General features: G+C 64.2%; 49 protein-coding genes and 1 pseudogene (1 of these 50 only partly in view). 25 read left to right on the top strand and 25 right to left on the bottom strand.

What is annotated here, in order from left to right; genetic code table 11:
- A protein-coding gene (locus KB874_RS19760) for a hypothetical protein (RefSeq protein WP_212538296.1) crosses the window boundary here: on the top strand, positions 1 to 447 show its 3' portion. Its footprint begins 15 nt before the window's first position; only the last 447 of its 462 coding nucleotides appear in the window; its start codon lies off the left edge, out of view; the stop codon is at positions 445 to 447.
- Positions 448 to 507: 60 nt separating this feature from the next.
- On the opposite strand, the gene KB874_RS19755 is transcribed toward KB874_RS19760, so the two are convergent.
- Together KB874_RS19755 and rbfA are read right to left on the bottom strand one after the other, a co-directional pair.
- On the bottom strand, positions 508 to 1,242 hold the full coding sequence (locus tag KB874_RS19755) for a phosphodiester glycosidase family protein (RefSeq protein WP_212538295.1): 735 nt from the start codon (positions 1,240 to 1,242) through the stop codon (positions 508 to 510).
- Between the two features lie 4 nt (positions 1,243 to 1,246).
- Complete coding sequence (rbfA, locus tag KB874_RS19750; protein ID WP_212538294.1) at positions 1,247 to 1,642, bottom strand: 30S ribosome-binding factor RbfA; 396 nt, start codon at positions 1,640 to 1,642, stop codon at positions 1,247 to 1,249.
- A gap of 82 nt (positions 1,643 to 1,724) precedes the next feature.
- On the opposite strand from rbfA, the gene dapB reads away from it, so the two are divergent.
- Complete coding sequence (gene dapB, locus KB874_RS19745; RefSeq protein ID WP_212538293.1) at positions 1,725 to 2,537, top strand: 4-hydroxy-tetrahydrodipicolinate reductase; 813 nt, start codon at positions 1,725 to 1,727, stop codon at positions 2,535 to 2,537.
- An 85-nt stretch (positions 2,538 to 2,622) separates the two neighbouring features.
- Positions 2,623 to 2,976, top strand: a complete 354-nt coding sequence (locus tag KB874_RS19740) for a dihydrodipicolinate reductase (protein WP_212538292.1) — start codon at positions 2,623 to 2,625, stop codon at positions 2,974 to 2,976.
- An 87-nt stretch (positions 2,977 to 3,063) separates the two neighbouring features.
- On the opposite strand, the gene KB874_RS19735 is transcribed toward KB874_RS19740, so the two are convergent.
- Positions 3,064 to 3,252 (bottom strand): DUF1674 domain-containing protein, encoded by a 189-nt coding sequence (locus KB874_RS19735; RefSeq protein WP_212538291.1) that lies wholly within the window; start codon positions 3,250 to 3,252, stop codon positions 3,064 to 3,066.
- A gap of 84 nt (positions 3,253 to 3,336) precedes the next feature.
- Between KB874_RS19735 and KB874_RS19730 the strand changes: the two genes are divergently transcribed.
- The 3 genes from KB874_RS19730 to purH all read left to right on the top strand — a co-directional run bounded on the left by KB874_RS19730 (position 3,337) and on the right by purH (position 8,037).
- Positions 3,337 to 4,593: an RsmB/NOP family class I SAM-dependent RNA methyltransferase gene (locus tag KB874_RS19730; RefSeq protein ID WP_212538290.1), complete on the top strand. Its 1,257-nt coding sequence runs from the start codon at positions 3,337 to 3,339 to the stop codon at positions 4,591 to 4,593.
- An 86-nt stretch (positions 4,594 to 4,679) separates the two neighbouring features.
- Complete coding sequence (locus tag KB874_RS19725) at positions 4,680 to 6,428, top strand: heparinase II/III family protein (RefSeq protein WP_212538289.1); 1,749 nt, start codon at positions 4,680 to 4,682, stop codon at positions 6,426 to 6,428.
- A 19-nt stretch (positions 6,429 to 6,447) separates the two neighbouring features.
- Positions 6,448 to 8,037: a bifunctional phosphoribosylaminoimidazolecarboxamide formyltransferase/IMP cyclohydrolase gene (gene purH / locus KB874_RS19720; protein WP_212538288.1), complete on the top strand. Its 1,590-nt coding sequence runs from the start codon at positions 6,448 to 6,450 to the stop codon at positions 8,035 to 8,037.
- Positions 8,038 to 8,103: 66 nt separating this feature from the next.
- Here purH and KB874_RS19715 read toward each other — a convergent pair whose 3' ends face one another.
- A complete protein-coding gene (locus KB874_RS19715) occupies positions 8,104 to 9,591 on the bottom strand; it encodes an ankyrin repeat domain-containing protein (protein WP_212538287.1) in 1,488 nt (495 codons plus the stop codon).
- Positions 9,592 to 9,794: 203 nt separating this feature from the next.
- Between KB874_RS19715 and lspA the strand changes: the two genes are divergently transcribed.
- From lspA to KB874_RS19690, 5 genes are all read left to right on the top strand, one after another.
- Positions 9,795 to 10,304, top strand: a complete 510-nt coding sequence (gene lspA, locus KB874_RS19710) for a signal peptidase II (protein WP_212538286.1) — start codon at positions 9,795 to 9,797, stop codon at positions 10,302 to 10,304.
- A 49-nt stretch (positions 10,305 to 10,353) separates the two neighbouring features.
- Entirely contained in the window at positions 10,354 to 10,869 is a 516-nt protein-coding gene (locus KB874_RS19705; RefSeq protein WP_212538285.1) for a DUF3035 domain-containing protein, read from the top strand.
- A 107-nt stretch (positions 10,870 to 10,976) separates the two neighbouring features.
- Positions 10,977 to 12,305: a M16 family metallopeptidase gene (locus tag KB874_RS19700; RefSeq protein ID WP_212538284.1), complete on the top strand. Its 1,329-nt coding sequence runs from the start codon at positions 10,977 to 10,979 to the stop codon at positions 12,303 to 12,305.
- On the top strand, positions 12,302 to 13,618 hold the full coding sequence (locus KB874_RS19695) for a M16 family metallopeptidase (RefSeq protein ID WP_212538283.1): 1,317 nt from the start codon (positions 12,302 to 12,304) through the stop codon (positions 13,616 to 13,618). Before KB874_RS19700 ends, KB874_RS19695 begins: the two co-directional genes overlap by 4 nt.
- A gap of 123 nt (positions 13,619 to 13,741) precedes the next feature.
- A complete protein-coding gene (locus KB874_RS19690; RefSeq protein WP_212538282.1) occupies positions 13,742 to 13,945 on the top strand; it encodes a hypothetical protein in 204 nt (67 codons plus the stop codon).
- A 60-nt stretch (positions 13,946 to 14,005) separates the two neighbouring features.
- Here KB874_RS19690 and dapA read toward each other — a convergent pair whose 3' ends face one another.
- Positions 14,006 to 14,881, bottom strand: coding sequence for a 4-hydroxy-tetrahydrodipicolinate synthase (gene dapA, locus KB874_RS19685; protein ID WP_212538281.1), 876 nt, complete (start codon positions 14,879 to 14,881; stop codon positions 14,006 to 14,008).
- A 132-nt stretch (positions 14,882 to 15,013) separates the two neighbouring features.
- Here dapA and KB874_RS19680 point away from each other — a divergent pair, with 132 nt between their 5' ends.
- A complete protein-coding gene (locus KB874_RS19680; protein ID WP_212538280.1) occupies positions 15,014 to 16,975 on the top strand; it encodes a lytic transglycosylase domain-containing protein in 1,962 nt (653 codons plus the stop codon).
- Between the two features lie 52 nt (positions 16,976 to 17,027).
- Here KB874_RS19680 and KB874_RS19675 read toward each other — a convergent pair whose 3' ends face one another.
- The 4 genes from KB874_RS19675 to puuE form a co-directional block, all read right to left on the bottom strand.
- On the bottom strand, positions 17,028 to 18,446 hold the full coding sequence (locus KB874_RS19675; RefSeq protein ID WP_212538279.1) for a uracil-xanthine permease family protein: 1,419 nt from the start codon (positions 18,444 to 18,446) through the stop codon (positions 17,028 to 17,030).
- Between the two features lie 60 nt (positions 18,447 to 18,506).
- A complete protein-coding gene (locus KB874_RS19670; RefSeq protein ID WP_212538278.1) occupies positions 18,507 to 18,992 on the bottom strand; it encodes an ureidoglycolate lyase in 486 nt (161 codons plus the stop codon).
- An 88-nt stretch (positions 18,993 to 19,080) separates the two neighbouring features.
- Positions 19,081 to 19,920, bottom strand: coding sequence for a bifunctional allantoicase/(S)-ureidoglycine aminohydrolase (locus KB874_RS19665; protein WP_346346577.1), 840 nt, complete (start codon positions 19,918 to 19,920; stop codon positions 19,081 to 19,083).
- A complete protein-coding gene (puuE, locus tag KB874_RS19660; RefSeq protein ID WP_212538277.1) occupies positions 19,917 to 21,329 on the bottom strand; it encodes an allantoinase PuuE in 1,413 nt (470 codons plus the stop codon). Before puuE ends, KB874_RS19665 begins: the two co-directional genes overlap by 4 nt.
- 144 nt (positions 21,330 to 21,473) lie before the next feature.
- Between puuE and uraH the strand changes: the two genes are divergently transcribed.
- Together uraH and smpB are read left to right on the top strand one after the other, a co-directional pair.
- On the top strand, positions 21,474 to 21,833 hold the full coding sequence (gene uraH / locus KB874_RS19655; RefSeq protein ID WP_212538276.1) for a hydroxyisourate hydrolase: 360 nt from the start codon (positions 21,474 to 21,476) through the stop codon (positions 21,831 to 21,833).
- A gap of 77 nt (positions 21,834 to 21,910) precedes the next feature.
- Entirely contained in the window at positions 21,911 to 22,384 is a 474-nt protein-coding gene (gene smpB, locus KB874_RS19650; protein WP_212538275.1) for an SsrA-binding protein SmpB, read from the top strand.
- A gap of 3 nt (positions 22,385 to 22,387) precedes the next feature.
- Here smpB and KB874_RS19645 read toward each other — a convergent pair whose 3' ends face one another.
- The 5 genes from KB874_RS19645 to KB874_RS19625 all read right to left on the bottom strand — a co-directional run bounded on the left by KB874_RS19645 (position 22,388) and on the right by KB874_RS19625 (position 28,846).
- Positions 22,388 to 22,633: a DUF3253 domain-containing protein gene (locus tag KB874_RS19645; protein ID WP_212538274.1), complete on the bottom strand. Its 246-nt coding sequence runs from the start codon at positions 22,631 to 22,633 to the stop codon at positions 22,388 to 22,390.
- Between the two features lie 98 nt (positions 22,634 to 22,731).
- On the bottom strand, positions 22,732 to 25,764 hold the full coding sequence (gene ileS / locus KB874_RS19640; protein ID WP_212538273.1) for an isoleucine--tRNA ligase: 3,033 nt from the start codon (positions 25,762 to 25,764) through the stop codon (positions 22,732 to 22,734).
- Between the two features lie 187 nt (positions 25,765 to 25,951).
- On the bottom strand, positions 25,952 to 26,959 hold the full coding sequence (locus tag KB874_RS19635) for a YcjF family protein (RefSeq protein ID WP_212538272.1): 1,008 nt from the start codon (positions 26,957 to 26,959) through the stop codon (positions 25,952 to 25,954).
- Positions 26,952 to 27,422, bottom strand: coding sequence for a GNAT family N-acetyltransferase (locus KB874_RS19630; protein WP_212538271.1), 471 nt, complete (start codon positions 27,420 to 27,422; stop codon positions 26,952 to 26,954). The genes KB874_RS19635 and KB874_RS19630 overlap by 8 nt, the downstream gene beginning before the upstream one ends.
- On the bottom strand, positions 27,419 to 28,846 hold the full coding sequence (locus tag KB874_RS19625; RefSeq protein ID WP_212538270.1) for a YcjX family GTP-binding protein: 1,428 nt from the start codon (positions 28,844 to 28,846) through the stop codon (positions 27,419 to 27,421). The genes KB874_RS19630 and KB874_RS19625 overlap by 4 nt, the downstream gene beginning before the upstream one ends.
- A gap of 113 nt (positions 28,847 to 28,959) precedes the next feature.
- Here KB874_RS19625 and truA point away from each other — a divergent pair, with 113 nt between their 5' ends.
- Complete coding sequence (truA, locus tag KB874_RS19620) at positions 28,960 to 29,727, top strand: tRNA pseudouridine(38-40) synthase TruA (RefSeq protein ID WP_212538269.1); 768 nt, start codon at positions 28,960 to 28,962, stop codon at positions 29,725 to 29,727.
- Here the strand turns inward: truA and KB874_RS19615 are convergent.
- Both KB874_RS19615 and yghU read right to left on the bottom strand, forming a co-directional pair.
- Positions 29,703 to 31,031: an ABC1 kinase family protein gene (locus tag KB874_RS19615; RefSeq protein WP_212538268.1), complete on the bottom strand. Its 1,329-nt coding sequence runs from the start codon at positions 31,029 to 31,031 to the stop codon at positions 29,703 to 29,705. The genes truA and KB874_RS19615 overlap by 25 nt on opposite strands.
- A gap of 100 nt (positions 31,032 to 31,131) precedes the next feature.
- A complete protein-coding gene (gene yghU / locus KB874_RS19610; protein ID WP_212538267.1) occupies positions 31,132 to 31,995 on the bottom strand; it encodes a glutathione-dependent disulfide-bond oxidoreductase in 864 nt (287 codons plus the stop codon).
- Between the two features lie 103 nt (positions 31,996 to 32,098).
- Here yghU and KB874_RS19605 point away from each other — a divergent pair, with 103 nt between their 5' ends.
- Positions 32,099 to 32,590 carry a YdcF family protein gene (locus tag KB874_RS19605; RefSeq protein WP_212538266.1) on the top strand — a complete coding sequence of 164 codons (492 nt, stop codon included), beginning with the start codon at positions 32,099 to 32,101 and terminating at the stop codon, positions 32,588 to 32,590.
- Positions 32,591 to 32,599: 9 nt separating this feature from the next.
- Here KB874_RS19605 and KB874_RS19600 read toward each other — a convergent pair whose 3' ends face one another.
- A complete protein-coding gene (locus tag KB874_RS19600) occupies positions 32,600 to 33,031 on the bottom strand; it encodes a DUF1489 family protein (protein ID WP_212538265.1) in 432 nt (143 codons plus the stop codon).
- A 135-nt stretch (positions 33,032 to 33,166) separates the two neighbouring features.
- Between KB874_RS19600 and KB874_RS19595 the strand changes: the two genes are divergently transcribed.
- Together KB874_RS19595 and KB874_RS19590 are read left to right on the top strand one after the other, a co-directional pair.
- Positions 33,167 to 34,363, top strand: a complete 1,197-nt coding sequence (locus KB874_RS19595) for a peptidoglycan-binding domain-containing protein (RefSeq protein WP_212538264.1) — start codon at positions 33,167 to 33,169, stop codon at positions 34,361 to 34,363.
- A gap of 130 nt (positions 34,364 to 34,493) precedes the next feature.
- The gene (locus KB874_RS19590; RefSeq protein WP_212538263.1) at positions 34,494 to 37,004 is read left to right on the top strand and encodes an adenosylcobalamin-dependent ribonucleoside-diphosphate reductase; all 2,511 of its coding nucleotides are present in this window, start codon (positions 34,494 to 34,496) and stop codon (positions 37,002 to 37,004) included.
- 316 nt (positions 37,005 to 37,320) lie between these two features.
- Here KB874_RS19590 and KB874_RS19585 read toward each other — a convergent pair whose 3' ends face one another.
- A complete protein-coding gene (locus KB874_RS19585; protein ID WP_212538262.1) occupies positions 37,321 to 37,647 on the bottom strand; it encodes a hypothetical protein in 327 nt (108 codons plus the stop codon).
- 166 nt (positions 37,648 to 37,813) lie between these two features.
- The gene (locus tag KB874_RS19580) at positions 37,814 to 38,155 is read right to left on the bottom strand and encodes a hypothetical protein (protein ID WP_212538261.1); all 342 of its coding nucleotides are present in this window, start codon (positions 38,153 to 38,155) and stop codon (positions 37,814 to 37,816) included.
- Here KB874_RS19580 and KB874_RS19575 point away from each other — a divergent pair.
- Both KB874_RS19575 and KB874_RS19570 read left to right on the top strand, forming a co-directional pair.
- Positions 38,097 to 39,482 (top strand): annotated as a pseudogene (locus KB874_RS19575) (fused MFS/spermidine synthase). The gene KB874_RS19580 and the pseudogene KB874_RS19575 overlap by 59 nt on opposite strands.
- 201 nt (positions 39,483 to 39,683) lie before the next feature.
- On the top strand, positions 39,684 to 40,457 hold the full coding sequence (locus KB874_RS19570; RefSeq protein ID WP_212538260.1) for a DUF3800 domain-containing protein: 774 nt from the start codon (positions 39,684 to 39,686) through the stop codon (positions 40,455 to 40,457).
- Positions 40,458 to 41,072: 615 nt separating this feature from the next.
- Here the strand turns inward: KB874_RS19570 and KB874_RS19565 are convergent.
- From KB874_RS19565 to KB874_RS19545, 5 genes are all read right to left on the bottom strand, one after another.
- Entirely contained in the window at positions 41,073 to 42,914 is a 1,842-nt protein-coding gene (locus KB874_RS19565) for a UvrD-helicase domain-containing protein (RefSeq protein WP_212538259.1), read from the bottom strand.
- A complete protein-coding gene (locus tag KB874_RS19560) occupies positions 42,907 to 44,637 on the bottom strand; it encodes an ATP-dependent nuclease (protein WP_212538258.1) in 1,731 nt (576 codons plus the stop codon). Before KB874_RS19560 ends, KB874_RS19565 begins: the two co-directional genes overlap by 8 nt.
- Positions 44,638 to 44,670: 33 nt before the next feature.
- The gene (locus tag KB874_RS19555) at positions 44,671 to 44,985 is read right to left on the bottom strand and encodes an AAA family ATPase (RefSeq protein WP_212538257.1); all 315 of its coding nucleotides are present in this window, start codon (positions 44,983 to 44,985) and stop codon (positions 44,671 to 44,673) included.
- Positions 44,986 to 45,436: 451 nt separating this feature from the next.
- Positions 45,437 to 48,544, bottom strand: coding sequence for a DUF3427 domain-containing protein (locus tag KB874_RS19550; protein WP_212538256.1), 3,108 nt, complete (start codon positions 48,542 to 48,544; stop codon positions 45,437 to 45,439).
- Between the two features lie 54 nt (positions 48,545 to 48,598).
- Positions 48,599 to 49,189 carry a class I SAM-dependent methyltransferase gene (locus KB874_RS19545; RefSeq protein ID WP_212538255.1) on the bottom strand — a complete coding sequence of 197 codons (591 nt, stop codon included), beginning with the start codon at positions 49,187 to 49,189 and terminating at the stop codon, positions 48,599 to 48,601.
- 397 nt (positions 49,190 to 49,586) lie between these two features.
- On the opposite strand from KB874_RS19545, the gene KB874_RS19540 reads away from it, so the two are divergent.
- From KB874_RS19540 to KB874_RS19520, 5 genes are all read left to right on the top strand, one after another.
- Positions 49,587 to 54,545: a RecQ family ATP-dependent DNA helicase gene (locus KB874_RS19540; protein WP_249200664.1), complete on the top strand. Its 4,959-nt coding sequence runs from the start codon at positions 49,587 to 49,589 to the stop codon at positions 54,543 to 54,545.
- A gap of 313 nt (positions 54,546 to 54,858) precedes the next feature.
- Positions 54,859 to 55,089, top strand: coding sequence for a hypothetical protein (locus KB874_RS19535; RefSeq protein ID WP_212538254.1), 231 nt, complete (start codon positions 54,859 to 54,861; stop codon positions 55,087 to 55,089).
- Positions 55,090 to 55,124: 35 nt separating this feature from the next.
- Positions 55,125 to 55,424: a TniB family NTP-binding protein gene (locus tag KB874_RS19530; protein WP_249200662.1), complete on the top strand. Its 300-nt coding sequence runs from the start codon at positions 55,125 to 55,127 to the stop codon at positions 55,422 to 55,424.
- A gap of 193 nt (positions 55,425 to 55,617) precedes the next feature.
- Positions 55,618 to 55,842 (top strand): AbrB/MazE/SpoVT family DNA-binding domain-containing protein, encoded by a 225-nt coding sequence (locus KB874_RS19525; RefSeq protein WP_212538252.1) that lies wholly within the window; start codon positions 55,618 to 55,620, stop codon positions 55,840 to 55,842.
- On the top strand, positions 55,839 to 56,228 hold the full coding sequence (locus tag KB874_RS19520; protein WP_212538251.1) for a type II toxin-antitoxin system death-on-curing family toxin: 390 nt from the start codon (positions 55,839 to 55,841) through the stop codon (positions 56,226 to 56,228). The genes KB874_RS19525 and KB874_RS19520 overlap by 4 nt, the downstream gene beginning before the upstream one ends.
- Here the strand turns inward: KB874_RS19520 and KB874_RS19515 are convergent.
- Positions 56,214 to 56,427, bottom strand: a 214-nt coding sequence (locus tag KB874_RS19515; RefSeq protein WP_212538250.1) for a hypothetical protein, incomplete at its 5' end; no start/stop codon positions are given. The two genes, KB874_RS19520 and KB874_RS19515, sit on opposite strands and share 15 nt — an antisense overlap.

Below are 56,427 nucleotides of genomic sequence, written 5' to 3'. Positions count from 1 at the left end.
ATCACCTCGGTCCTGTCCGTCGGCGCTCTGATTGCCGCAGTCTCTGCCGCCCCCGCAAAGGCCGCCGATGCCGACGATGTCGGCCGTTTCCTGGGCGCGGCGGCCACGCTGTTCATCATCGGCAAGATCATCCAGAGCGAGACCCGCGACGACCGCCGCGAGCACGCCCATTCCGTGTCGCCCCGGCGCGAGGTCGTCACTCCCCGCCACCAGCCGCCGCGTCCCGAGCCGGCGCGCCGCACCCAGTTGCCGCGCGAATGCGCCATCGCGGTCGACAGCAGCAGCACGAACTGGGTGATGGGCTCTCGCTGCCTCGACCGGAACTATCGCGGCGCGCGCCGCCTGCCGCAAAGCTGCCTTGTGACGCTGCGCGGATCGCGACATGACCGCGATGCCTATTCGATGCGCTGCCTGCGCGGCCACGGTTTCGAGGTGGCGTGGCGCTGACACCTTTTCGCTGTCCCTAACGCGCCGCGCGAAAAACCGCGCGGCGTTTTCCTGTTTGGATTAGGGCCCGACGACGCCGACGATCGGTCCCATCATCCGGCCCGGGTCGTTGCGCCCCACCTGCGGCGCAAACAGGCGCGAGACATTGCCGTCGAAGAACAGTGCATCCGGAAGGTTGAGGATGTCGCGGAACAGCCGCCCGAACTCGTGGAAGGTCACCGCGTTGTCCGAGATGGCGAACACCGCGCGCCGCCCGTCCTTTGACGTGCCCACCCCGTTGCGGATGTAGCGTGAGGTGCTGTCGGGCAGGAATCGCGGATGCAGTGCGCCGTCGATCACCAGCATCGGGCCGGATTGCGTGGCATAGCGGCAGGACGGCCTGCGTTCGAGGTAATCCCGCGTCTCGTAGACCCGCGCCGTGCCTCGCCCGATGCAGAAGATGCCGTTGGGCAGCAGGCCGAAATTGCCCGGCCCCGGATTGGGGATCACGCGCATCCGCTCGCGCCCACGCTCGACGTAATGTCCGACCGGAGAGCGGTCCGCGTGGTACATGCCGGCATTCATCGCGAAGAGCAGCGACTCGCCCCGCGCCGCCAGCATCGTCGAGACCGCGTCGAACTGGCCCAGCCTGGCCCCGTCGGGGCCATCGAGGAACAGCCGCAGCTCGTCCTCGGCCGGATCCACGGAGCAGATCGTGTAGCGGTTGCCGATGTGCCGGATCTGTTCGCACTCCAGTGCGGCGGTCTGGGTCGCGAAGCCGAGGCTCAACGACAGGAGGAGGGCCAGCCGCCGCATCGGGTCAATCGTCTAGGTCGCGGCGCACCGCATCCTGCGAGAACAGGCGCCGCGTCTCGTCCAGTTGATCGAAGGTCTCGTCGAGCCGAAAGCGAAGCTCTGGCGCGTATTTCAGTTCCAGCCCCTTGGCGGTGGCGCGGCGGATCTCGTGGCGGTTTTCCTCGAGCCGCTCGAACATCGTGTCGACGTTGCCGCCGCCCAGCGGCACGACATAGGCCGTGGCGACCTTGAGATCGGGGGAAACCCGGACCTCGCCAACCGTGATCGACAGGCGATTGAGGTCGGGGTCGTGGATCTCGCCGCGCGAGAACACCTCGGACAGACGGCGGCGGATCAGCTCGGCCACGCGGAGCTGACGTTGGGTGGGGCCGGAGCCATCCGTGAATCTGTTCTTTGCCATGGCGCAGAGATACGCCCTGCATCCACCTTTGCCAAGCCGGGCGGCACAGGGTAAACGGCGGCAAACCGCAAGGGAGATCGGGATGACGGACAAGCCGGGCGTGGTGATCACGGGTGTGTCGGGCCGCATGGGGCAGATGTTGGTGCGCGAAGTGCTGGTGCATGACGGTCTGCGGCTGGCCGGCGCGCTGGAACGGCCCGGCCATGACTGGGTCGGGCACGACCTGGGCGAGGCGATGGGCGGCGCGGCGCTGGGCGTGCGTGTCGGCGACGACCCGCTCGAGGCCTTCGCCCGCGCGCAGGCGGTGATCGACTTCACCGCGCCCGCCGCCACGGTCGCCTTTGCGGATCTCGCCGCGCAAGCGCGCGCTGTGCACGTGATCGGCACCACCGGCCTGTCCGACGACGACCTGAAGCGCATCCACATCGCCGCGCGTCACGCGGTGATCGTGCGCGCCGGCAACATGAGCCTGGGCGTCAACCTGTTGACCAAGGTCACCGAACAGGTGGCGCGCGCGCTGGACGCCGACTGGGACATCGAGATCGTCGAGGCGCATCACAACCGCAAGGTCGACGCGCCCTCGGGCACCGCCTTGATGCTGGGCGAGGCCGCGGCGGCGGGAAGGGGCGTGTCGCTGGCCGAGGTCTCGGACCGGGGGCGCGACGGCATGACCGGGGCGCGGGACAAGGGCGCCATCGGCTTTCACGCGATACGCGGCGGCGACATCGTGGGCGAGCACGAGGTGATCTTTGCCACCGGGGGCGAGCGCATCGTGATCAAGCACATCGCGTCCGACCGGGCGCTGTTTGCGCGCGGCGCGCTCAAGGCCGCGCTCTGGGGCCAGGACAAGGCGCCCGGCGAATACGACATGCTGGACGTGCTGGGACTGAACTGACCCCGACCTCGCGACTCTGTCACTTGAAAATAACATTTCACGGCTATCTTTCGCGTCATCGTGACGCAGAAGAGGAGCGCGTTCCATGCGTGGACTGTTTCTGGCCCTCGGGCTGACCCTCGCGCAGGCAACTCCTGCGCTTGCGGAATTCGCGACCGTGACGGATCGCGACACCTTCATCCGGCTGGTCAACGGAAAGGTGCTGACCCGACCGCTGGTGAAACTGCGCGTGGCGCCTGACGGAAGCATCGCCGGCAAGGGCGCGGGCTGGGACGTGAACGGCGCCTGGACCTGGAAGAACGGCTATTTCTGCCGCGATCTGATCTGGGGCGGCGACGACCTTGGATACAATTGCCAGCGCGTGCTGGCCAACGGTAACCAGATCCGCTTTGTCGCCGACCAGGGGCAGGGCGACTCGGCCGATTTCCGCCTGCGCTGAATGCCGCGCGCCCCCGCCAATCCCGGGGCGCGCCCACCCACCCACCCGCGCGCCCCGCTCTTGCCGGGGGCGCGCAGCGAGACGCGCTCAGAAGTCGATGGCGATGCCCTTCTTCTCCCAATCGCCGTAGCGCACGGGTTCCGGTCCGTCGCGCCCGCCCAGTTCGGGGGGCAGGGGCTTTGCCTCGGCCTTGCGTCGGCGTTCTTCGGCCTCTGCCAGCGCGCGGCGCGCGGCGGGGGGCAGGTCGGGGCGGGGATCGTCCTTGGCGTCGGTCATCGTCGCTTGTCCTTCTGTCACCGGGCTTGATATAGGCCGCACGGTCCGCGCGTCACAAGTGCGCGCCCGCCCCCGGAGGCCAAGATGCCCGACCCCAGCCCGGCGCGCCGTGCAGCGCTCGACCTGATCGACGCGGTTTTCGCTCACGGCCGACCCCTGTCCGAGAATGACGCGATCCTCGCGCCGCTGGCGCCCGCCGATCGGGCCGCAGCGCAGCGACTGGCCGCCGATACCTTTCGTGGCCTGGAACGCGCCGACCGCCTGCTGCGCCCGCATTTGCAGAAACGTCCCGCCAGCCGGGTGATGAACATCCTGCGGCTGGGCACGGTAGAGCTGTGCACCGGTGGCGCGGCGCATGGCGTGGTCAGCGATTGCGTGAACCTCGCCGCGGCAGGCAAGCGCACGCAGGGCTCCAAGGGGCTGGTCAACGCCGTCCTGCGCAAGATCGCCTCCGATGGGCCGGATGCCTGGGGCAAGCTGCGTGTTCCGAGGATGCCGCGCTGGTTGCGCGATCCGCTGGTCGCGGCGTGGGGCGCCACCGCCGTCTCGGCGATGGAGGCCGCGCATTGGGCCGGCGCACCGCTGGACCTGACGCCCAAGGGCGATCCCGCAGCGGTCGCAACGGCCGTGGGCGGCACGGTTCTGCCCACCGGTTCGGTCCGGCTGGACCGCGCGGTGCAGGTCAGCGCGCTTCCCGGGTTCGAGACCGGCGACTGGTGGGTGCAGGACGCGGCCGCCGCGCTTCCCGCGCGCCTGCTGGGCGATGTCCGGGCTTTGCGCGTGCTCGACATGTGCGCGGCGCCCGGCGGCAAGACACTGCAACTGGCGGCGGCGGGGGCCGATGTCACCGCGCTGGACCTGTCCGACGCCCGCCTTGCCCGCGTGCGCGAAAACCTTGCCCGCACCGGCCTGTCCGCGACCCTCGTCGCGGGCGACGCGCTGGAGCACGAGGGCAATTATGACGCCATCCTGCTGGATGCACCTTGCTCGGCCACCGGCACTCTGCGCCGCCATCCCGACCTGCCGCACGCCCACCAGGGCCAGCGCATCACCGAGCTGATCGGCCTCCAGGAGGCGATGCTGGACCATGCGCTGCGGCTGCTGAAGCCCGGCGGGCGATTGGTCTATGCCACCTGTTCGCTGTTGCCCGACGAAGGCGAATGCCAGGTCGAGGAGGCGCTGTCTCGCCATCCTGGCCTGTCCGTGCTGCGCGCCGAGGCGCCGGGCATCGAGGAGGGGTGGCGTTCGGACGAGGGCGGGTTGCGCTTGCGGCCCGATTTCTGGGCGGACCGTGGCGGGATCGACGGGTTTTACATGGCTCTTCTGACAAGAACCGCTTGAGCCGTGACTTGAGGTGGCTTTGCCGGTATCCTCCGGTCAAAGCTCCGGCAAGCGGGCACGAACGAGGCGGTGCAGGGTTCAAGGCGATGGCGGATCAGCCCGGTCTACGCGCGCGCTGTGCGCGCTTACTCAATGGATGGCATGCCTGGCGAGCGGGTCGGGAACCCGCGGCCGCAGGCTTTGTCTCGCAGCCCGAGCCGCGCAGCATCGGGCAGGTGGCGCGTGGGCGGCAGATGCTGGCCGGCAACCTGGTGCTTGCCGGGCACGTGGTTCCGCTGGAGGGCCGCTCACCCTGGGATGTGCCCCCGCCCGACGCGCGCTTTGCCGATGAATTGCAGGGCTTTGGCTGGCTCGACGACCTGGCCGCGCTGGGCGAGGCCGAGGCCCGCAGGCTGGCGCAGGACTGGGTCTGGGACTGGATCGCGCGCTATGGCCGGGGCCGTGGGCCGGGCTGGACGCCGGACCTGTCCGGGCGGCGGCTGATCCGGCTGGTGCATCACGCGCTGCTGCTGCTGCGTGCCCGCGACGCCGATCAATCCGCCGCCTATTTCCGCGCGCTGGCCGCGCAGATGCGCTTTCTGTCGGGTCGCGCGCAGGCCGCTGCACCCGGTCTGCCCCGGTTCGAGGCCTGGTGCGGACTGCTCTACGCTGCGCTTTCGACGCAGGGGATGGAACGCCATGTCGACCCCGCGCGCCGGGCGCTGGCCGCCGAGTGCGCCCGTCAGGTCGGCGCCGATGGCGGCATTCCCACCCGCAGCCCCGAGGAGTTGCTCGAGGTATTCACCCTGTTGACCTGGGTGCGGCTGGCGCTGGACGCCGCGCACCAACCTGTCGAGCCCGCAATCGAGGAGGCGATCCGCCGGATCGCGCCGGTGCTGCGACTGCTGCGCCACGCCGACGGCGGGCTGGCGCGGTTCCATGGCGGCGGGCGTGGCGTCGAGGGGCGGCTGGATGCGGCGCTGTCGGCCTCGGGCATGCGGCGCCGCGCCGTGCCGCGCCAGGCGATGGGCTTTGCGCGTCTGTCGGCTGGTCGGACCAGCGTCATCGTCGATGCCGCGCCGCCGCCCTCCGGCCCCGCGTCGGCCGAGGCCCATGCCTCGACCCTGGCGTTCGAACTGACCTCGGGGCGCCGGCCGCTGATCGTCAACTGCGGCACGGGCCGGGCCTTTGGCGAGGAATGGCACCGGGCCGGGCGTGCCTCTCCCTCGCATTCGACGCTGAGCCTCCAGGGCTATTCCAGCGCCCGCCTCGTTGTTCCGCGGCGTGGCGTGGCGGTGGGCGTGGAATGGCTGGAGAACGGCCCGACCGCGGTTCAGACCGACAGCAAGCAGGGTGCCGAGGGTCAACGTTTTGAAGGCGCTCATGACGCCTATGTGTCGCTCGACGGGCTGACCCATGCGCGCAGCCTGCAACTGGTCCCGGATGGGCGCGAGCTGCAGGGCGAGGATTTCCTCGTGGCGCTCGACGATGCGGCCAAGGCGCGGTTCGATGCGGCGATGAGCCGGGCGAAACTGGCCGGCATCGCCTATGACATCCGGTTCCACCTGCACCCCGAGGTGGACGTGGCGCTGGACATGGGAGGCGCGGCAGTGTCGATGGCGCTGCGCTCGGGTGAAATCTGGATCCTGCGGGTCGATCCCGGCACCGAGATCGAGCTTCAGCCCTCGGTCTATTTCGACCAGGCGCGCATCCAGCCTCGCGCGACGAAACAGATCGTTTTATCCGGCCGCGCGATGGAGTATGCGACCCGGGTCCGCTGGACCCTGGCCAAGGCGCAGGACACGGCCCTGGCCGTGCGCGACCTGGCGATGGAGACTGCGGACGCCCTGACCTGAAGAACCGAGGGACGACCGCATGCAAGATCTCCAACCCATCCGCCGCGCGCTGATTTCCGTATCCGACAAGACCGGGCTGATCGACCTGGCCCAGGCGCTGAGCGCACGCGGGGTCGAGATCCTGTCAACGGGCGGTTCGGCTGCCACGATCCGCGAGGCGGGGATCCCCGTGCGCGACGTCTCGGACGTGACCGGGTTCCCCGAGATGATGGATGGCAGGGTCAAGACGCTGCATCCGGCGGTGCATGGCGGCCTGCTGGCGCTGCGCGACAACCCCGAGCATGTCGCGGCGATGGAGCAGCACGGCATCGGCCCGATCGACCTGCTGGTGGTCAATCTCTACCCGTTTGAGGAAACGGTGGCCAAGGGTGCCGACTATGACACCTGCATCGAGAACATCGACATCGGCGGCCCGGCGATGATCCGCGCGGCGGCCAAGAACCACGCCTTTGTCAGCGTTGTCGTGGACGTGTTCGACTATGTCGCCCTGCTGCACGAACTCGACCAGCACGAGGGCCAGACCTCGCTGGCGTTCCGGAAACGGCTGGCGCAGAACGCCTATGCCCGCACCGGTGCCTATGATGCGGCGGTCAGCACCTGGATGGCCGACGCCATCGGCGAGGTGAACCCGCGCCGCCGCGTCTTTGCCGGCCAGCTGCAACAGCCGCTGCGCTATGGCGAGAACCCGCACCAGCGCGCGGCCTTCTATATCGACGGCTCGAACCGTCCCGGCGTCGCCACGGCCGAGCAGCTTCAGGGCAAGGAACTGAGCTACAACAACATCAACGACACCGACGCGGCCTTTGAACTAGTCAGCGAATTCCTGCCCTCGGATGGTCCGGCCTGCGCGATCATCAAGCACGCAAATCCCTGCGGCGTGGCGCGCGGCGAGAGCATCCTCGACGCCTATCGCAAGGCGTTCGACTGCGACCGCACCTCGGCCTTCGGCGGCATCGTGGCGCTGAACACTCCGCTGGACGCCGAAACGGCGCAGGCGATCACCGAGATCTTCACCGAGGTCGTCATCGCCCCCGGCGCGGACCCGGCCGCGCGCGAGATCTTTGCCGCCAAGAAGAACCTGCGCCTGCTGATCACGCCGAAACTGGCCGACACGGCCGAGGCGGGCCTAGCATGGAAACAGGTCTCGGGCGGGCTGCTGGTGCAGGACCGTGACAATGGCCGCCGCGTGCAAGACGACCTGAAGGTGGTCACGAAGAAGGCGCCGACCGACGCGCAGATGGCCGACCTGCTGTTCGCCTGGAAGGTCGCCAAGCACGTGAAATCCAATGCCATCGTCTATGCCCGCGACGGCGCGACGGTGGGGATCGGCGCGGGCCAGATGAGCCGCCTCGATTCGGCGCTGATCGCCGCCAAGAAGGCCGAGCGCATGGCCGAGGCGATGGGCCTGCCCGAGCCGCTGACCAAGGGCTGCGTGGTGGCCTCTGACGCGTTCTTCCCCTTCCCCGACGGGCTGATGGAGGCCGCGGCGGCGGGTGCGTCGGCGGTGATCCAGCCGGGCGGCTCGATGCGCGACGACGAGGTGATCGCCGCCGCCGACGAGGCCGGGCTGGCAATGGTCCTTACCGGAATGCGGCACTTCCGGCACTGACGCCAAGGTGCTTCCCGGCCCGCCGGTTGCGCCAACCGCGCCGGCCAGGCGCCTGAAGCCGATAAATCAGCCGCGCCGCCGTCCTGCGCCAACGTGCAGCAGGGCGGCGGTGATCGCAGCGGCGCCGGCCATGGCCATGAGCCCGCGACCCGCCTCGGACGCCAGAACCGTGAACCCCAGCGGGTCGTCCGACTGCCACGCCGTCAATCGACCTGTCCATTCCGGAAAGGACAGCGCCTCGACCAGTCCAAGACCTGCCGCAGCAAAGAGCACGGCCAGCGCTGAGGCTCTGCCGGGAACCGCGAGGACCGCAAGGCATCCGGCAAGACCGAAGCACACCACGTCGAGCATGCTCCAGAGGGGACTTGGCTTGACGCGATAGGAACACGTAACGCGTTCCACGTCCTCGGGATGGATCGAAAGATATTGCAGCAACGCCTCGCGCGCGGCCGGCGCAGTGGCTGCGACGCAATCGCCATGCGAGGCAAAGACCGGCCCCGGTTGCCAGTTTGTCCCGACAAGGACCCTTGCGATCCATTCGAACGGGTCGGAAAACCAGAAATCCACTCGCATCGCCATGTGCAGGAGCGCGCCGCAGATCATGACGCAGACGATGGTCGCGACGGCCTGTTGCGCGAGGTCTGGCCGAAAGCCGCGCCGCCGCGCACGCCACAGAACAGCCGCGCAGAGTGCGCCAATTCCGCACAGAAGGGCAAAACCCGCAACGGCCATCGACCGGTCACGACGGCTGGCCCCGTGCGTGAAAAGTGGTTCCTTCAAATAGGCGTTCCATGTCATCGCGTAGAACAGCGGCGTGTGCCCGGCTGCATCCCGCAGATCGGGATCGGCCCCGCCGTCCAGAAGGGCGGTCACAATCATCTCCCGGCCTGACAGTACGGCGAAATGCAGGGCAGACCTGCCTTCGGGACCAATGGCATCCGGATCGGCCCCGGCCGCCAGCAGCGTCTTGACCATCCTTTCAGCGGACAGTTCGGCCGCGAAGGAATAACCCTTGCGGGTGAGGGCCTCTGCCAAGGCGATCAAGGGAGTCATGCCGTTCGCATCGCGCGGGTTCGCTGACCAGCCGAGGGATACAAGTTCACGCACCAGGTCGTCGTTCCGTGCCGCACTCGCCGCGTGCAGAAGGGGTGTTGCAGGTGTCTCGGCCTCCGTCGGCGGTGCCACGGTCGCGCCCGCCGCCCGCAGCAGCGTCACGACGGCCTCTCGATCATGCAGGACGGCGACGGTCAGCGCCGTCCGGCCGAAACGGTCACTCTGATCCACCGGGCATCCCGCCTCGAGCAGCGCCGCAACGACCTCCGAATGGCCGCGTGTCGCTGCCTTGATCAGCGGCGTTTCTCCGTCGCCATCGGTCGGGCAGGGGGAATCGGACTGCGACAGAGGAGGCGCAGCACCGCTTCCAGGTCGCCCTGCGCCGCCGCTTGGTGCAGCGTCGTTATCGACTGTGCCCCCAGTCCTTGCCCAAGCAGAATCGCCAGCGCCGCGACAAAGGCGCCGAGAGTGAACCGCAGCCGTGTCAGTGGCGACGAACACCGGTCTGTGTTTCGAGGCATGGCTTTCCCTCGTCAGGTCCCAGAACCTTTGCCTGTTTGCGGCAGGCCATGAATGATCGAAATCAAGCCTCCGGTGCCCGCGTGCCGACGGTCCGCTGTGCCGCCATCCCGCCCGAGACCGGTTTTCAAATGCGGCAAAGGCCGATACATGCGCTTCGCGGAAGCCAAAAGGGGATACGGTCGATGGGGCAGGATCGGGCAGCGGTCAGCGGCAGGCTGGTGTGGATCGTGGCGGCGGCCATCTTCTTGATCGACCAACTCTCCAAATTCTTCGTCGTGCATTGGCTGGGCCTTTCGCAGCGGCTGGCGATCGACGTCTTTCCGCCATACCTGAATTTCCGCATGGCCTGGAACTATGGCATCAACTTCGGCCTGCTGTCGGGCGACGCGCCGGCGACGCGCTGGATCCTGATCTCGGTCGCCGTCGGAATCGTGCTGTTCGTACTGGTCTGGATGCGGCGCGACCCGCCGGGGCGCTGGGGGCTGATCTCTGCCGGCATGCTGATCGGCGGCGCGGTGGGCAACGTGGTGGACCGGCTGCTTTATGGCGCGGTCGCCGATTTCCTGAATATGTCGTGTTGCGGAATCGACAATCCCTTTGCCTTCAACGTGGCCGACATCGCGATCTTCGCCGGCGCGCTGGGATTGGCGCTTTTCCCCGGTTCGGGCGCAAAGGGCAAAAAGGCCCCGTGACGGCGCCGGAGAGATGCGCTAGACAAGGTCAAACTGATGGAGGGCAGCGATGCGGGCGTCGCATCTTTGGGCAATGCTGATGATCGGCGCGCTGGCAGGTTGCGGCATCGGAGAGCCGCGTCCGCTGCATGACCTGCGCAGTTTTGACCGCCAGCCCGAGGAATTCTCGATCGTTCCGAACAAGCCGCTGCAATCGCCCGAAAGCCTCGCAGCCCTGCCCGAACCGACGCCGGGCGGCGCCAACCGCGCCGACCAGACGCCGCTGTCCGACGCCGTGGCGGCGCTGGGCGGCAATCCGGCAAGGCTGAACGCTGATGGCGTGCCCGCCAGCGACGGGGCCCTCATCAACCGGGCCAGCCGGTTCGGCCGTGAGGCGGACGTGCGCAGCACGCTCGCCGCCGAGGACGAGGCCTTCCGCGATCGCGGCAGCCGCTTCACCTGGAAGCTCTTCCCAGAGGACCAGTACAAGCGCGTCTACCGCCGCCAGGCAATGGACCCGTGGCGCTGGCTGCGTTCGTCCCGCAGTGCCGGGGCCCGCACACCGAGCGCGCCGCCGGAAAACTGATCCACCTTTCGTTAACCTGAAATCGGTCACAGTTGCGTCACGCGCGCTTGAACCCGGCGCCGGAGGCCGTAACTGTGTCCGGACGGAATTCGTGACTAGGGGTGACCATGCTCAGACTGGCCTTGGCCCTGACCCTGCTGGCGGCCTTGCCCGCCCGTGCGCAGGATCAGGTGACGACCTTCACGCTCGACAACGGAATGGAGGCTGTGGTGATCGAGGATCACCGTGCCCCCGTCGTTGTTCACATGGTGTGGTATCGCGCCGGATCCGCCGATGAGCCGCAAGGCGCGTCGGGCGTGGCGCATTTCCTGGAACACCTGCTGTTCAAGGGCACCGACACGCTGGCGCCGGGCGAATTCTCGGCCACGGTGGCGGCCAATGGCGGCACCGACAATGCCTTTACCAGCTACGATTACACCGGCTATTTCCAGCGCGTCGCCTCCGACCGCCTGGGCCTGATGATGACGATGGAGGCGGATCGCATGGTCAACCTCCGCCTCGGCGAGGGCGATATCCTGACCGAGCGTGATGTCATCATCGAGGAACGCAACACCCGGGTCGAGAACGATCCGGGGTCGATCTTCCGCGAGCAGCGGCAAGCGGCGCAATACCTGCACCATCCCTACGGCACGCCGATCATCGGCTGGCGCCACGAGATGGAGACGCTGGACCTCGACGATGCGCTGGCGTTCTACAAGCAGTTCTATGCCCCGAACAACGCGATCCTGATCGTCGCGGGCGATGTGACACCGGACGAGGTGCGCGCCCTGGCGGAAGAACATTACGGCACGCTGCCGCCCAACCCCGCGCTCGGCCCACGCGAGCGGGTTTCGGAGCCGGTGCAACTGGCCGAACGGCGGCTGGTGATGAAGGATGCCCGCGTGGCGCAGCCCTATGTCATCCGCAGCTACCTCGCGCCGGAACGCGATCCGGGGGCGCAGGAAAAGGCCGCGGCCCTGACCCTTCTGGCCGAGATTCTCGGTGGCGGGCAGACCTCTGTCCTGACCCGCAAGCTTCAATTCGAAACGCAGCAGGCGGTCTATACCTCGGCCTGGTATGACGGCACGAATTACGACGACACCACCTTTGGCCTCGTGATCGTGCCGACCGAAGGCGTCACCCTGCAACAGGCCGAGGACGCGCTGGATGCCGCCGTGGCCGAGTTCCTCGAGGAAGGCATCGACGCGCAGCAGCTGGAGCGGATCAAGTTCCAGATCAAGGCCCAGCAGATCTACGCCCGCGACGATGCCGACCGTCTGGCGCGGCGTTATGGCGAGGCGCTGACCTCTGGCCTGACCGTGGCGGATGTTCAGGCCTGGCCCGGCATCCTCCAGGCCGTGACCGAGGACGATATCCTCGAAGCGGCCCGTTCCGTGTTCGACCGCAACCGGTCCGTGACCGGCTGGCTCATGTCCGACGAGGAGGCGACCCAATGAAACGATTCGCTCTGGTCCTGGGGCTTGTCTGCGCGGGCTTTTCCGCGCGGGCGGAGGTCGACATCCAGGAGGTCACCAGCCCCGGCGGCTTTACCGCCTGGCTGGTCGAGGAACCCTCGATCCCCTTCATCTCGCTGGAAATCCGCTTTCGCGGCGGCGCTTCGCTGGATGCCGAGGGCAAGCGCGGTGCAACCAACATGATGGTCGGCCTGCTCGAGGAAGGCGCGGGCGACCTGGACGCGCGCGCTTTCGCCGAAGCAGCCGAATCGATCGCCGCAACGCTCGATTTCGACGTGGGCGATGACGACGTGTCGGTTTCGGCCCGGTTCCTGACCGAGACGACGGATGAGGCGATGCGCCTGTTGCGCGCCGCGCTGATCGAACCGCGTTTCGACGCGGATGCAGTGGAACGCGTGCGCGCGCAGATCGTCTCGGGCATCCGCTCGGACGAGCGCGACCCGGACGCGATCGCCGGCCGCACCTTCGACGCGCTGTTCTTTCCCGACCACCCCTACGGCACGCCCTACGAGGGCACGGTCGACAGCGTCACCGCGCTGACCCGCGATGACCTCGTGGCGGCGCACAAGGCGGCACTGGCGCGCGATCGCGTTTACGTGGCGGCGGCGGGCGACATCTCGGCCGACGAACTGGCGGCGCTGATGGACGGCCTGCTGGGCGCGCTGCCTGAAACCGGCGCGCCGATGCCCGCCGAGACCTCGGTCGCCGCCGATGGCGGGCTGACCGTGGTGCCCTTCGACGTGCCGCAATCCGTGGCGCTGTTCGGTCACGAGGGGATGGAGCGGGACGATCCGGATTTCTTCGCCGCCTTCGTGATGAACACGGTGCTGGGCGGTGGCGGTTTTGAGGCGCGGCTGATGGAAGAGGTGCGCGAAAAGCGCGGCCTGACCTATGGCGTCTATTCCTATCTCGTCCCCAAGGACCGCGCCGCGATCTACACCGGCCGGGTAGCCAGCGCCAATGACCGCGTCGCCGAGGCGATCGAGGTGATCCGCGCGGAATGGGCCAGGATGGCTGAAAACGGCGTCACCGAAGAGGAACTGACCCGGGCCAAGACCTATCTGACCGGCGCCTATCCCCTGCGCTTCGACGGCAACGGGCCGATTGCCCGGATGCTGGTCGGCATGCAGATGGAGGGTCTGACGCCCGACTACGTGAACACCCGCAACGCCCAGGTCGAGGCTGTCACGCTGGACGACGTGCGGCGGGTCGCGGGCGAATTGCTGCAACCGGACAAGCTGCATTTCGTGGTCGTCGGTCAGCCGCAGGGGCTTGAGACGGCGCCCGGACAGTAAGCACCAGCGCCGGGCGGGGCCGATGTCCCCGCCCGGCCGGACGAACCGGGATGTCACAAATCTTTTGGGTGTTCTTCAATATCCGTTAACGGTTCGCCATCATTCTCAGACCAGACTTTGAGGATGCTGCTCGTGTTCTGGATGCTGATCGAGACAATACTGTATTTCTACGCGGCCCTGGCATGGTGTTTCGTGGCCTTCGCCTCGGTTCGGGCGGTGGCTGTCGGGCCGATCCTGACGCTGCCGGAACGGCGAGCGGGCGCGGTGTTCTGCGGCCTGGCCCTGGCGCTGGCGATCGGTATCACCAAGCTGGCCCAATGGCTCTGACGGCACACTGGACATGAAAAAGCGGGCCTTTCGGCCCGCTTCGTCCCGTACATGCGAAACTCAGTTCAGCAGGCCCGCATGGCGCAGCGCCGCGTCCACCTTGTCCCGCGTTGGCTGGGTCAGCGGCAGCAGCGGTGGGCGAACCTCCTCGGCGCACAGGCCCAGCCGCGCCATGGCGTATTTCGCGCCGCACAGGCCGGGTTCCGTGAAGATGGCGTGATGCAGCGGCATCAGCCGGTCTTGCAGCGTCAGCGCCTTGGCATAATCGCCGGCGAGGCAGGCCTCCTGCAGTTCGGAGCACAGCCGCGGCGCCACGTTTGCCGTGACCGAGATGCAGCCAGTCCCACCCTGCGCGTTGAAGCCATGCGCCGTCGCGTCCTCGCCCGAGATCTGGAGGAAATCCGGCCCGCAGGTGATGCGCTGGGCGCAGACCCGCGCCAGATCGCCGGTCGCATCCTTGACCCCGATGATGCGCGGCAATTTCGCCAGTTCACCCATCGTCGCGGGCAACATGTCCACCGCCGAGCGGCCGGGGATGTTGTAGATGATGATCGGCAGGGTGCAGCAATCGTGCAGCATGGTGAAATGCGCGATCAGCCCGGCCTGGGTCGGCTTGTTGTAATAGGGCGTCACGACCAGCGCGGCGGTGGCCCCAACGCGTTCGGCATGCTGCATGAAGCGCATCGCCTCGACCGTGTTGTTGCTGCCCGCTCCCGCGATCACCGGCACGCGGCCGGCGGCCGCCTCGACCACCGCCTCGATGACCTGCTCGTGCTCTTCATGGCTCAGGGTCGGGCTTTCGCCCGTGGTGCCCACCGGCACCAGGCCGTGGCTGCCCTCGGCGATGTGCCACTCGACCAGGCGTTTGAGCGTAGCGAAATCCACCGCGCCGTCCTTGAACGGCGTGACCAGGGCAGGCATTGATCCCTTCAGCATGACACGCTCCTTTGCTTGGTTCCGGGCTCACGGGGATTTCCGCCAACGCCCGCGATTGTGAATTGATGCGGGGCGGTGGGTCTATATCCTCAGGGCGCGTCTATCCCCGGTCACGAAAGAAATTGCAAGATCATGTCGCGCGTCCTCGCCTGTTCCCTCGCAGCCCTGCTGTTGTTCGCCACGCAGGTCGCGGCGGCGGGCGAGGGGCTGGCCCGCGCGATGGATGCGGTGCGGACCGGCAACTGGGCCGAGGCGCGGCTGGCGGCCCGGACGGATGGACCGGTGGCGACCGACGTAGTCCTGTGGCATCTGCTGCGCGCAGGCCAGGGCGACGCGGACGAGGTCATGGCCTTTGTCTCGCGCAATCCCGACTGGCCGGGGATGCCCTACCTGCGGGAAAAGTCAGAGGCCGCGATGTCCGCGGCCCCGCCCGAGACGATCCGCGAATACTTTGCCGATAGCCTGCCGCAGACCGGGACTGGCGCGCTGGCGCTGGCCGATGCGCTGGCCAGGGCGGGCGAAACCGGTGCGGCGCAGGCGACGATGGTGCTGGCCTGGCGCACGCTGGCGTTGACCTCTGACGAGCAACGCGCCTTTCGCGAACGCTGGGGCGAGGTGCTGCGCCCGCATCATGTCGCCCGGCTGGACATGGCGCTGTGGAACGGCTGGCGGTCGAATGCGACCTCCATGCTGCCGCTGGTCGACGACGGCTGGCGCGCGCTGGCCGAGGCACGGATGGCGCTGCGCGGAGAAGAGGCCGGGGTCGACACCCTGATCGAAAGGATTCCCGCCGCGCTGGCCGACCATCCCGGCCTGGCCTATGAGCGCTTTCGCTGGCGGGTGTCCAAGCGGCGCGACGCCGACGCCATCGTGCTGCTGCTGGAACGCTCAACCGGTGCCGCCGCCCTGGGAGAGCCCTGGGCCTGGGCCCGCGCCCGCCGCAACCTTGCGCGCGACCGGATGCGCGACGGCGAGGTGATCGAGGCCTATCGCATCGCCTCGACCCATTATCTGGTCGAGGGCGAGGATTTCGCCGACCTGGAATGGCTGTCGGGCTATCTCGCCTTGCGGTTCCTCGACCGGCCCGACTTGGCGCTGGCGCATTTCGAAGCGTTCCGCGACTCGGTCTTCACGCCGATCTCGCTGGGCCGCGCCGGATACTGGATCGGCCGGGCGCAAGAGGCGCTGGGCCAGGAAGCGGCGGCGAAAGAGGGCTATGCCCTGGGTGCGCGCTACCAGACGACCTTCTACGGGTTGCTCGCGGCGGAGCGGGGCGGCTTTTCTCCCGATCCGACCCTTTCGGGGACCGAAAGCTTCCCCGACTGGCAGGATGCATCCTTTACGAAATCCAGCGTCTTTGCCGCCGGGCGCCTGTTGCTGGCGGCGGGCGAGAACATGCTGGCGGAACGCTTCTTCACCCACCTGGCCGAGTCGTTGGACCGGACGCAGATCGGCCAGCTGGGCATGATGCTGGCCGACCTTGAGCGGCCGCATATCCAGGTCATGCTGGGCAAACGCGCGGCGCAGGACGGGTATGAACTGCCCGGGCCCTACTTCGCGTTGCACCCGGTCATCGCCGCGACAGAGTATCCCGTGCCGCGCGAGCTGGTCCTGTCCATCGCACGGCGCGAATCGGAGTTCGATCCGAAGGTCATCAGCCATGCTGGCGCGCGCGGCTTCATGCAGCTGATGCCCGGCACGGCAAAAGACGTGTCGGGCTGGCTGGGGTTGCCCTACGATTCCGAGCGGTTGCTGAGCGACCCGGAATACAACTCGATCCTCGGCGCGGCTTACCTGGCCGACCTGGCGGATCGGTTCGGCGGCAACGCGGTGATGATGGCGGCGGGCTACAACGCCGGGCCGTCGCGCCCGGCGCAATGGATAGACCGCTTCGGCGATCCGCGCGGGGGGCGTGTCGACGTGGTGGACTGGATCGAGTTCATCCCCTTCGACGAGACCCGCAACTACGTGATGCGCGTGACCGAGTCGCTGCCGGTCTACCGCGCGCGCCTGGGCCTCGACCCGCATCCGGTGCCATTCTCGCGCGAGCTGGTTGGATCGACGCTGAAACGGCGGCCCGTCGAAGGTGAATGACGGCATGAAAAAGGGCGCCCCGCGGGGCGCCCCCTGGTCGTGTCAGGCGGGCTCATTCGCCGGGCATGGACCCCTTGCCCTGGCCTGACAGGCTGCCGCTGATTTCCTCGGTCGCTTCGGCGGCCAGTTCCTCGGGCAGGATCAGGTTCAGCACGATGGCGATGGCCGCGGCGGGCAGGATGCCGCTGGTGGCCAGGACCTTCAGCGTCTGGGGCAGGTGTTGCAGGGCCTCGGGCTCCAGTTGCAGGCCAAGGCCGAGGCTGAGCGCGATGGCGAAGATCACCATGTTGCGGCGGTTCCACGTGACGTCCGACAGCATCGAGATGCCTGCGGCGACGACCATGCCGAACATGACGATCACGCCGCCGCCCAGCACCTCGATCGGGACGGTCGAGATGATCGCGCCGACCTTGGGCATCAGCCCGCAAAGGATCAGGAACAGCCCGCCGATGGTGACGACATGGCGGCTCATGACGCCGGTCATCGCGATCAGGCCGACGTTCTGGCTGAACGAGGTGTTGGGCAATGCGCCGAACAGGCCAGAGACCGCGGTGCCCAGACCGTCGGCGAATGTCGCGCCCTGGATCTCCTTGTCGGTTGCCTCGCGGCCCGCGCCACCCTTGCAGATGCCCGACACGTCGCCCACGGTTTCCACCGCCGAAACGATGCCCATCAGGCAGAAGCCCACGATGGCCGCGACCGAGAATTCCAGCCCGAAATGCAGTGGATCGGGCAGCGCGAAGGGTGCGGCGCGGCCGACGCTGGCAAAGCTGACCTGCCCCATCATCAGCGCCACGCCATAGCCGGCCAGCAGGCCGATCAGCACCGCCGAGACCGAGATCATGCCACGGGCGAAGAATTTCAGCGCCAGCGTTACCAGGATCACCGTGCCCGCCATCGTCCAGTTCATCAGGCTGCCGTAATCCGGCGTGCCGATGGCCGGAACGCCGCCCGCCGCATACTGGACGCCGACCTTGACCAGCGCGAGGCCGATCATCGTGACGACAAGGCCCGTGACCAGCGGCGGCAGGGCAAAGCGCAGTCGCCCGATGAACAGGCCGAGCGTCGCGTGGAACAGGCCGCCCACCAGGATACCGCCCATCAGCACGGCGATGGCGTCCACCCCCTTGCCCGCCACCAGCGGGATCATGATCGGGATGAAGGCAAAGCTTGTTCCCTGCACGATCGGCAGACGCGCGCCCACCGGACCGACTCCGATGGTCTGGAACAGCGTGGCGATGCCGGCGAAGAACATCGACATCTGGATCATGTAGATCATCTGCGGAAAGTCGGGCGAGTTCGAGCCAAAGCCGAACCCCGCCGCGCCGCAGACGATGATTGCTGGCGTCACGTTCGAGACGAACATCGCCAGAACGTGCTGGATGCCCAGCGGCACCGCCTTTGCCAGCGGTGGCGTGTAATTCGGGTCGGCCAGCTGTGCGGGCGTGCCGAGGCCGGTGGAATGGGCCATGTCTCTCTCCCTTGGGTCAGGTGCCGCGCCCCTCTCCTCCCCGGGGCGCGGCGGCGGGGATCACTCCCCGATGATCAGGATGGGCAAATCGAGCCAGTGCTCCTGAAGGTTTGCGGTTTCGCCGATCCGGTCAACAACGGCGAAAAGGCCGGGCGCATGCAGCGGCGTGAGAACGCCGTGCCATGTGCCGCGATGCAGGTTGATCGCCTGCCCCGGCGCAGCGATGAAGGCGTGGATCGGACCGGGGATGTCGCCGGGCTCGGCCACGATCACCAGCCACGGGTTGCGATGCATCGGGATAAAGGCCTGGCTGCCCTCGGGATGCCGTTCGACCATGTCGAGCGTGTAGGGCAGGGCGCGCGGCTGTGCATCGAACAGGCTGATGCCCGCGCGACCGCCGGGCCCGAAATCGAGCTTGGCCCGGTCGTGATACCGGCCGCAAAGGCCCTGGTTGATGAGCCGATCCGGCTGTCCGGTGATCTCGAGCAACTCGCCGAAGGGGGTGAAGGCCGCGGCGCTCAGTGGCTGTGCCATGAGCGTGGTCATGGGCGGGCTCCCTCGCAGGGGGGCTCTGCCCCCCGCGCCTGCGGCGCCCCCCCCGGAGTTTTTCGGGCAAGGTGAAGCAGAGGACCGGTCACAAGCTCAGCCCCACATGGCGGTTCACGTCCTTGTAAAGGAGGTAGCGGAAGGGCTCGTCCCCGGTGGCGATGCAGGCCTGCGGGCAGAAGGCGCGCAGCCACATGAAGTCGCCCGGGCCGACCTCGACCCAGTCTTTGTTGAGCAGGTAGCGCGCGGTGCCCTGCAGCACGTAAAGGCCGTGTTCCATCACGTGCGTTTCCGCGAACGGGATTTGCCCGCCGGGCAGGAAGGTCACGATATTGACGTGGCAGTCATGGCGCAGGTCAGCGGGATCGACGAAGCGGGTCGTGCCCCACTTGTCGGTGCCGGGCATCCAGCGGACCGGCTGCGCCTTTTCCGTGGTGACGAAGGCGTCTGGCCTGTCGATCCCGGCGGCGGGCTGCCAGCGCTTGCGGATCCAGTGGAATTTCAGCGGCGCGTGACCGGGGTTCAGCACCTGCCACGTGGTCCCGGCGGGAATATAGGCATAGCCGCCCGCAGTCAGCGTGTGGCTGAGCCCGTCGATGATGAGATCCATCTCGCCTTCGGTGACGAAGAGGACGGCCTGCGCCTGATCGTCGGGTTCGGGCGCGTCCGATCCGCCATGCGGTTCGACCTCGACCGCGTATTGCGCAAAGGTCTCGGCAAAGCCGGTCAGCGGGCGGGCGATGACCCAGAACCGCGTGTCGCGCCAGCCGGGCAGGTAGGAGGTCACGATGTCCCGCATGGTCCTGGCGGGCAGCACGGCATAGGCCGTGGTGAAGACGGCCGTGCCCTCGGGGTTCTCGTCGGGGGCGGGCATGCCGCCGGGCGGGAAGGCGTAGGTGGCGCCGATGCGCTCGATCAGGTCTTTCACAGCATGTCCTCCAGTCTCAGGCGGGCGATCCGCTCTACCTGTTTGCAGGCAGTGGCGAATTCGGTGTCAGTGTCGTTTGCGATGCGGTTCTCGAAGGCGCCCAGGATGCCGGCCTTGTCGTGGTCGCGGACCGCGATGATGAAGGGGAAGCCGTGCCGCGCAACGTAGGCGTCGTTGAGTTCGGTAAAGCGGGCGCGTTCGGCATCGGTCAGCGCATCGAGGCCCGCGCTGGCCTGTTCGGCGCTGCTGTCCGCCGTCAGGCGCTTGGCGGCGGCGAGTTTGCCGGCAAGGTCCGGGTGGGCCTTGAGCACGGCGAGGCGTTCGTCGCGGCTGGCGCTGCGGAACATCCGCGCGAGAGCGTTGTGCAACCCGGCGGGGCGATCATGGGCAGGGCCGAGTTCCAGTGCCCAGGCGCGCTCGGCGATCCAGGGAGAATGCTCGAACACGCCGCCGAACCGGGTGACAAAGGTTTCGCGGTCCATCTCGGAGGGTCGCTCGCGCTGGACAGGCGGGTGGGTCGCGGCCCAGTGCTCGGCGATCTGAAGCCGCGTCGGAGTCCAGACGCCGTCATGCGCGGCGATGTGGTCGAGAAAGCGCTTCAGCCCGGCGATCTTGCCCGGGCGGCCGATCAGGCGACAATGCAGCCCGACGCTCATCATGGCGGGCTTGCCCGCCGCGCCCTCGGCGTAAAGCGTGTCGAAGGCATCACACAGGTATTGGCCGAAATCCTGCCCCGTCACCCAGCCCGGTGCACCGGCGAACCGCATGTCGTTGGCTTCGAGCGTGTATGGGATGATCAGTTGATCCCGCCCACTGATATGCCGCCAGTAGGGCAGGTCGTCATCGTAGGTGTCGGAGATATAGGCCATGACGCCGGTTTCCGCGACGAGGCGGACGGTGTTCATCGAACAGCGCCCGGTATACCAGCCGCGCGGCGGTTCTCCGGTGACCTCGGTGTGCAGGCGGATCGCCTCGAGGATCTGGGCGCGCTCCTCGTCCTCGGGCATGGCGCGGTGTTCGACCCATTTCAGGCCATGACTGGCGATTTCCCAGCCCGCCGTCTGCATCGCCTCGACCTGTTCGGGGTTGCGGGCCAGCGCGGTGGCGACGCCGTAGATCGTGACGGGGATCGCGGCGCCGGTGAACAGGCGGTGCAGCCGCCAGAACCCGGCCCGCGCGCCGTATTCATAGATCGATTCCATGTTCCAGTGCCGCTCGCCCGGCCAAGGCGCGGCGCCCGGAATGTCCGACAGGAACCCCTCGGACCCGCCATCGCCATGCAGCAGGCAGTTCTCGCCGCCTTCCTCGTAGTTGAGGACGAATTGCACGACGACCTTGGCGCCGCCGGGCCAGGCGGCGTCGGGGCGGTCGGGGCCGTGGCCGATCATGTCGCGGGGGTAGCGGTTCACGGGATGCTCCGGTTGCTGTTGATCCACAGGTATATCCTGAAAATCCCGATCCCATTTTCCGGAAATTTCTGAAAGACTTTCTGACAAGGATCGGCTCGGATACAGCGCGAATTGCGGTAGACTGCCGCAAAAGGGAGCGCATTCATGGCCGACGGATACCTGACCACCCATGTTCTGGACACCGCGCGGGGCTGCCCGGCCGAGGGCATCGCCATCGCGCTCTACAAGGTCAGCGGCAATTCGCACCGCAAGATCGCCGAGACCCTGACCAATGCCGACGGCCGCACCGACACGCCGATCCTGCCCAAGGACAAGTTCGCGCCCGGAACCTATGAACTGGTGTTCTTCTGCGGCGACTACCTGCGCGCGGCGGGGCTTGCGGGGGCCGACCCGCTATTCCTCGACCAGGTGCCGATCCGCTTCGGCATGGCCGACCCGGAGGCACATTACCATGTGCCGCTGCTGCTGTCGCCCTACGGCTATTCGACCTATCGCGGCAGTTGACGACGGGGTGAAACCCGGCCCCAAGCGTGGCGGCGGGATATGGACAGTGGCACGCGCAGGGCCTATCTCTGCCGTCCATGGCCAAGAAACCCAAGACCGACCCGAACTACAAGGTGATCTCGGAGAACCGCCGGGCGCGGTTCGATTATGCCATCGAGAGCGATCTCGAATGCGGGATCATCCTCATGGGGTCCGAGGTCAAGGCGCTGCGCGAGGGTGGTGCCAACATCGCCGAAAGCTATGCCGAGGTGAAGGATGGCGAGTTGTGGCTGGTGAACAGCTATATCTCGCCCTATGACCGTGCGATGTTCAGCCACGAGGAACGCCGCCGGCGCAAGTTGCTGGCATCCAAGAAGGAACTCGCGCGGCTCTGGAACGAGACGCAGCGCAAAGGCATGACGCTGGTTCCGCTGGTGCTGTATTTCAACCACAAGGGTATCGCCAAGCTGAAGATCGGCGTGGCCAAGGGCAAGAAGACCGTCGACAAGCGCCAGACCGAGGCAAAGCGCGATTGGGACCGCCAGAAGGAACGCCTGCTTAAGCAGAGCTGACGGTCAGTCGGTTTCGTCCAGCGACAGGCGGATCGGGCCCCGTGCGGTCAACGGGTCGACCGGAGCACCCTTTTGCGTGGCGCGCAGCGGCAGGGTTGCGGCGACTCGCCGGATCTCGGGCATCAAGGGGCGCCAGTCGGTTGCAAGCCGTCGTGCCGCTTCGGACGGGCAGAAACTCCTTGCCGATCCGCGTTCTGCGGCCAGCGCCATGAGGCAGGCGGCGATGGTTGTGTCGTCGGGTGTCGGCATCGGGTGGCTCACGGCGACAGACTGCGCTGTCTGGCGAATTGGCCTGCCTTCGGCGCGACGGCACGTAGGGCGGGGTTACACCCCGCCCATGCCATGTGTCAGGACAGCGCCGAGTCGCAGCGCTTGCAGGTGCCGGGATGCGCATGCGTGCCCACGTCGGGCAGGATCTTCCAGCAGCGCTGGCACTTCTCGCCCTCTGCTTTCTCGAACACTACGCCGACGCCCTCGACCTCGGGCAGGCGGAACGCCTCGTTCGGCATGGGTTTATTCGTTACTGTGAGATCCGAAGTAATGCAGATGTCAGCAAAATCGACATCAGATTGCAGACTAAAGTCGTGGCTACGCAGCGCTTCAAACAGCGCTTTGTCTTCTATGTAAACCACCGGCGCGGCCTCGAGGCTGGCGCCGATGACCTTGTCCACGCGCTGTACTTCGAGCGCGGCGGTCACCACCCGGCGGGCGCGGCGGACCATCGCCCACTTGGCCGCCAGCGGTTCGTCCAGCCAGTCTTTCGGCGTCTCGGGGATGTCGACGAGATGCACCGACGAGTCGTCGCCCGGGAACCGTTCCAGCCAGACCTCTTCCATCGTGAAGACGAGGATGGGGGCGAGCCAGGTGGTCAGCCGGTGGAACAGGATGTCGAGAACGGTGCGCGCGGAGCGGCGGCGCAACGTGTCGCCGTCGCAGTAAAGCGCGTCCTTGCGAATGTCGAAGTAGAAGGCCGACAGGTCCACCGTGCAGAAGTTGAACAGCTGCTGGAACACGCCCTGGAAGTTGTATTCGGCATAGCCCTTGCGCACGACGGTATCGAGCTCGGCCAGCCGGTGCAGCACCCAGCGTTCCAGCTCCGGCATGTCGGCGGGCTCGACCCGCTCGGCATCCGAATAGGGCGCCAGAGCCCCCAGCATGTAGCGCATCGTGTTGCGCAGCCGGCGATAGCTGTCGGCGACGCCCTTCAGGATCTCGGGCCCGATCCGCAGGTCGGCGGTATAATCCGACTGCGCCACCCAGAGCCGCAGGATATCGGCGCCGTATTGCTTGACGACCTCCTCGGGCGCCACGGTGTTGCCGAGCGACTTGGACATCTTGTTGCCCTTCTCGTCCAGCGTGAAGCCGTGGGTCAGCACGCCACGATAAGGCGCGCGGCCGATCGTGCCGCAGGCCTGCAGCATGGACGAGTGGAACCAGCCCCGGTGCTGATCGGTGCCTTCGAGGTAGAGGTCAGCGATGCCGTCGGCCGAGCCGTCCTCGCGGTCGCGGAGAACGAAGGCGTGCGTCGAGCCGGAGTCGAACCACACGTCGAGGATGTCGAAGACCTGGTCCCACTCGGCGGGGTCGTAATCGTTGCCGAGGAAGCGTTCCTTGGCGCCGGGTTTATACCAGGCGTCCGCGCCTTCGGCCTCGAAGGCAGCGTTGATGCGCTCGTTGACCTTGGGATCGCGCAGCAGGAAATCCGGGTCGGTCGGCAGCGCGCCCTTCTTGGTGAAGCAGGTCAGCGGCACGCCCCAGGCCCGCTGGCGCGACAGAACCCAGTCGGGCCGCGCCTCGATCATCGAATAAAGCCGGTTGCGCCCGGTCTGCGGCGTCCATTTCACCAGCTGGTCGATGGAGGTCAGCGCGCGGCTGCGGATCGTCTGGCCATAGGTGTCCTGCCCGTCGCCCACGGCGCGGTCGATGGCGGCGAACCATTGCGGCGTGTTGCGATAGATCACCGGGGCCTTGGAGCGCCACGAATGCGGGTAGGAATGCGTCATCCGCCCGCGTGCCAGCAACCCGCCCACCTCGACGAGCTTGTCGATGACGGCGGTGTTGGCCTTGCCTTCCTTGCCCTTGTGATCCAGCACCTTGAGTCCGGCGAAGAAGGGCACATGCGGCAGGAATTCCGATTCCTCGCCCACGTTGTGCGTCATGCGGTCCATCCAGCCGCGCTTGACGAAGGCGTCATAGTCCTCCTGCCCGTGGCTGGGCGCGGTGTGGACAAAGCCGGTGCCGGCGTCGTCGGTGACATGGTCGCCGTCGATCATCGGCACGTCGTAGTCCCAGAAGCCATCCGCGCCGTCGAGACCACGGAAGGGATGCGCCAGCGTCAGCGTGCCCAGTTCTTCGGCAGAGACGTCGCGCAGGCGGCGATACATGCCGTCCTCCAGCCGCGCCTTGGACAGCACGTCGCCTGCCAGCTTGTCGGCCAGCACGTAACGGTCGCCGATCCGCGCCCAGCATTCCTCGGGGCGGCCCGTGACCTCGTAGAGGCCGTAGGATATCTCGGGGTTGTAGGCGACCGCCTTGTTCGAAGGGATCGTCCACGGAGTCGTCGTCCAGATCACGACCTTGCAGCCTTCAAGATCCTTTGCCCGCACTTGGTCGGAGTGCTGCATCTGGATCGCGCGCTCATACGCCATTTCGCCCGGATCATATCCGGGAACATCAGCGAAGCGGTCGGGCAGCTTTATCTCAACCACGCTGAACGGCACCCAGATCGTATGGCTCTTGTGGTCGTGATACTCGATCTCGGCCTCGGCCAGCGCGGTCTTTTCCACCGGCGACCACATCACCGGCTTCGAGCCCTGATACAGCACACCTGTCATCAGGAACTTCTGGAACTCCTCCGCGATGATCCGCTCGGCGCGGAAATCCATCGTGAGATAGGGCTTGTCCCACGTCCCGGTGATGCCGAGGCGCTTGAACTCCTCGCGCTGGACGTCGATCCAGCCCTCGGCGAACTTGCGGCATTCCTGCCGGAAGTCGACCACGTCGACCTCGTCCTTGTTCTGGCCCTTGGCGCGATACTGTTCCTCGATCTTCCACTCGATCGGCAGGCCGTGGCAGTCCCAGCCGGGGATGTAGCGGGCATCGTGTCCCATCATCTGCTGGGAGCGCACCACCATGTCCTTGAGGATCTTGTTCAGCGCGTGGCCGATATGCAAGTGACCGTTGGCATAGGGAGGGCCGTCATGCAGCGTGAAGGCCGGGCGGGGGCTGGCCGTCGCCTTGTCGCGCAGGCGGTCGTAGATGCCGATCTTCTCCCAACGGTCCAGCCAGCCGGGTTCGCGGTTGGGCAGGCCCGCGCGCATCGGAAAATCCGTCTGCGGCAGGTTCAGAGTGTCTTTGTATTCGGGCGTGTCGGCGCACATCTCGGGCGTCCTCGGGTCATGTCGTGATGATGTCTGGATGAGAAGGCGGCGCGGTAGTCCATACGCCTTGTCCCGGCGACCCTGTTCAGAGCGCCGGGCATGTAATTCGAATGATGATCGAGTGCCGGTTCATCATGGCCGCCTTATAGGCACGGCCCGCACGGGCGTCCAGAGGCCGCGGGCGCGCTCAGCCGTCGCTCTGGAACAGGCCGGCCAGCGCCCGGCGCACGATGGCGCGGGCGGTCGGTCGTTTCTCGGCGATGAAGGGCAGCGGGCGGCAGACCTCCATCGCGGCGACGCCAACGCGGGCGGTCAGCGCGCCGTTCACCAGCCCCTCGCCGAAACGGCGCGATAGCTTGCCCAGCAGGCCGCCGCCCAGCACCGGTTCCAGCATGTCGTCGCCCACCGCGACCGCGCCCGTGGCGACCAGGTGGGACATGACGGCGCGGGTCAGCCGCCAGGCGCCCAGTGTGCCCGAGCGGCCACCGTAGATTTCCGCGATGCGGCGGATCATCCGTAGGTTGGCGGTCAGCGCGCCGACCACGTCGGCCAGCGCCAGCGGCACCAGCGCGGTGATCGTGGCGACCTGCCGCGCCGCCGCCTCGACCTCGCGGCTCGCCGCCTGGTCCAGCGGCGCCAGCAGCGACCGTTCGGCAAGGTCCAGCGCCGCGCCTGCGTCGAAGACGTCGCCTTGGCGGTCCTTCAGGGTCTGGCGGCCCCAGCGCGTGTCCTCGCGGCCCGAATACATCCGAGTCAGCCCGTCCACGACCTTGCGGGCGGCCATCAGGTCCTCGGCGGCGCGGGCTTCGGCGGCGGCGTGGTGCAGCGCGTCGATGCGCGAGAGGCGGGCAAAGGCGGCAAGCTCCTTGACCGCGATGGCCAGCGCCACGACGACAAAGGCCACGATCAGCGCCGTCACCGCCCAGCCCAGCAGCGGGTTGGCGGCAATCAGCGCGGTCGCGTAGTTCCATGCCGCCAGCGAGACGATCGTCCCCAGCAGCGCCAGCAGCAATTGCCAGAACCAGCGCGCGAGCCGTGACGGTCGCCGTGCCGCAAGCGCCGCAGCCGTCGCCATCGCCTGGCCGCGCGGGGTTTCCGCCTCGGCCAGGTCGGGCACCGGGGGCGCCTCGGCGGGCGAGGGGGCATCGCCCTCCAGTTCGATCAGAACGGGGCCGTCACGATCCTTGTCAGCCATGCGCCGCCTCCTTCGCCTTTGCGCCCGCGCGCGTCCAGTACAGCTGCACATCCGGCAGCCGCTCGTCATTGCCGCGCCCATCGCCACGCGCAATCTCGACGAACCCCTCGCGGGCGTAGAAGCGCCGCGCGCCGAGGTTCGCCTGGAAGGTCCAGAGCGTCAGGTCCATCGCCTCGTCCTTGGCCGCCGCCAGCAGCGCCGCGCCCACGCCGCGCCCCTGCGCGTCATCCGACACGAACAGCGCGTGCACGAAACCGCCCTCGCGGGCGAGGAACCCCACCACCGCGTCGTCAATCTCGGCCACCGTCACCCAGCCGCGCTCGATCATCTGGCCAGCATGGGCGATGTCCTGCGCCGCCGTATGCAGGCGCGGCTTCCAGTCGCGCGCCGCGACAGCATCGCCGATCATCGCGCCCAGCTTGCCCGCGTCGGTGCTGCGGGCGGGTCGCAGGCGGAGGCTCACAGCCGATCTCCGAACAGGAACTGCGCGGCCCGGTCCAGCCGGATGTGCGGCGGGCCTTCGCCGGGTTTCAGCGTCAGACGGGCGGGGGCAAAGCGCATGATCCTGTAATCCTGGTCCAGCCATGTCTCGGCGCCGTCTCGCGCCGGTCCCAGCAGATGCGCCGGATCCTCGGGCAGGGCGCCGGGATAGAAGGCCGCTTGCCGCCCACGCGTGCCATCGTCCTGCAAGAGCGTGCCGCTGACGCAATCGAGGCTTCGCCCACCATGATCGATCGTCTGTTCGGTCGTGGCGCGCAAGCTGGCGATGGCCATCGCCGCCGTCTCGGCCCCGGCAAAGCGGGCGCGTTCCCGCGCCTCGCGGGTCAGCGCCTCCATGATGGCGGTCAAGCGGGGGTGCTGGCTGTGATGCAGGTGGTCGGCCTTGGTCGCGGCGAACAGGATCTTTTCCACCCGCTTGCCAAGGAACAGCTGCGTCAGGAACGCGTTCCCGCCGGGTCTGAAGGCGGTCAGGATATCGGCCAGCGTGCGGCGCATGTCCTCGACCGCGCGCGGCCCGGCATGGATCGCCCCCAGCGCATCCACCAGCACCACCTGCCGGTCGATCCGGGCAAAGTGATCGCGGAAGAACGGTTTGACCACCTGCGCCTTGTAGGCCTCGAACCGTCGGTCCATCTCGCGCCAGAGCGACCGGCGCGGCGCGTCCTTGGACGGCGGCAGCGGCGCAAAGGTCAGCACCGGGCTGCCCGCCAGTTCGCCGGGCAGCAGGAAGCGCCCCGGCGAGCAATCGGAAAACCCCGCCGCGCGGGCGGCGTTCAACGCCTGCGTATAGGCCTCGGCCAGGGCGCGGGCGCGGCCCTCGTCCAGCGGGGCGTTCGCATCCTCGGCGCGTGCGCGGGCGATGAACTCGGGACCCTGAGGGCGCAACTCCATCCGGGTCAGCATGTCGGCGGACCACTGGGCATAGGTCTTGTCCAGCAGACCCAGATCCAGCAGCCATTCGCCGGGATAATCGATGATATCGAGGTGAATCACCCGCGGCCCCTGCAACCCGGACAACAGCCCCGAGGGGCGCACCTTCAGAGACAGGCGCAGTTCCGACACGGCGCGTGTGCTGTCGGGCCAACGCGGCTCGCGCGAGGTCAGGGCACCCAGGTGCGTCTCGTAGTCGAAACGCGGGATCGTGTCGTCGGGTTGCGGTTGCAGAAAGGCCGACAGGATTCGCCCCTCGGACTGCGCCAGCAGCTGCGGCATCCGCCCCCGGTCGAGCAGATTCGCGACCAAAGCAGAAATGAAAACCGTCTTGCCCGAGCGCGACAGGCCCGTGACGCCCAGCCGCACCGTCGGCTCGAAGAACGTCTCGGACACCGTCCCGGTGACCGTCTCGACGCCCCGCGCCAGCGTGTCGGCAATCGTCTGAAAGACCAAAACCCGTCCCCTCGTTTCCTTGCAGGGCAAGATAGGCACCGGGATGGCAAAGCGAAAGGGCGCGAAAGCCGCGGCTCTGGACGGCCCCTGCGTCACCGGCTACATCCGCGTCCATGCCCCGCTATGCCCTTCTTGTCGAATACGATGGCCAGCCCTTCGCCGGTTGGCAGCGCCAGGCCGACCGGCCATCGGTGCAGGGCGCCATCGAGGCGGCGCTGGCGAGGCTCGAGCCGCGCGAACACACCATCGCCGCTGCCGGGCGCACCGATGCGGGCGTCCATGCGCGCGGGCAGGTTGCGCAATGCGACATGAACAAGGCGTGGGAGCCGTTCCGCCTGTCCGAGGCGCTGAACCACCACCTGAAACCGCACCCGGTGGCGATCCGCGCCTGCGCCCGGGTTTCCGACGACTGGCACGCGCGGTTCTCGGCAGTCGAACGGCGCTACCTGTTCCGTCTGCTGATGCGTCGTGCGCCTGCGACGCTGGAGGCGGGGCAGGTCTGGCGGGTGAACCATGCGCTGGATGTGGACCGCATGAGGGCAGCTGCTGCGCACCTGGTTGGCCTGCACGATTTCTCCACCTTCCGCTCGACTCTCTGCCAGGCGAAATCGCCGGTCAAGACGCTGGACGAGATCCGCATCGAGGCGGTCGAGATGCCGTCCGGACCAGAAGTCCACTTCCACCTTCGCGCCCGCAGCTTCCTGCACAACCAGGTGCGCTCGATCGTCGGCACGCTGGAACGGGTCGGTGCGGGATCCTGGGAACCGGAGGCCGTGCGCGACGCGCTCGCGGCGCGTGACCGTGCCGCCTGCGGGCCGGTCTGCCCGCCCGACGGGCTTTACTTGATAGGCGTGGGCTACCCCGAGGATCCGTTCGCGTAAGAAACCGCAAGGTCTCGCATCGCGATCCTCGCCCGCAGCCTTGTGGCCAGCAGCACCAGCCCCGCCAGCTTGCGTTGCAGGTACAGCACGTCCCACGGAGGGATGTGGCGGAAATTCTCCTGCATACCCAGTTGCATCCCCGCCTCGCGCATGGCTGACAGGAACCGTGTGTCGGCAAAGTCGATCCGGTCCTGCGAGAAGGTCTCCAGCGCCAACGCGATCATGCCGCGCAAGATGCGCATCTGGCCCTCGGGGGCGTCGCCCGGCACGATCCGCATCTCTTGCAAGCGGCCGAGAACAGCGTCTCCGTCACCCGCCAGCGCATGGCCCAGAAGAGCGCGCAAACCGTCGACGAAGACCTGCGGGAACTCCCGCGCCGCGCCGAAATCCAGCAGAACGACACGGCCAGAATCCGGTTGCCAGCGGTAATTGGCGAAATTCGGGTCGGTCTGCACCCGCCGCCAGTCGAAGACCTCGCGCAGCATCAATGCGAAAAGCCGTGTCGCCACCGCATCGCGCGTCGCTTGGTCGGCCTCGTCAATCGTCTCGATCCGCGCGCTTTCCACGAAATCCATGGCCAGGATATTCGCCGTGCAGAAGTCCCGCTGCACGCCGGGCAGGGTCAGGCCGGGATCGTCGATCAGCGCGCCGAACTGCGCCAGTTGGTTCGCTTCGCGGGCGTAATCCGCCTCCTCGTGCAACTGCCGCCGCGCCTCGTCCAGCAGGGGGCCAAGGGGCACGCCCTTTGGCAGCAGCCCCGAAACCCGCAGCAGTGACCCAAGATTGTCCACATCGGCGTCGATCGCCGCGCGCACACCGGGATATTGCACCTTCAGCGCCAGAACCCGCCCGTCCGGCGCCGCCGCCCGGTGCACCTGTCCGATCGATGCCGCCGCCACGGGGCGCGGATCGAACCGCCTGAAGCGCCGCAGGAAATCCCGGCCATACTCGGCCTGAAGCACCTGCTTCAACTGTGCCGGCGGCATCACATGCGCGTCATCGCGCAACCGTGCCAGAACGGAGGCCAGTTCGGGCGGAAGAACATCGCCCGCCTCCATCGACAGAAGCTGGCCCATCTTCATCGCCGCGCCGCGCATCTGCGCCAGCCCGTCGGCCAGCCGCCGCGCATTGCCCGGCGTCAGCAGCAGCGCGCGCGGATCAGGCCGCGTGCCGGACAGCAGCGCCTTCGCCCCGCCGCTGGCCATCGCGCCCAGGATTCCCGCGCCCACGCCGCCCATACGCGCCGCCCGCGCCCAGCGGCCCGAGGGCACCGCCACGCCATCGCCTGTCCAATCGTCGCTCATGCGCGACAGCTAGGGCAGGCATCCGGAACGGCGAGGGGCAACTTCATCTTGCCCGATAAACTCCGGGGGAGGCGCCGAAGGCGGCGGGGGCAGAGCCCCCTTACTCCGCCGCCTTCAGCTTGTCCTGCGTCCGGGTCTCGAAATCCGAGGCGTCGTGCCGTTCCCACAACTGCTCGCTGGGTTCGCCGCGCAGACGGTTTACCATCCGGCCCCGCTTGGCCTGCGGGCGGGCCCAGATCTCTTCGGCCCACCGGACCACGTTGGCATAGCTCTTGACGTCGAGGAACTCCGCCGCGTCATACTGCCAGCCCATGACCAGCCCGCCATACCAGGGCCAGATCGCCATGTCGGCAATGGTATAGTCCTCGCCGGTGATGAAGCGCCGGTCGGCCAGCGCCCGGTCCAGCACGTCCAGCTGTCGCTTTACCTCCATCGCGAAGCGGTTGATCGGATACTCCATCGGTTCCGGCGCATAGGCGTAGAAATGGCCGAAGCCGCCACCCAGGTAAGGCGCGCTGCCCATCTGCCAAATCAGCCAGGACAGCATTTCGGGCCGATCCTCGGGCTTGCCCAGGAAGGCGCCGAACTTTTCCGCGAGGTGCAGCAGGATCGCGCCGGACTCGAACACGCGCACGGGCTTGTCGCCCGAGCGGTCCAGCAGGGCGGGGATCTTGGAATTCGGGTTCAGCTGGACAAAGCCCGATCCGAACTGGTCGCCATCGCCGATGCGGATCAGCCAGGCGTCGTATTCGGCGTCAAAACCCGCCGCCAGCAGTTCCTCGAACATCAGCGTCACCTTGATGCCGTTCGGCGTGGCGAGGCTGTAAAGCTGGAAGGGATGCTTGCCCACCGGCAGAACCTTGTCATGGGTCGCCCCGGCGATGGGCCGGTTCGTAGAGGCGAACGTGCCGCCGTTTTCCTTGTCCCAGGTCCAGACTTTCGGGGGGGTATAGGCTTCGGTCATCGCGCACTCCTTTGTCTTGCGGAAATACCTAACCATTTCGCCGCCAATTGCCAGCGCGTGGAAACGCAGTGACCTGCGCACTGGCGCACGGTAGGAGAATCGCATGAACGAGTCCCTTCCCGTCGCCCTTGTGCTCGGCGCCATGGTCCGGCCGGACGGCACGCCCTCTGTCACGCTGCGCCGAAGGGCAGAGCACGCGGCCCGGCTGTTCCACGCGGGCCGGGTTGGCGCCGTTCTGGCCAGCGGCGGCGTGCGCCTGCCGGACCTGCCCAGCGAGGCGGCGGTGATCCGCGAGATCTGCCGGGCCGGGGGCGTGCCCGACGAGGTTCTGCACCTGGAGGAGGCCGCGCGCAGCACCGAGGAGAACATCCTTCTTTCCGCGCCGCTGATCCGCCACCTGGCGGCGGGGCGGGTGCTGATCGTCACCGACCTGTGGCACGGGCCGCGCGCGCGGCTGGTGGCGCGACGGCAGGGGCTGCACGCAGGCCTCGCCCCGGTGCCGCTGCGCGGGGCTAACCCGGGCTATGTTCTCCGCGCCACACTGCGCGAGAGCGTCGCCTATGCCGGTTACTGGATCGCGGGAAAGGGCCGCTAGGTCGCGCCGTTACAGGACCCCGATCTCGGCCAGCGCGCCGGCCAGGGCGGGTGGCAGCGCATCCTCGTTCTGGCGATGCGGGGGCAGGTCGGGCGGGGCATCCCCAATCGGCAGATAGCGCCAGCCCTGGAAGGGGCGTTTCGGCACGGTCGCAGTGCGGATCAGGCCCGGTTCCAGCACGATGGCGCAGCGGTCGATCCCGTCTTCTCCGGTCACGCGGTCGAGGCGTGCGATGCGCTGGCGGCACTGCACCAGCCCCTTGATGACCCAGTAGATCGAGCCGCCGTTCAGGATTTCGGCCTCGCGTTTCGGCCACATGCGGGTGATGTGGCGGGGCATCCCGTCGGCAAAGCGTTTCGCGTAGCCGATCTGCCAGTCGGTTAGATCCTCGACGCTTTCCGTGCCGACGCTGAGCTTGAGCAGATGGACCTGTGCGGTCATGGCATACCCCCCGGTTGCGAGCACGATATACCCCGGTCGCCGGGGCGTTCAAGCGTGGGGTCGGAAAAGCCCGCCGCACCTCCGGGTGTCGTGCCAGCATTTCAGGCGGCTCGTTCATCAGACCGGAGCGCCCCCATGCCCGTCCCCCGCACCCTGCGCGCAGTCATCGTGTCGCTGACGCCGGCCATCCCGGCCGCGGCCGAGATCGGCCCCGGCGATGTCGTGACCGGCCCCGTGGCCGAGGCGCTGTTCGACTGCCTGCTGGCGGGAACGAAGGACAGCCAACTATCCTGTTTCGAGGCGCCTGGCGTGCCGCAGGGCGCGCGCGATCTGGCGCGGGGTCTGGTTGCGGCACAGGGCGCGGCGGGGGTCCTGAGCGCTTTTCACGAGGTCGGGCGCATCGATCTGGCCGAGGTGATTTTTCCGACCTTTGCCAACACCAACGATCAGTTCGTTCTGGTTAACGGTCCCGATGGGCTGCTCATGGCCACCGATCTGAACTTTACCCGCGAACCGCCCGCCACCAGGGGCACAGGCGCGATACTTGCCCGGTTTCCGCAGGCTTTCGAGACGGGGCGGGTCTTTGTCCCGGCGGTGCGGGCCTTGCCCGGCGGCGGCCAACGGTTTGTCCTGACCGACATCGCCGCCGATGGCTGCCGCGCCTGCCAGCCGGTGGCGGTGTCGCAGCGCTATCCCGACTTTACCGAAGGTCGGCTGCTGGGGATTCGGGATCTCGGCTGGCAGCCCTGGACGGACGAACCGGTGGAGGTCGCGATCAACCGCATGCGGACGGGCGAGATCGCCGCCTTTCAGGGGGCGCTGAACGTGCAGGGATACGACGCGGGGCCGGTCGACGGCGTCGCCGGGCCGCAGACCCGCGCCGCACTGGCCGCCTTCAAGGCCGACCACTGCCTGCCCGCCAACGCGCAGATGACGCCTCGGCTGGTCGATGCGCTGGGCCTTGTCGGGCCGGGCTATCCCAGGCCGCCCTGCGAGTCGGGCCCGGCCACGGGCGTGACGCTGCCCTTTGCCGATGGCGTCTATGCCACCGATCCGCGCCTTTGCCCGCCGGTCGATCCGGCGGTCGCAATGGCCTTTGGCGACCGCGCCTATACCCGCGTTGCCGAGACCCGCGCAGGTAACTGGGTCTGGGGCGAAAGCGCCTGCATGATTCGCGCCGCCGTGCCGCTGGCGGGCGACCTGCGGCTGGAATTCGACTGCTTGTCCGAGGGCATCGAGGAACGCCGCGCCGTCATCCTTCAGGCGGTGGATGCGGCGGGGTTTTCCTACCTGGGCGAACGGTTCGCCGCCTGCCCGGCGCGGGTGGATTGAGGCGCTGCGGCCTTATCCACAGACTTCTCCCCAAGTAGCGCAGAATATGGTATGAAGAACACCCTCGTCTTCTATCTGTTGCGCTTTATGTGTAGGCTTCGCGTCTGCCAACCAGAGAGAATCGCCGCCCATGACCCGCTTTGCCGCCCCTATCGCCGAACAGATCTGGGACATGAAATACCGTCTGAAACAGGCCGACGGGACGCCGATCGACGGCACGGTCGAGGACACTTGGTGGCGAATCGCCCGCGCGCTGGCCTCGGTCGAGCCGGAGCCGGCGATTTGGGAGGCGAAATTCCACGCGGCGCTTGAGGATTTCAAGTACCTGCCCGCGGGCCGGATCACCGCCGGGGCCGGCACTGATCGCAGCGTGACGCTGTTCAACTGCTTTGTCATGGGCACGATCCCGGACACGATGGCGGGCATCTTCGACATGCTGAAAGAGGCCGCGCTGACCATGCAGCAGGGCGGCGGCATCGGCTATGACTTCAGCACCATCCGGCCCAAGGGCGCGGCGGTGCATGGCGTGGCAGCGGACGCCTCGGGCCCGCTGTCCTTCATGGACGTGTGGGACGCAATGTGCCGCACCATCATGTCGGCCGGATCGCGGCGGGGCGCGATGATGGCGACGATGCGCTGCGACCATCCGGATATCGAGGCCTTCATCGCCGCCAAGGCCGACAGCGCGCGGCTGCGCATGTTCAACCTGTCGGTGCTGGTGACAGACCCCTTCATGGATGCGGTCAAGAATGACGGCCCATGGGAGCTGGTCTTTGGCGACAAGGTCTACAAGACCGTCCAGGCGCGCGATCTGTGGAACCGCATCATGCGCGCTACCTATGACTACGCCGAGCCGGGCGTGATCTTCATCGACCGGATCAACGCGGCCAACAACCTGTCCTATGTCGAGACCATCGCCGCGACGAACCCCTGCGGCGAGCAGCCCCTGCCGCCCTATGGCGCCTGCCTGCTCGGCTCGATCAACCTCGCCCGTCTCGTGGATCGCCCGTTCGAGGACGAGGCCGACATCCCCGAGGACCTGCTGGACGACCTGGTGGCGACCGCCGTCCGGATGATGGACAACGTCGTGGACGCGTCGAAATTCCCGCTGCCCCAGCAACTGGAGGAAGCGAAGAACAAGCGCCGGATCGGGCTGGGCGTGACGGGGCTTGCCGATGCGCTGCTGATGATGGGCCTGCGCTATGGCTCGGAGGAGGCGGCGCGACAGACCTCGCGCTGGTTGCACCGCATCGCCCGCGCCGCATACTTGGCGTCGGTGCAATTGGCGAAGGAGAAGGGGGCCTTTCCGCTTTTCGACGCCGACAAGTATCTGGCCAGTGGCACGATGCGCGAGATGGACGAGGACGTGCGCGATGCCATCAGCACGCATGGCATCCGCAACGCGCTGCTGACCTCGATTGCGCCGACGGGGACGATCTCGCTCTATGCCGGGAACGTGTCGTCGGGGATCGAGCCGGTGTTCGCCTATTCCTACACCCGCAAGGTGCTGCAGAAGGACGGCACGCGGACCGAGGAAGAGGTCGTGGACTACGCCGTGCAGATGTATCGCGAGAAGTTCGGCGCGGATGCGGATTTGCCGGATCACTTCGTGAACGCCCAGACGCTGGCACCGCTGGATCACGTGCGGATGCAGGCGGCGGCGCAAAAATGGGTGGACTCGTCGATCTCCAAGACGATCAACTGTCCCGAGGACATTTCCTTCGAGGATTTCAAGGACGTGTATCTCGCCGCGTGGGACCAGGGCTGCAAGGGGTGCACGACCTATCGTCCGAACGATGTGACCGGGTCGGTTTTGAGCGTGGCAGAGGAGAAGCCAAAAGGGCTGCCGGAGTTGAACAGTGTTTCCGAACGCTTCAAGTGGGCGCGAGAAGCTGCGGGTTACTCAACTCAACGTTCTGCTGCCGAGGCCTTGGCAATCAGCCTCACCCGTCTCAACAATTGGGAAACAGGTGAACGCAACATCACGGCTCAGTCGGCCAAGGAAATCAGCGAAAAGCTGAAGGTTCCAGCGAGCTGGCTGCTTTTCGGAAATACCGAAGCCCCCATCGTCTTCGCCACCTCCGACGCCGAGCCGCAACGCCCGCATGGCGACGTGATCTACATGTCCGAGCCACTCGACCGCCCCGAGCACCTGGAGGGCAACACCTACAAGATCAAGTGGCCCGACAGCGAGCACGCGCTTTACATTACGATCAACGACATCGTGGTGGGCGGGCACCGGCGGCCCTTCGAGGTGTTCATCAACTCCAAGAACATGGAACATTTCGCCTGGACCGTGGCGCTGACGCGGATGATCTCGGCCGTGTTCCGGCGCGGCGGTGACGTGAGCTTCGTGGTCGAGGAACTGAAGGCCGTGTTCGACCCGCGCGGGGGCGCCTGGGTGCAGGGCAAATACATCCCCTCGATCCTCGCCGCCATCGGCGGGGTGATCGAACGGCACATGATCTCGATCGGCTTCCTCGAAGGTGAAGGCAAGGGACTGAAATCGGACCCGCAGGCGATAGTCGTAAATCTCGAGGGTTCGCGCGGCAAGGCCTGCCCCAGCTGCGGCCAATACGACATGCGCATGGTCGAAGGCTGCATGACCTGTGCCTCCTGCGGCTACAGCAAGTGCGGCTGACAGGCGCTGGTCAACGTTTTGTAGGGACAAGTGAAACATGTCCATTCCGCCGGGTTTCGTGTCCATTTTCCAAGCGATACGTGACCATTGGTTGAAATCGGCCTGAGAGGGCCGTTTTTCACCGGATTTCCTGGTCGTTCGCTCAAGCAGGTAGCCCCAGGGCCATGCTCGCCAAAGAAAATGCGGCTGGGCTTGCTGAAGAAAGTTTTGAGGGAGCTTCGCGCTGTGTTCTGGCGCGATCTGAGCCCTAAACGACAGAAGGCCGGCCACGGGTGATCCGCGACCGGCCTTTGTCATCTGCGGGGGGTGTCGGGTGTCAGAGGGCGCCGAGTTGCGCACGCCGACGTTCGAGAGCGATTTCAGCTTCGAGTGCGTGGCTGACGTAGCTGGCCTTGGTGATGAACCGGTCGAGGCAGCGTTCGACCTCCGACAGCGCGCGGCTTTCATCGGTGCCACCGAGCCACAGCAGATCGCCCTCGTCGCTCCGCGTGGGCATCGGCGCGCCGCCGCAGCTGTCGATGTCGCGGATCAGGCGCTGTTGCAGCGTGCAGGCATGGTCCAGAACGGCGGGATCGAAAATCCCGGCCTCCTGGGTTTCCTTCATGAGTTTGCCGAAGCCATGGCGCAGCGACACGGTCAGCATGCCGTGCGCCGTTCAGCAACTCCCGCAGGGCCGCACAGTCGAGTATGGCCTGCAGGGCGATATCTTCGATGGAAAAGGATAAGGGCATATCTGGCTCCTTGATTGTGCCGGGGGACGGCGGCTCTCATGACCGCAACAAGGACGGCGCCCAGAGGCGCCGGGGGCTTCAGACGAGCCAGATTTCCTGCTTCCGCGCCTCCTGAAGGCCGTCGAGCAGCATGCAGATGTCTTCGACAACCGGATCGCACGGGTCGATCGCCGCGAAACGCGCGGCCTCGATGCGGTCTTCATCATGCACATGGCGCAGCGAAAGCAGGTCTTCGAGCGCGTCGAGCTCGCGGTGATGGCGGCGGGTCAGCATCGGTGCGGTGGTCAGCTCGTCCACGAGCTTGCGCAGACGCTTTTGTGCCGCAGGGCCGCCCAGCAGCAGCGCCGCGTTGTCGAGCGCGGTGCAGTTCGCGACAAGGAACGTCGCGGCGGGCGCGACATGGAAGAGGTCTTTGGGCATCGGCAGTCTCCTTCGTTTGCCGTTGGGGTTGCTGCGCCGACAGCTTTCGGGTCGGCATTCAAGACCGCAGCGCAGTGCCCACCCCCGCGCCATCGCGTTGAAGAACGTCCGCAGCGCGTTGATTGCAACGGCGGTGCTGATGGCGGTGTCGCCGACGCTACTGGGGCTGTTCCATTCATGGGGCGCGCGCGGCACGGACGGTATGATGATCAGCGTCTTCCTCGTCTTTTTCCCGGCGTCAGTCTGCGTGACCTTGCCTTCCCCATTACTCGCCAAAATCGCGATCGAGGCACGGCCTGGTCGGGAAGGGTCTTCGCTGGGTTTCGTTCTGGCGGCCGGGTCGGTCGGCGCGATCTTTGGCGCAATCCTCGCCGGGTTCGTGACCTTGCCGCTGATCGGCTCGACGGCGACCTTCGCTGCCTGCGGGGCAGTGGCGCTGCTCTGCCTGCCCTTCGTGCGGGGCGGTGAGCCGGGAAATCCGGGCGTGACCGTAGCAGCGGGGGCCTTCGTCGCCTTCGCGGGCCTCGCGGGGGCGCCCGCCTGCCAATTCGAAAGCGGCCTATCCTGCCTGCATGTCGCCCAAAGAGGCGCCGAGGTACGCCTGATCTCGGACGGCACCATTCAGGCAGCAGAGCGGATCACGCCGGGAGAGGACAGGGCGGAACTGGCCCTGAGCTACACCGATTGGCTTTAGGCGCGCATGGATCAGGACCTTGGTCCCGACGCATCAGTGTTGTTCATCGGCGGTGGCGGCTATTCCCTGCCCACCAAGCTGCTCGTCTCGCGGCCTGAGGCACAGGCCGTGGCCGTCGAGATCGACCCGTTGGTAACGGAGGTCGTGCGCGAGCACATGCCGCGGGCGTCAGCGATGATTGCTGAAACCGGATATGAGGTAGGCCGGAAAGGCGGCGAAGGCCGACTTGGCATCGTCCACGCGGACGGGCGTGTCTACCTGAACGAGACGCAGCAACGCTTCGATGCCGCCGTGATGGATGCCTTCTCCTCCAGCTCAGTTCCCGCGCACCTCGCCACCATTGAAACCTTCGCCCGCTTGCAGCAGATCGTCGACGGTCCGGTCTACGTGAACCTTCTGGATACGCCCGATGGCCCCTTGGCGCGCGGAGTCCACGCGATCCTTCGGGATCTCTATTCCCATGTCGAGGTCGTGCAAGGCGAGGTCAACGCATTGGGTCGGACGAACATACTGCTCGCAGCAGCACATGATCCGTTTGCAGGCCTGAGCGCGTCTCCGGGCAACTACATCCCCACCCAAATCGCCGAAGCGCGCGCATTCACGGATGATCGAGGCTGGGTCGGGCATAGGTGAAGTGATCGAGCATGTTCTCCGAGCTTGCGGCCCGTTGCGACCCTTCGCCAAGATGGCCCTCGCTGTGGCGTAGCTTCTCCGGACCGGTCATCCATGGCACCATGCAGCATGCTCGGTCATGCCAGATCGCAAAGCCGGGTAGGCAGAGGTGAGTTAGTCGTCAGCACTTCCCACAAAGGCAATAGTCTCCTATGTTGCGGCATGGCATACTTGTACTTAGATGACAGCAAACATCATCAGTTTGGATTTTCGTTGGCTGCGTTCGTTATTTGCGATGATGATCCAACAGAGGAAATTGCCAAAATCCTTAATAGACACGGTTTTGACCCATCATCGTTTGAGTATAAGTCTTCGGCCAAGATGAAAGGCGACGATAGACTGCAAGCGCTGCGTAGCGCATTGAAGTTGTACATTGGTAGAAAATGCAAGATTGCCATTTGCGTGGTGGATGGCGACAAGAATTTGGGGCTTGCGGCTCTGAAACTTTTGAGCACCGCGCTTGACCATCCCGACCTCACCGAACAGCGACACCAGGTATTCTTCGACGAAGGATTATTTTCATCAAAGAAAGCCGCATATGAATTGGCTGGGAGTGATGTTGCGCTTGCGTGTTGTGAGTTTCACTTCGAACAGGACTCGCGACATCTTCTGGGCATACAGCTCGCTGACATTGTAGCGCATACTTGCAGCACGATGTTGCTCGAAAAACTTGGGCATGTCACCAAGAAGATCGTTTTCAACAACCCGATGGACAGCGTCTACCATGGGTTGGAAATCGAATTGGGGTTCGAGATGTGGGCTGGTATTCGCTACGCTTTTCTAAGCCAGAACAAGGCAAACCCCAAGGATGACTTCGACTTAGCAAACGTTGATGTCTATCCTTGGGGCTTGTTCGTTGACGAAAGTGTGGGCGAAACGATTTCTATCGCCGCGATGGAGCGCTTCGGCGAGAACTATCTTGGCTGCATTCACTAACGGCCCATAGCGGACTTAAAGCGCTTGGGAAAACGCGGCAGTGCAACTCCCCATAACCAGCCGTTCACTGACCGTGGACTGATGGCCAATATGCGCCCAGTCGCTATCTATCAAACCGCCCCTTTGATTCGCCGAGGCGGGGAGGCAGGAGGCGCAGCTTGTTTATGGTTTTTGGTTTTAGTCGCTTCTGTTGGAAGCCATCGAGCTCGTGTCGACCGAGCCCCGTGATACGATACCCAAGAGTCCCGAACCATTTGTTGGTGCCAGCCTCAATCAAACCCCAACCTTCGAGATCCGATAGCGTTCTGTCACCGATACCGGGCGATAGCTTATTGCGAAGGACAAATATTATCTCCCCATCACCGCCAGAGTCCTCATAGTCGCATTCGTCGCGTAGCTTTCGCAGAGCGTCGACGTGCCGCTTGGTAAGTTCATGGTTCATATCCAGGATCGCCCTCCCCTAAGATTAAACATCATAAAACCAAAAGTAATGGCGTGAATGGCTGTTGTGATGAAGGCTCGCTCTGAGGGGAAGGGAGCTCATTCGGCCCAGAGCCATCATTCGCCCTATCGAGCCCATGGCGACCCCAAGGAACATGCAGGCATATCAGGCTCCTAAATGTATGAAACTTGTTCCTCGCCGAACAAGCCTCTATCAATCAACTCCCGTCCTGCGTCTTTTGGATTAAGAGAGAAGAATAGTACACGCAAGTTCACCTCCGCACGGGAAAAGCAGACATAGGCAAGCTTCCGTGTTAGCTCTGCTTGGCGCTCAGTCGGATCACCCGCGGTGATCGGAGTAAGCGTCTTACCAAAGCTATAGTTGTTCCAAGCTGCTTCGATGTCGTCTATTACGACCAATACGTTAGGATATTCTTCGCCCTTAGACCCATGCTGGGTGCTGAAGGGCGAATTCTCACCGAGGAAATCAACGTAAGGGCCAATTTCACTGCAGTCCATTTCAAAGAACTCATCCGCCAGCCAGTCCCCTTTGTCGCGCTGGTGGTCCTCGTCGTCAACATCGAATTCTTCACGGGCATCACGTTTTAGCTGCGAAGAAAGGCGATCCGAAAGCTGTAACAAGTCGCTGTCCTCACAATATTTTAGGATCTCCTTGGTTGTCGCCCCCCCCCACAACTCCGCCAGCTTTGAGGAAATCTCATCGGCACGATTAAGCATTTGTTTTAGCGATTTCCCCCTGTTGACGCCGGACGGAGAAAATGCAGGGCTTGTTTGGCGCAATACTTCCAGAATAACCTTTGATTCACCCTTGGCCCGCGCTGACATAAGTGGATAAATGACCTCGACAAAGGGCTTTAGGAGGTAGTGCGTCCCGTCTTCATAGCCGGATTGCGATCGCGACGATGAGTAAACGCCCGTAAACAGGCGGTGGAGCTTCGAGAAGTTCAGCCGTCTCGCAATCATTTGCCGCGCCAAGAACAGCTTCTTCACAGATGCGATGTCTTGCCAATGCCAGTTTTCCATTTCTTGGTGAAACATGCCGGACACATGATCGAGCTGTTCTGATGTATATGTCTTTCTGGGCCCCTCCGGATCAGGTGACTGTGCAATAGTGATTTCCACGCTACCCATGACATCCGCGTTTTTGCCCGCCGGGAATTGCTCTACATCATCCCTAAGTTTGTTGAGAAGGTTTATAACTGAAACAGAACAACGGAAGTTCTCTTGTTTTGAGATGGTCTCTGAGCCATCTGGTCCGGCAAAGTCGCCCGCGCGCTTGTCGTAGATTTGCTGCATGGGATCGCCAAAATACCCGATGATTGGGAGGCCTTCCTTGGCGCAAACAGAGTTCAACGCAGCCATAACCTGCGGAAATGTGTCTTGAGCTTCGTCTACGAAAATGAAGGGGTACTTGAAGCCAAGACCCTTCTGGAGCATTGGCTTCTCGGCAATTAAGTATGAGGCCACATCTATAATGTCATCATGGTTGAGTACGCATTTCGAATAGTCACTTACCGTCGTTTCTTCATACTTTACAGGTGGACTATGTTCGATGAGCTCTGCAAGCTCCTCACGCAAGCGTTCAACTTTCTTTCGTGCGGAAATTGACTTTTTTGAGTTCCCCCCATTATCATCTTGTTCCGCCTTCTCGATGTGGGCAGGGACAACGTGCTCGATCAAGGCCTCCCTCAAGGCGGTTTGAAACCTTGATACCTCGCCCCAAAGAAATCCATGGAGTGTCGTTACAGCGTAAAGCTCATCATACCCCAAACGTGATGAGATCACTCCCACGGCCCGGTTGGTATAGGTGATGCAAACCACTTTCTGGCCATGCTCTCGGAGTTGACGCCCCTGTGCCTCACGAATTTTCTTTAGGGCCTCAATCAATGACGTGGTCTTGCCAGAGCCTGCGCCGGCTATGACGGCGAAAGATCTCTCCTCATCGATGCATTTGGAAATTTGGATATCAGCTTCAGTTTGCTGCAGGTCAGGCATTTTGCTCTCCTGCAATCGGTTTATCGCCTACGCGGGCTTCGAGCCAGCGCAACCCGACTGCAATGTATTCCGGAACCGCCCAAGGCGCAGCGCCCTCAACGTCGGGATCACGGGCCAAAACATCCATAGCAAACTCAGTCTTTTTGAATGTAGAGCTTTTTATCCGTTCCCATACCACCTGATGAAAATCTGCGGCGTCAGCGGGTATGTCCTTCCCAATTGACAACGCGCCGATAGAGAAGAGTCCATGGTTTTCATAGACAAAAGCTTCTTCCAGCGTTCTTCCGTGGAAGACGTGAGTGGCGCCCCCGTATGCGATCTCGATCTTCTTTTGGAAAGTGACGAAGCGCATATCTCCTGCTTGGATATGATCCGCGTCAGCTTTGGCCGTTAAATCGGAGACAAGGTCACTACCTTCGAAGAAGTACTTTATAGAGGCGTTCGAGGTGACACATCCCGCATCGGTTGCTTTGCATCCCTTCCGGTTGTTGTTCGGGTCTACGGAGTCGATGTCCGTGATTACCAAATAGGGAATCCCAAGAAACTCCAAGAGCTTTGCGAAGCGCATACTGTAGGCACCACCAACCTCAAGAATAGTGATGTACTTCGAATTCAATCCATCCGCTGCAAGATCGATCATTTTTGGCAATAAAAGTTTCTCAACCGCCCCCTCGACCAAAATCGCAGCGTCGGCGAAGAACAGATCACAATGGGTCAACCGAAGGTACTTTTTCAAAAATGCCAGCGCCTCATCCACACTGATCGCAAGATCACCAACATTGATTGCGTCGGGTTGGAACTCCTTCAGACTTTTGACGATCGATCCTGGGTATGAGTTCCCAGTGCCTTCATCATCCAAATCGACGCGGCGGAAGTAGCGAATTTTTGAGAAGTCCACCGCATCCAACACATGGGACGAATGGGTCGTGACAGTGAGCTGCGGCCGGGGCGCCGTGTCGCCCGCACCTTGGGTAAGTACCTTCCACATTTGCTTGATAAAGGTTTGCTGTACTTGCGCATGCAGATGAACCTCGGGCTCTTCGACAAAGATCACTTGGCACAGCGGACGATTTTCATCGGTCGCAAGCCACTGCTTGTAAAAGTTGTCGATTTGAATGGCCATGAAGACAAGGTTCTTAAAGCCAAGACCGTTGTTGGCCTCAGGCAGTTCATGGCTGGATGTGGCGTCTACATAGAAGAGCTCGGCGCTACCTCGCAGTGCAACTTCGGAGCTGAGCGTCGATACAATTTTCATCGCCCGATCATTGGGCGAGGGGAGTCCCAATTCGGCGATCATGCCCATCAAGGGTTGAAAATGTTCAAGATAGTGATTCGTCAGGTTTTGGTTGTTTTGTTCGATCACAGCGACCGCTTCTTCCGCGGCTTCGGCTTGCTCCAAATTCCGCTGGTAGTATGCTGCAAACGCTTCCGAGAGCTTGTTGCTGCGCGTGGCATTCTCGTCGTCGATGTTCCGCTGCGCATCGACAAAATCAACACGAAGCAACGACCGAAGCGTTTTCTTCCCCTCCGTTGGATCAAGGGGCGTCGAAACAATGCCCGTAGCGCTATTCTCAAGAGAGTAGTATCGGGACTTGAAATGCGCCTTAAGGTTCCCCTCCAAGGCAAGGAAATCTACCAGCTTCCTCTTGCGTTGGCCGTCGCCTTGCACAGGGAATGCTTGATCATACTTGGTCCAAAGCTCGGCCGCATCCTCGACTTCCAAGGAGCATCGAATACCAATTTCCGTAAAGTCACCCTAGAGATCAGTAGCCAGCGCGAAAACTGTTCCAAACTCAATGGCGCCAGGGTCAATATGGAACCAAAGATCAAGCTGGATACTTGGGAGGGGCGCGGGAGCAGCAGGATCGTATGTATTGATCGCTGTCAAGGAATAAAGTGAAAAATCGTGAATCTTGAAGTCGCGGCTGCTTAAAAAGCTCCTGATCGCCGCGGTTGCAGATGTCTTGCCGCTATTGTTTGGACCCACAAAAACGGTTTCTTTTTCTTCGAAATCAATCACGACGTCTTTCAGGCGTCGGAAATTACGTAAAACAATTTTCTTAAGGTACATGTAGCGCCGCCTCCGAATCTTTTCGCGACGATAACAACCCAAAGGTCAAATGGAAACCATGTCTCTCCATTTGGTTGCGCCTCGCAGAGACATGCTGCCGGGGCTTCGACGCCTCCGTACAATCAAAGTGACTTGGATGGAAGTCATAAGCCTCTGAGTTGATCAGATCGGAACAAGGTGGCCTTTTCCCTGCGATGCTCATCAATGTCTTAGAACTTTCGACGGTTTACGTTGAGCGGTGCGACTCGGCAATGGACGCATGTTACCCGTTTCGGTCATTTGGACACTGGCCTGTAGAGGTCCGGAGAGCGCCCTACCTGTAGGCGACCCGGGGTTCCGCTTCGTGGACCTGGCGGAGTGTCTGCTTCCGCGTCCTGACCGGGTTGAGTTCGCAGGTGCAGAGAAGTTCCGGTTCCCGCCCGTCCTGCAGCAATTAGCCAAAGCATAATTGTCACTCGAGGCCAAACAGCTGTCTCAGGGCTTCGGGTACAGGTTCCTTCAGATCCCAGTGAACCGTGATCGGTGCTTCTCCGCCCCAGCCGGCAAATCGGACGGGACCTGCGTAGCGGAATGGCGCGGCGCGTCCGTCTCGGAGTTTGGATTTTCGAACGAAAAGGTGGATCGTCCAGCCGGGCTCTTCTCCGGATATGATCTTGCCGCGGCTGCTGGCCCGGCGGGTGCTGGTCTGGGTTTGCCAGACAAACTGGGTTGGGCTGGCGAATTCGTCGGCGTAGTGATCGCCAACCGACATGCTGCTCTTGTCCATGGTGACGAGTAGGATCATGGCCTTTACGTCCTTGATCACAACGATGCCGGAGTTCCAAGAACCCGTGTTGAACACCGCGCCGAATAGTGGCGGGATGAGTTCTCGGGAGTATTCTTCCCAGATTTTTGGGCCCAATGCGGGCGGAGTGGGGCGGCTGCCGGGGGCTTCGGCCGCTTCGGCCAAACTGGACGCGTTCGGTTGATCGTAGGTAATGCTTCGGGTCTGAAAATGCCGAAGCAGACGCCAATCGACCAGTTCCGACGCCAGTGTGGACAACTGAACATCATGGCTTTCGCCAATTGTCGTCTCGAAGGTGCCAGGGCCAAGGCGGAACCATTCGGTTTCGCCAAGCAGCTTAAGCGGGAACTTGGTGAGCAAACTTCGGATCGCTGCGGTGTCATCGGGATTGACGCTTAAATCCGATTTGATTTCGGGGTTGCGCCGGGCGAGACGACTGACACGTTCGGCCAGATCTGCGACGGCGATGCGGCCCGGGAATGCACCTGCCTCGATCATTCCGCGCAGGGCCAACATCTTGTAGCTGCGCGTCATTCGCGTGGTCTCAAGCTCGTCCAGGAGGCCTTTGTGGACGGTCCAAGCGGCATGCATATCACCCGTCAGATCGCCCATATCGTTGACGAAACCAAGCCAACCAGCGTGGCCGGTTCGGCCAGGATTGAAACCTGCGTGCTGAACCTCCGACGCTGTTGGCCGAACCCCGTGTCGGTCGCGGAAATCGCGGTAGAAGGCGGTCAGTTCTTCACCGTCGCGCGGTTGGCGGATCAGCGATTTGAGGATGTCGAGGGCTTCAAGCTCATAGGTAACTTCGCAACCCGCCGGAAAGCTGATCTCATGGCGTTCAAGTTTTTCCAACGCGATCCGGAGCGCACCTTCGCCTGCGCCGATGCGCAACAGCGTTCTGGCTTTGGTCAGGAAGATGCGGTGGTTGCCGATATAGTCGATCACCGCCAGATGCGTTTTCTCGGCTGATCGCCGCAGGCCGCGTCCAAGTTGCTGCAACCAGATCACCGGGCTTTCGGTCGGACGCAGCATCAACACAGTATCGATGGAGGGGACGTCGACGCCTTCGTTGAACATGTCGACCGCGTAGATGATGTCGAGGTCTCCGTTCTCGAGCGCTTTCAACGCGCTGGCGCGCGGGGCCGATGTCTCGCCGGAATGGACGGCCACTGCCCGCAAACCGCGCGCCAGCGAGAACTCAGCCATGAAATCCGCGTGGCGGCGCGAAACGCAAAATCCGATCGCCTTTTTGCCGCCACGCCGCGCCAGCTGGTCCAGCGCGTTTTCAGCACGTGCTTGCGTCGCCACGGCTTCGGTCAGAGCGGCCTCATCGAACTTGCCGCTGCGCCATGGGATCTGCGCGTATTCCACGGGGTCGGGCACGCCGTAATACTTGAATGGGGACAGCAATTCGCGGTCGATACCGGACCAGAGATCACATTCGTAAACGAGGTTTTCCTCGCATAGGCCCAGAAGATCGGCGCCATCGCTGCGGTCCGGTGTCGCCGTCAGGCCGAGAAGGAATTGCGGGGTGAAGTGATCGATGATCCGGCGGTATGTCGTAGCCGCGGCGTGGTGGAATTCGTCCACGACGATGTAGTCGAAAGCGTCCGGCGCAAAGCGGTTCAGGTGCTGCGCGCGCGAAAGCGTCTGGATCGAGGCGAAGAGAACGTCGGCATCGAAGTCTTTCTCGCCACCGCCGAAACGCGCCAGCCGCGCCTTGGGGCGGATGGCGCGAAAGGCGGCCATGGCTTGGGTCAGGATTTCTTCGCGATGGGCGACGAACAGGACACGCGCCGCTGTCTGACTGTCGAATGCGGCAAGGAAGGTTTTGCCGAGGCCGGTTGCGAGAACGACCAAACCGGCGCGATAGCCCTTGGCCCGTGTCGCGGCGAGCGCGTGGAGAGCCTCTTGCTGTATGGCATGTGGCTTGGGCGCGTCTTCGGGTGTTTCTGCCGGAACGCCGGATTGCGTTGGCAATGGCGGGATCCGGCGGGCCTCATAGCTATCGATCCAACCTGGCGTGAGATCTATTACCTCCGGCCGAGCCAAGAGGTTTTCGAAGGCCGTGCGGGCATTTGACAGAGGCAGGGCGTCGGATCGGTCGAAATGGCGCAGGTTCCATTCGACACCTTCGGTCAGCGCGGACCGAGAGAGGTTCGAAGATCCAACAATCAGGGCGCCTGCGCCGTCCGCGAAGGAAAACATCCAGGCCTTGGGGTGAAACGGAATGCGGTCTGCCTGAAAAATGTAGAGGTGCCGGTCGTGTTCCAGATCCTGCATCAAGCGCAGAGCAACCGGCTCTGTGACATCCAGATAATCGCCGGTCAGCAACCGCAGCCGTCCGCCACGCTCCAGGAGGTCGCGCAGATGCGGCAAGACCAACCGAGCACCCGACGTCATGAGAAACGAAACAGCCAGATCGATGGAGTGGGCCTGGTCGATCAGGGGGCGCAGATGAGCATGGAGGGCGTCATCGCCCCCGGAAATCAGCGGGCTGTCATGTGGCGCGCCGGGTATGGGGCCGATTGCGGTGGCGGGCGCTTCCAAACGGAGATGGAAATGCGGCTCAGACTCGATGAGTGCGACCGGGGCCTGCCCCTCATCCGCTTCCAAGAGCTTTTGCGCCGGGGTCACGCGCGCCATGAGAGCGATCTGCTCCGCCTCGGTCAGGTCACGCCAGCGCTTCACGTGCCGGCGCGGGGCAAGGACAAGGCCTGCGCCATTCCGGATCAGGAAAACCTGGGCGTCACACTCGATCACGGTATCCATGATCGGGGCGCAATACGGACATGGGGTGGTGGCGGAAATTTCAGCAGGCACGCGTCAGGATTTTCTCAACAAGGCATTGAGCCAAATATCTTCTTTTCTATCGGGGCGGCGGTCATTGGTCCGCCAGAACTCAACCTGCCGCAGAGCGGGGCATTCGTCCAGGAGCGCCAACAAAGATTCTTCGGTCATGTCGGTGAAATGTCGTCCGTCTTTCTGTCGGTCCCCGGAGCCGAGCTTAAATGACGCGTAGAGAATGCCGTCTGTGACCAAGTGGTTGACGAGGCGGCGTATGACATCGGGCAGATCGCGGCGCGCGACGTGAAGCAGTGAAGCACATGCCCATATCCCCTCGAACGGGTGCTCCCAGGAGAAGTCCTCGAACCGCATGTGCTGCACAGGAAGCCCTGCAAATTCCGTAGCCGCTTTCACCATGGTGGGCGAGGCGTCGAAGGCCGCTACCTGATATCCAGCATGGTGGAAGGCTCGCGCGTCACGGCCCGATCCGGTCCCTGCATCCAGGATGCGGATCGTGTCGGCAGGGGCTTCCGGAAGTTCAGCGATGAATCTTTGGCGCAGCGCAGACATGTCGACATGGCGGGTATCCGTCAGGAATTGCTCGGCATTGGCGTCGTAAAAATCGTTCATTTCATGAGCCCGCCTGTCAGTTTGGCCGCAGCATTCCAGGGCTGGCGATTCACTGTCAATCGGATCCTGTACCTATGGTGGAACAGCTGCAGTAGGGTACCAATCGAATAGACAGCGGCGGGCGACAGGGCCGGTGCATGGCGAACCCAGGTCTTGCTTTCCCACAGGGCGGTATTTCGTGTCGTTCTTGACCCCAGCGGTTGTGCCGGTCCACATATGTTATTGATTTACAAAGCTTCGCCGGTGCGCCCTGTTAAAAGCCGTCCAACAGCCTGACCCATTCCTGGCGCAATGCCTGTCCGTCGACCTCGAAGTCGACCCGAAAGCGGCGCGGGTTTTCGATCTGGCGGCGGTACGCCTTGACGACGCCCCCGCCATTCGGGGCCAAAAGGGAGAAATGGCAGCGGCGCTGGATCGGCTTGAGGCCGAGCTTGGCGATACAGGGCATCTGATCGGGCACAACATCCTGCGCCACGATCTCCCGCATCTGCTGGCGATGCGCCCCCGGCTGGCAAAACTTGCCGAAGCGCCGATCGACACGCTTTGGCTCAATCCCCTGGCGTTTCCCAGGAACCCCTATCATCACCTCGTCAAACACTACCATGATGGTCGGTTGCTTTCGGGGCACGTCAACGATCCAGAGGCGGACGCACGGCTGGTTTTTGAAGTCTTGGCCAACCAGATGGAGGCTTTTCGGGCGTTGAACGCGAAGGCACCGGAAACGCTGGCGGCCTACCATTACCTGACGACGCGCGGCGAGCTGGATCAGGGGTTCGATGCGGTGTTCAGCCATGTGCGCGAAACCTCTGTCCCGTCCGCAGAGCAAGCGCGACAGGTGCTCGGGCGTTTGCTGGAGGGGGAAGCTTGCAAGCCGGCCATGCGGCACATGTTGGAACAGGTCGGCTCACCCCAGACAGGTTGGCCGCTGGCCTACGCGCTCGCCTGGATCTCGGTTGCTGGAGGGGATTCCGTTATGCCGCCCTGGGTGCGGATGCAGTTCCCGGATGCCGCGCGCATGGTCAAATGGTTGCGCGACACAACCTGCGAGGCCCCCGATTGCGCCTGGTGCCGCGAGAAGAGCGATCCGGTGAAAGCCCTGTCTCGCTGGTTCGGCTTCGAGGGATTTCGTCCGACACCAACCGATGCTGATGGCCGCCCTCTGCAAGAACGCATCGTCGATGAGGGTATGCGGGGCAACAGCGTGCTGGGCATCCTGCCAACCGGGACAGGCAAATCCGTTTGCTACCAGATCCCGGCATTGGCCAAGTTTGATCGGACAGGCGCTCTGACGGTCGTGATCTCGCCACTGGTGGCGCTCATGGCCGACCAGGTTGCGGGTATGGAGCGTACGGGAATTTCCGCGGCGGTGACGGTAAACGGATTGCTCTCGCTACCCGAACGGCAGGATGCCTTGGACAAGGTGCGCATGGGTGATGCCGCCATGCTTTTGATCTCGCCGGAGCAGTTGCGCAGCGTCTCGGTGCGATCCGTTCTAATGCAACGCGAGATTGGGTTGTGGGTTCTGGATGAGGCGCATTGCGTCTCGAAATGGGGTCACGATTTCCGGCCCGACTATCGCTATGTCTCACGGTTTATCAGGGAAACAGCGGGTGATGAAGATCCGGCGCCAGTGATCTGTCTGACGGCAACCGCCAAACCTGAGGTCGTGCGCGATATTCGGGACCACTTTCACCAACGGCTCGGCACGGATCTATTGTTGCTGGATGGCGGGGCCTCACGGACGAACCTGAGTTTCGAGGTGCGCTCAACCGGCAAACGCACCAAGCTGGCGGACATTTTGTCAGTGATCGAACAGCGATTGCCGCCCGAAGGCGCATCCGGTGCCGTGGTGTATTGCGCGACACGCAAGGCGACTGAGGATGTGGCGCAGTTCCTGCAACACCAGGGGCTGTCGGCAGAACGCTACCACGCGGGCCTGACGCCGGACGAGAAGAAGACCATTCAGGAAAGATTCCGCGTTGGTGACTTGCGGGTCATCGCGGCAACGAACGCCTTTGGCATGGGGATCGACAAGCCTGACATCCGACTTGTTGTCCATGGAGACATTCCCGGATCGCTGGAGAACTACCTGCAAGAGGCAGGGCGCGCCGGGCGAGACAGAGATCACGCCAATTGCGTGTTGCTTTACGCACCGGATGACGTGGAACGGCAGTTCCAACTGTCCGCGCGATCGCGCCTGGACCGTCGCGAAATCGGCGCGATTTTGAAGGCCGTTCGACGCATGGATCAGCGCACGCGCAGCACCGGGACTGTTGTCGCCACCTCGGGCGAGATCGTGCGGCAAGAGCATGATCGTGAGTTCCAACGCGAGAGCGCAACGGACGACACGCGGGTCAAGACGGCGATCTCCTGGTTGGAAGAAGCCAAGCTCCTGTCGCGCGAGGAAAACCGGGTGCAGGTTTTCCCTTCATCGCTTCGGGTTCGCAGCCTTGATGAAGCGGGGTCGCGGATCGACAAGGCGCAGATCACTGGGATGCGGCGAACGCAATTGATGGACCTCGTGCGCCACCTGATGAACGCTCCGCCCGACGAAGGCATATCCACCGACGAATTGACCGGCATCAGCGGGCTGACGGGTGGGCAGTTGACCAAGGCATTGGCTGATCTGGAAAGCCTCGGTATCGCCCGCAACGACACGGCGGTGACGGTTTTTGTGCATTCCGGTGTCTCAGACGACTCCCGTAAACGATTGAGCCAGGCAACACAGTTGGAAACGGACCTCATTGCCCTAATGCGGGAAGAGGCACCTGACGCCGAGGATCAGGCCAGCACCCCCTTCAACCTTCAACTGGCTTGCCAGAAACTGCGCGATGCGGGCCACAGCCATGTCCGACCAGATGTGATTGAAAAACTGCTGCGGGGTATGGCGCGCGATGGGCGCGACCTCGATGGCGGCAAGGGGAATGTACGCCTGCGCAAGGCATCGCGAGATACGCTTTTCGTTGCCCTGCAACGCAGTTGGGCCGTTCTGGAGCAGTCGGCGGCGCTGCGAAGGCAAGCCGGAGAGGCTCTGGTCGAACATCTGCTTGGACGTCTCGCGAAAGGTCAGCGCGGCAAGGATCAGCAGGTCGAAACGACGTTGGGTGACATGCTGGCAAGCCTGACTGGCGACGCTTTCTTGCGCGGGCAGGTCAAGGAGATGACGCGTCTGATGGACCGCGCGCTTCTGTGGTTGCATGAGCAGGACGTGGTGACCCTTGGCAAGGGCCTGACTGTCTTTCGACCGGCGATGACCGTGCAGCTGGCTCCTGGAAAAACCCAGTTTTTGGTCAAGGACTTTGCCCCCCTACAGGAGCACTACGACGAGCAGACCGTGCAGACGCATGTGATGGCGACCTATGCTGAAACAGGCCTCTCCTCGATGCCTGACGCTATGCGCCTATCCGAGGACTATTTCGCGCTCGATCAAGAAGCCTTCATGGGCCGCTGGATGAAGGGGCGAATGACTGAGGTCAAACGGCAAACGACCGGTAAATCCTGGGCCAGCGTTGTCGAGTCTCTGGGCAATTCAGTTCAGCAGAAGATCGTTGCCGATGATCGGGACGCTACGAATGTGCTTGTTCTTGCCGGGCCAGGTTCGGGCAAGACACGGGTGCTGGTGCATCGCATCGCCTACCTGATCCGCGTGCGTCGCGAAGACCCGCGCAGCATTCTTGTGCTGAGTTACAATCGCCATGCCGCAGTGGAAATCCGGGCTCGGCTGCGACACCTGATCGGTGACGAAGCCTTTGGCGTGACGGTTTCAACGTGTCATGCCATGGCCATGCGGTTGGTGGGCGCGAGTTTTGCCGGGTCGCAGGCCGAAAGCCGCGATTTCGACGGCATCGTCATGGAAGCGGTGCGCCAATTGAACGGCGAAGGGCTCACCAAGACAGAGGCGGAGGCGCAACGCGAGACGTTGATCCAGGAGTATCGCTGGATCCTGGTCGACGAGTATCAAGACATTGGCCCGGAAGAATACGCCTTGATCGCGGCTGTTGCCGGGCGGACGATCGACGATGAGGACATGAAGCTCAGCCTCTTTGCCGTGGGCGATGACGATCAAAATATCTACGCCTTTGCCGGCGCGTCCATCCGCTACATCCGCCAATTCGAACAGGATTATCGGGCACGCCCCGAATATCTGGTCGAGAATTACCGCTCGACAGGCCACATCATTGCGGCGTCGAACACGGTGATCGCGGGTGCGACGGACCGCATGAAAATCGGCCATGACATCACCATCGACCGCAATCGTAGAAAAGAGCCTGCGGGCGGCATCATGACTGAGGGCGATCCCGTGGGACAGGGGCGCGTGCAATTGCTGCAATGCCCGCCGGGGGATCGTGCACAGGCGGTCGCGGCTGTGACGGAGCTGCAACGGTTGGAGGCCTTGGAACCAGGGTGGAATTGGTCGCGCACAGCGATCATCGCCCGGAACTGGCGACAGCTTGCTCCGGTGCGCGCCTATGCAGAAGCGCAGGGCATCCCGGTCGAAATGGCAAACGAAAGCTTGCCCAGCGTTTGGCGGCTGCGGGAAATGCGGCAGTTCATCGATGGGATCAGCCGGGATCGCACACGCCTGCTCGACGTGACGGATTTGTTGGAGGTCGTGAACGCGCTGCCGCGAAATCGCTGGTCGGACCTGATTGCAGAGGGCGTGGCCGCGCTGGTGCAGGAAATCGGGGCGGGGTCTGCCTCGGTCCCCGATCTGGTCGAGTGGTTTGGAGAATGGTCACGAGATGCCCGCGGCGAACAGCATGGCTTGTTGTTGATGACTGCGCATAGGGCAAAGGGACTGGAATTCGATGACGTGGTGATCCTGAACGGTGGCTGGGACAGACCCTCCCGGAACGAAGATCTCGATGCACCGCGCCGCCTGTTCTACGTTGCCATGACCCGTGCCCGCCGGAGCCTTGCGGTCATGACCCAGGGAGCGCACGCCTTCCTGCCTTCGGAGGGCGACAGCATCTTGCGTCGCCATGCGGCTTTGCCTGACGTGAAAGACCTGCCGCCAGACCGAGCCTATCTCATGCCTGACATGAGCCAAGTGTTCATCGACTGGGCCGGGCGACTAAGGGCTGGCGATGTGAGTCTTGATGCCATCGCTCAAGCGCAGACTGGTGACCCCGTCACTCTGAACCAACAGAATGGCCGCTGGTGGGTGACGGATCGACAGGGGCGAAGGCTGATCGGTATGAAAGGCGGATGGGGGGTGCCGGATGGTCGCCGCATCGTCTCCGCGGCAATCGGGGCGATCGTCGCGCGCCATGCGCATGAAAGTGGCGAAGACCATCGCGCCAAGCTTCAGCAGGAACGCTGGGAGGTTGTCCTGCCAGAGATCATTCTGGAGTAACCGGGTTCGTTCTCGGCGAAGGAAAAATTCAATAGTGCGGATTTTCTTGCCTCGATGTTCCGCGAAGCTCTCATGTAATCGATTGAAAATAATGAAACTATCCTCAAGGCCTCTGTGCGTTGCACAGTTTCCCAAATGGAAACGGATTGTTTATTTCCGAAATTTTTCGTTCAGCCAATTTCCCGCTCGGACACGCCAAGGCCGGACATAGGGACATGACCGGCCGCGCGCTGTGAGGACGCAGAAGCGCCACGGACAGGCCTGAGTTCATTCAGGTCGTCTGCCTCACTGCAATTCAGAGCGGAGATGACACATGCACGTCACGCCGACTGGCGGCTACACGCTGCCAAAGCAGACCGTCTATGAGCGCCAGGTCGCGAAAGGACGTAAAGAACACTTCACCGGACATATCGTATTGGGCGCACCAGGAGACGAGCGCCTTCTCGACATCGAAAGCCATGATGAATTGATGGTCGTGACGGGCAAGGCCATGCCCTGCCGATCCCGCGCCACTTTACAGATACCCAAGAAACCCGCGGTGTGATGGTTGTGGCAAAGTCCGGCGCTGGCAAGACTCGGATGATCAAGCGCGCCCTGTCGCGTCATCCGGCTCTGCAGCCCGACGCGGAACATCTGCGCCCCTGGATCATGGCACGGGTGCCCAGCCCGGCCACGACGAAAGGCCTCGGCATCGCGATCCTCGAGGCGACGGCTTACCCCGACTTGGGGCGCAACCGCGTGGAGCGGGAGATTTGGGGTATCGTGCGGCACCGCTTGGCCGAGCTGGGCACCATCGTGCTCTGGATCGACGACCCACGTCGCGGCAAACCTGATCAGCCCGTCCCGGTCACTCGAGCTCTTCGGGATGGGCGCGGATAAATTCTCCCGCCGCATGCGCCACGCCCGTGTCCGCCCCGCATTTTCCCACGCTGAAATCGGTGCAGACCTCTACAATCGGGCCGACACACATCGCTTCCTCGACATGTAACATAATGGGCCCTATCGGCCTTCGGGCAGGCCTTGCTACCGTTGGGTGATTGATGTATATACCGATGTGAATACGGAGGCCGCTATGATTGAAACAAGGATCCGCAAAGTGGGTAACTCGGCAGTCATGACATTGACGACCGAGATGTTGACCATACTGGACGCAAAAGAGGGCGACACGCTTTTCGTTGTCCGTGGCGATGATGGCAGCCTCAAGCTGCTGGCACATGACCCCTCGGTGGCGGAAGCATTGACTGCGGCCGAAGTCGTGATGGATGAAAACCGGGACATGCTTCAAGCCCTCGCATGACGAAATTCGTCTGGGTGCCGATCGCGGCGGTGACGGTCATACACGATCGCCAGATCGCCCGACACGGAGGTGCGTCAGGTCTGCGAGATCGCGCTCTTTTGGAGATGGGATGTGCTCGAGCCATGAACTTGGCCGCATACACGGATGCCGAAGTGTCCGAAATCGCTGCGGCTTACGCCTTCGGCATCGCAAAGGCGCACGCATTCGTTGACGGCAACAAGCGGACGGCCTTCGTCACCGCGGTGACGTTCCTTCGGCTCAATGGCTTCACGTTCAGGCCGGACCCTGTCGACGGTGTTCACATGATGGAAGGCCTGGCGTCGGGCGACGTGACCGAAGCTGAATTTGCAAAGTGGCTTTCCGCCAGCATGTCACCGCTTGAATGAATTCTTCAAAACCCGCAAAATCAAGTAGCCCTGCCGACCTATCGGCGGGGCTTTCTTGTATTTCGAGGGGGCCATGGGAGTGCCCCCACTGAAGTGGTCCACGAACTGGGATAGTCTTATCCCGATTTTCAGGAGGACCAAGAGATGGCTGGCAAGCGCGACAAACCCGAGGACATCGTGTTGAAGCTGCGGCAGGTTG

It is taken from the genome of Thetidibacter halocola (assembly GCF_018224955.1).
Taxonomy (GTDB): Bacteria; Pseudomonadota; Alphaproteobacteria; order Rhodobacterales; family Rhodobacteraceae; genus Thetidibacter; species Thetidibacter halocola.
This window is presented reverse-complemented; position numbering and strand designations above follow the sequence as displayed.

Excerpts from the sequence above, each read along its gene's own strand:
- KB874_RS19700 (WP_212538284.1), top strand. The coding sequence starts at position 10,977 with ATGCTCAGACTGGCCTTGGCCCTGACCCTGCTGGCGGCCTTGCCCGCC.
- KB874_RS19545 (WP_212538255.1), bottom strand. The coding sequence starts at position 49,189 with ATGAACGATTTTTACGACGCCAATGCCGAGCAATTCCTGACGGATACC.
- KB874_RS19585 (WP_212538262.1), bottom strand. The coding sequence starts at position 37,647 with ATGCTGACCGTGTCGCTGCGCCATGGCTTCGGCAAACTCATGAAGGAA.
- KB874_RS19725 (WP_212538289.1), top strand. The coding sequence starts at position 4,680 with ATGGCGGATCAGCCCGGTCTACGCGCGCGCTGTGCGCGCTTACTCAAT.
- KB874_RS19635 (WP_212538272.1), bottom strand. The coding sequence starts at position 26,959 with ATGGCTGACAAGGATCGTGACGGCCCCGTTCTGATCGAACTGGAGGGC.
- lspA (WP_212538286.1), top strand. The coding sequence starts at position 9,795 with ATGGGGCAGGATCGGGCAGCGGTCAGCGGCAGGCTGGTGTGGATCGTG.
- KB874_RS19540 (WP_249200664.1), top strand. The coding sequence starts at position 49,587 with ATGGCAGCGGCGCTGGATCGGCTTGAGGCCGAGCTTGGCGATACAGGG.
- KB874_RS19595 (WP_212538264.1), top strand. The coding sequence starts at position 33,167 with ATGCCCGTCCCCCGCACCCTGCGCGCAGTCATCGTGTCGCTGACGCCG.
- KB874_RS19755 (WP_212538295.1), bottom strand. The coding sequence starts at position 1,242 with ATGCGGCGGCTGGCCCTCCTCCTGTCGTTGAGCCTCGGCTTCGCGACC.
- KB874_RS19695 (WP_212538283.1), top strand. The coding sequence starts at position 12,302 with ATGAAACGATTCGCTCTGGTCCTGGGGCTTGTCTGCGCGGGCTTTTCC.
- KB874_RS19580 (WP_212538261.1), bottom strand. The coding sequence starts at position 38,155 with ATGCCCAAAGACCTCTTCCATGTCGCGCCCGCCGCGACGTTCCTTGTC.
- KB874_RS19705 (WP_212538285.1), top strand. The coding sequence starts at position 10,354 with ATGCGGGCGTCGCATCTTTGGGCAATGCTGATGATCGGCGCGCTGGCA.
- truA (WP_212538269.1), top strand. The coding sequence starts at position 28,960 with ATGCCCCGCTATGCCCTTCTTGTCGAATACGATGGCCAGCCCTTCGCC.
- KB874_RS19735 (WP_212538291.1), bottom strand. The coding sequence starts at position 3,252 with ATGACCGACGCCAAGGACGATCCCCGCCCCGACCTGCCCCCCGCCGCG.
- KB874_RS19550 (WP_212538256.1), bottom strand. The coding sequence starts at position 48,544 with ATGGATACCGTGATCGAGTGTGACGCCCAGGTTTTCCTGATCCGGAAT.
- KB874_RS19525 (WP_212538252.1), top strand. The coding sequence starts at position 55,618 with ATGATTGAAACAAGGATCCGCAAAGTGGGTAACTCGGCAGTCATGACA.
- dapA (WP_212538281.1), bottom strand. The coding sequence starts at position 14,881 with ATGCTGAAGGGATCAATGCCTGCCCTGGTCACGCCGTTCAAGGACGGC.
- KB874_RS19675 (WP_212538279.1), bottom strand. The coding sequence starts at position 18,446 with ATGGCCCATTCCACCGGCCTCGGCACGCCCGCACAGCTGGCCGACCCG.
- KB874_RS19520 (WP_212538251.1), top strand. The coding sequence starts at position 55,839 with ATGACGAAATTCGTCTGGGTGCCGATCGCGGCGGTGACGGTCATACAC.
- KB874_RS19565 (WP_212538259.1), bottom strand. The coding sequence starts at position 42,914 with ATGCCTGACCTGCAGCAAACTGAAGCTGATATCCAAATTTCCAAATGC.
- KB874_RS19530 (WP_249200662.1), top strand. The coding sequence starts at position 55,125 with ATGATCAAGCGCGCCCTGTCGCGTCATCCGGCTCTGCAGCCCGACGCG.
- KB874_RS19670 (WP_212538278.1), bottom strand. The coding sequence starts at position 18,992 with ATGACCACGCTCATGGCACAGCCACTGAGCGCCGCGGCCTTCACCCCC.
- KB874_RS19535 (WP_212538254.1), top strand. The coding sequence starts at position 54,859 with ATGCACGTCACGCCGACTGGCGGCTACACGCTGCCAAAGCAGACCGTC.
- purH (WP_212538288.1), top strand. The coding sequence starts at position 6,448 with ATGCAAGATCTCCAACCCATCCGCCGCGCGCTGATTTCCGTATCCGAC.
- KB874_RS19605 (WP_212538266.1), top strand. The coding sequence starts at position 32,099 with ATGAACGAGTCCCTTCCCGTCGCCCTTGTGCTCGGCGCCATGGTCCGG.
- KB874_RS19645 (WP_212538274.1), bottom strand. The coding sequence starts at position 22,633 with ATGCCGACACCCGACGACACAACCATCGCCGCCTGCCTCATGGCGCTG.
- ileS (WP_212538273.1), bottom strand. The coding sequence starts at position 25,764 with ATGTGCGCCGACACGCCCGAATACAAAGACACTCTGAACCTGCCGCAG.
- KB874_RS19600 (WP_212538265.1), bottom strand. The coding sequence starts at position 33,031 with ATGACCGCACAGGTCCATCTGCTCAAGCTCAGCGTCGGCACGGAAAGC.
- dapB (WP_212538293.1), top strand. The coding sequence starts at position 1,725 with ATGACGGACAAGCCGGGCGTGGTGATCACGGGTGTGTCGGGCCGCATG.
- rbfA (WP_212538294.1), bottom strand. The coding sequence starts at position 1,642 with ATGGCAAAGAACAGATTCACGGATGGCTCCGGCCCCACCCAACGTCAG.
- KB874_RS19680 (WP_212538280.1), top strand. The coding sequence starts at position 15,014 with ATGTCGCGCGTCCTCGCCTGTTCCCTCGCAGCCCTGCTGTTGTTCGCC.
- yghU (WP_212538267.1), bottom strand. The coding sequence starts at position 31,995 with ATGACCGAAGCCTATACCCCCCCGAAAGTCTGGACCTGGGACAAGGAA.
- KB874_RS19615 (WP_212538268.1), bottom strand. The coding sequence starts at position 31,031 with ATGAGCGACGATTGGACAGGCGATGGCGTGGCGGTGCCCTCGGGCCGC.
- KB874_RS19555 (WP_212538257.1), bottom strand. The coding sequence starts at position 44,985 with ATGTACCTTAAGAAAATTGTTTTACGTAATTTCCGACGCCTGAAAGAC.
- KB874_RS19740 (WP_212538292.1), top strand. The coding sequence starts at position 2,623 with ATGCGTGGACTGTTTCTGGCCCTCGGGCTGACCCTCGCGCAGGCAACT.
- KB874_RS19730 (WP_212538290.1), top strand. The coding sequence starts at position 3,337 with ATGCCCGACCCCAGCCCGGCGCGCCGTGCAGCGCTCGACCTGATCGAC.
- KB874_RS19570 (WP_212538260.1), top strand. The coding sequence starts at position 39,684 with ATGGCATACTTGTACTTAGATGACAGCAAACATCATCAGTTTGGATTT.
- uraH (WP_212538276.1), top strand. The coding sequence starts at position 21,474 with ATGGCCGACGGATACCTGACCACCCATGTTCTGGACACCGCGCGGGGC.
- KB874_RS19690 (WP_212538282.1), top strand. The coding sequence starts at position 13,742 with ATGCTGCTCGTGTTCTGGATGCTGATCGAGACAATACTGTATTTCTAC.
- smpB (WP_212538275.1), top strand. The coding sequence starts at position 21,911 with ATGGCCAAGAAACCCAAGACCGACCCGAACTACAAGGTGATCTCGGAG.
- KB874_RS19590 (WP_212538263.1), top strand. The coding sequence starts at position 34,494 with ATGACCCGCTTTGCCGCCCCTATCGCCGAACAGATCTGGGACATGAAA.